Origin of the sequence: Cellulosilyticum sp. ST5 (assembly GCF_046529625.1) — a bacterium.
GTDB lineage: Bacteria > Bacillota > Clostridia > Lachnospirales > Cellulosilyticaceae > Cellulosilyticum > Cellulosilyticum lentocellum.
Map to the genome: position 1 here is coordinate 1845487 of NZ_CP132338.1, position 55976 is coordinate 1901462.

80 protein-coding genes (2 of these 80 only partly in view) are annotated in these 55976 nt (G+C 32.9%); 11 read left to right on the forward strand and 69 right to left on the reverse strand.

Annotation, left to right across the window (positions count from 1 at the left end; translation table 11 throughout):
- From QTL86_RS08965 to QTL86_RS08990, 6 genes are all read right to left on the reverse strand, one after another.
- A protein-coding gene (locus QTL86_RS08965) for a sensor histidine kinase (RefSeq protein WP_013656695.1) crosses the window boundary here: on the reverse strand, nt 1–466 show its start. It extends 989 nt beyond the left edge of the window; the window shows 466 of its 1455 coding nt (coding positions 1–466); it begins with the start codon at nt 464–466; the stop codon falls past the left edge of the window.
- Nucleotides 453–1130, reverse strand: coding sequence for a response regulator transcription factor (locus QTL86_RS08970; protein ID WP_410496990.1), 678 nt, complete (start codon nt 1128–1130; stop codon nt 453–455). The genes QTL86_RS08965 and QTL86_RS08970 overlap by 14 nt, the downstream gene beginning before the upstream one ends.
- Nucleotides 1131–1227: 97 nt before the next feature.
- The gene (locus QTL86_RS08975) at nt 1228–2517 is read right to left on the reverse strand and encodes a S1C family serine protease (RefSeq protein ID WP_410496991.1); all 1290 of its coding nucleotides are present in this window, start codon (nt 2515–2517) and stop codon (nt 1228–1230) included.
- A 98-nt stretch (nt 2518–2615) separates the two neighbouring features.
- A complete protein-coding gene (locus tag QTL86_RS08980; protein WP_410496992.1) occupies nt 2616–3251 on the reverse strand; it encodes a hypothetical protein in 636 nt (211 codons plus the stop codon).
- Nucleotides 3252–3422: 171 nt separating this feature from the next.
- Nucleotides 3423–3944, reverse strand: a complete 522-nt coding sequence (locus QTL86_RS08985) for a hypothetical protein (RefSeq protein WP_013656691.1) — start codon at nt 3942–3944, stop codon at nt 3423–3425.
- 218 nt (nt 3945–4162) lie between these two features.
- On the reverse strand, nt 4163–5524 hold the full coding sequence (locus QTL86_RS08990) for an NCS2 family permease (RefSeq protein ID WP_127066310.1): 1362 nt from the start codon (nt 5522–5524) through the stop codon (nt 4163–4165).
- 291 nt (nt 5525–5815) lie between these two features.
- On the opposite strand from QTL86_RS08990, the gene truA reads away from it, so the two are divergent.
- From truA to htpG, 4 genes are all read left to right on the forward strand, one after another.
- On the forward strand, nt 5816–6556 hold the full coding sequence (gene truA, locus QTL86_RS08995) for a tRNA pseudouridine(38-40) synthase TruA (protein WP_013656689.1): 741 nt from the start codon (nt 5816–5818) through the stop codon (nt 6554–6556).
- 27 nt (nt 6557–6583) lie between these two features.
- Entirely contained in the window at nt 6584–7045 is a 462-nt protein-coding gene (locus tag QTL86_RS09000; protein ID WP_013656688.1) for a DUF5721 family protein, read from the forward strand.
- A gap of 38 nt (nt 7046–7083) precedes the next feature.
- Nucleotides 7084–7254, forward strand: coding sequence for a hypothetical protein (locus QTL86_RS09005; protein ID WP_013656687.1), 171 nt, complete (start codon nt 7084–7086; stop codon nt 7252–7254).
- A gap of 116 nt (nt 7255–7370) precedes the next feature.
- Nucleotides 7371–9275, forward strand: coding sequence for a molecular chaperone HtpG (htpG, locus tag QTL86_RS09010; protein ID WP_127066308.1), 1905 nt, complete (start codon nt 7371–7373; stop codon nt 9273–9275).
- Between the two features lie 105 nt (nt 9276–9380).
- Here the strand turns inward: htpG and QTL86_RS09015 are convergent, their stop codons facing one another.
- Nucleotides 9381–9527: a hypothetical protein gene (locus tag QTL86_RS09015; RefSeq protein ID WP_190283298.1), complete on the reverse strand. Its 147-nt coding sequence runs from the start codon at nt 9525–9527 to the stop codon at nt 9381–9383.
- A 289-nt stretch (nt 9528–9816) separates the two neighbouring features.
- Between QTL86_RS09015 and QTL86_RS09020 the strand changes: the two genes are divergently transcribed.
- Entirely contained in the window at nt 9817–11382 is a 1566-nt protein-coding gene (locus tag QTL86_RS09020; protein ID WP_410496993.1) for a glycosyl hydrolase family 18 protein, read from the forward strand.
- A 176-nt stretch (nt 11383–11558) separates the two neighbouring features.
- Entirely contained in the window at nt 11559–12422 is an 864-nt protein-coding gene (locus tag QTL86_RS09025) for a tyrosine-type recombinase/integrase (RefSeq protein WP_410496994.1), read from the forward strand.
- A 149-nt stretch (nt 12423–12571) separates the two neighbouring features.
- On the opposite strand, the gene QTL86_RS09030 is transcribed toward QTL86_RS09025, so the two are convergent.
- A complete protein-coding gene (locus QTL86_RS09030) occupies nt 12572–12841 on the reverse strand; it encodes a hypothetical protein (RefSeq protein WP_410496995.1) in 270 nt (89 codons plus the stop codon).
- A gap of 168 nt (nt 12842–13009) precedes the next feature.
- Between QTL86_RS09030 and QTL86_RS09035 the strand changes: the two genes are divergently transcribed.
- Together QTL86_RS09035 and QTL86_RS09040 are read left to right on the forward strand one after the other, a co-directional pair.
- The gene (locus tag QTL86_RS09035; RefSeq protein ID WP_410496996.1) at nt 13010–13402 is read left to right on the forward strand and encodes a helix-turn-helix domain-containing protein; all 393 of its coding nucleotides are present in this window, start codon (nt 13010–13012) and stop codon (nt 13400–13402) included.
- A 13-nt stretch (nt 13403–13415) separates the two neighbouring features.
- Nucleotides 13416–13850: a hypothetical protein gene (locus QTL86_RS09040; protein WP_410496997.1), complete on the forward strand. Its 435-nt coding sequence runs from the start codon at nt 13416–13418 to the stop codon at nt 13848–13850.
- A gap of 140 nt (nt 13851–13990) precedes the next feature.
- On the opposite strand, the gene QTL86_RS09045 is transcribed toward QTL86_RS09040, so the two are convergent.
- The 16 genes from QTL86_RS09045 to QTL86_RS09120 all read right to left on the reverse strand — a co-directional run bounded on the left by QTL86_RS09045 (nt 13991) and on the right by QTL86_RS09120 (nt 24119).
- On the reverse strand, nt 13991–14614 hold the full coding sequence (locus QTL86_RS09045; RefSeq protein WP_410496998.1) for a hypothetical protein: 624 nt from the start codon (nt 14612–14614) through the stop codon (nt 13991–13993).
- Nucleotides 14615–14826: 212 nt separating this feature from the next.
- Complete coding sequence (locus QTL86_RS09050) at nt 14827–15042, reverse strand: hypothetical protein (RefSeq protein WP_410496999.1); 216 nt, start codon at nt 15040–15042, stop codon at nt 14827–14829.
- A complete protein-coding gene (locus QTL86_RS09055; protein WP_410497000.1) occupies nt 15023–15352 on the reverse strand; it encodes an MBL fold metallo-hydrolase in 330 nt (109 codons plus the stop codon). The genes QTL86_RS09050 and QTL86_RS09055 overlap by 20 nt, the downstream gene beginning before the upstream one ends.
- Before the next feature lie 12 nt (nt 15353–15364).
- Nucleotides 15365–15658 (reverse strand): hypothetical protein, encoded by a 294-nt coding sequence (locus tag QTL86_RS09060; RefSeq protein ID WP_410497001.1) that lies wholly within the window; start codon nt 15656–15658, stop codon nt 15365–15367.
- 135 nt (nt 15659–15793) lie between these two features.
- Entirely contained in the window at nt 15794–15949 is a 156-nt protein-coding gene (locus QTL86_RS09065; RefSeq protein ID WP_410497002.1) for a hypothetical protein, read from the reverse strand.
- A 126-nt stretch (nt 15950–16075) separates the two neighbouring features.
- Nucleotides 16076–17131, reverse strand: a complete 1056-nt coding sequence (locus QTL86_RS09070) for a CFI-box-CTERM domain-containing protein (protein WP_410497003.1) — start codon at nt 17129–17131, stop codon at nt 16076–16078.
- Between the two features lie 113 nt (nt 17132–17244).
- Nucleotides 17245–18090, reverse strand: a complete 846-nt coding sequence (locus QTL86_RS09075) for a ComEC/Rec2 family competence protein (protein WP_410497303.1) — start codon at nt 18088–18090, stop codon at nt 17245–17247.
- Between the two features lie 30 nt (nt 18091–18120).
- A complete protein-coding gene (locus tag QTL86_RS09080) occupies nt 18121–18321 on the reverse strand; it encodes a hypothetical protein (protein ID WP_410497004.1) in 201 nt (66 codons plus the stop codon).
- A 13-nt stretch (nt 18322–18334) separates the two neighbouring features.
- Nucleotides 18335–18667 (reverse strand): hypothetical protein, encoded by a 333-nt coding sequence (locus tag QTL86_RS09085; protein WP_410497005.1) that lies wholly within the window; start codon nt 18665–18667, stop codon nt 18335–18337.
- Between the two features lie 90 nt (nt 18668–18757).
- Nucleotides 18758–20293, reverse strand: a complete 1536-nt coding sequence (locus QTL86_RS09090) for a hypothetical protein (RefSeq protein WP_410497006.1) — start codon at nt 20291–20293, stop codon at nt 18758–18760.
- A gap of 20 nt (nt 20294–20313) precedes the next feature.
- Nucleotides 20314–21357: a nucleoid-associated protein gene (locus tag QTL86_RS09095; RefSeq protein ID WP_410497007.1), complete on the reverse strand. Its 1044-nt coding sequence runs from the start codon at nt 21355–21357 to the stop codon at nt 20314–20316.
- A gap of 101 nt (nt 21358–21458) precedes the next feature.
- Nucleotides 21459–22019: a hypothetical protein gene (locus QTL86_RS09100; RefSeq protein WP_410497008.1), complete on the reverse strand. Its 561-nt coding sequence runs from the start codon at nt 22017–22019 to the stop codon at nt 21459–21461.
- Nucleotides 22020–22161: 142 nt separating this feature from the next.
- The gene (locus tag QTL86_RS09105) at nt 22162–23088 is read right to left on the reverse strand and encodes a hypothetical protein (protein ID WP_410497009.1); all 927 of its coding nucleotides are present in this window, start codon (nt 23086–23088) and stop codon (nt 22162–22164) included.
- A 15-nt stretch (nt 23089–23103) separates the two neighbouring features.
- Nucleotides 23104–23325: a hypothetical protein gene (locus QTL86_RS09110; protein ID WP_410497010.1), complete on the reverse strand. Its 222-nt coding sequence runs from the start codon at nt 23323–23325 to the stop codon at nt 23104–23106.
- Nucleotides 23326–23334: 9 nt separating this feature from the next.
- On the reverse strand, nt 23335–23607 hold the full coding sequence (locus QTL86_RS09115) for a hypothetical protein (protein WP_410497011.1): 273 nt from the start codon (nt 23605–23607) through the stop codon (nt 23335–23337).
- Between the two features lie 5 nt (nt 23608–23612).
- Nucleotides 23613–24119, reverse strand: a complete 507-nt coding sequence (locus QTL86_RS09120; protein ID WP_410497012.1) for a helix-turn-helix domain-containing protein — start codon at nt 24117–24119, stop codon at nt 23613–23615.
- A gap of 166 nt (nt 24120–24285) precedes the next feature.
- On the opposite strand from QTL86_RS09120, the gene QTL86_RS09125 reads away from it, so the two are divergent.
- Nucleotides 24286–24495 carry a helix-turn-helix domain-containing protein gene (locus QTL86_RS09125; RefSeq protein ID WP_410497013.1) on the forward strand — a complete coding sequence of 70 codons (210 nt, stop codon included), beginning with the start codon at nt 24286–24288 and terminating at the stop codon, nt 24493–24495.
- Between the two features lie 390 nt (nt 24496–24885).
- Here the strand turns inward: QTL86_RS09125 and QTL86_RS09130 are convergent, their stop codons facing one another.
- The 8 genes from QTL86_RS09130 to QTL86_RS09165 form a co-directional block, all read right to left on the reverse strand.
- On the reverse strand, nt 24886–25101 hold the full coding sequence (locus QTL86_RS09130; RefSeq protein ID WP_410497014.1) for a hypothetical protein: 216 nt from the start codon (nt 25099–25101) through the stop codon (nt 24886–24888).
- A gap of 97 nt (nt 25102–25198) precedes the next feature.
- Complete coding sequence (locus QTL86_RS09135) at nt 25199–25834, reverse strand: N-acetylmuramoyl-L-alanine amidase family protein (protein WP_410497015.1); 636 nt, start codon at nt 25832–25834, stop codon at nt 25199–25201.
- Between the two features lie 16 nt (nt 25835–25850).
- Entirely contained in the window at nt 25851–26093 is a 243-nt protein-coding gene (locus QTL86_RS09140; RefSeq protein ID WP_410497016.1) for a hypothetical protein, read from the reverse strand.
- Between the two features lie 12 nt (nt 26094–26105).
- Nucleotides 26106–26948: a phage tail protein gene (locus QTL86_RS09145; protein WP_410497017.1), complete on the reverse strand. Its 843-nt coding sequence runs from the start codon at nt 26946–26948 to the stop codon at nt 26106–26108.
- Between the two features lie 8 nt (nt 26949–26956).
- A complete protein-coding gene (locus tag QTL86_RS09150) occupies nt 26957–27463 on the reverse strand; it encodes a putative phage tail protein (protein ID WP_410497018.1) in 507 nt (168 codons plus the stop codon).
- Nucleotides 27460–28512: a baseplate J/gp47 family protein gene (locus tag QTL86_RS09155; RefSeq protein WP_410497019.1), complete on the reverse strand. Its 1053-nt coding sequence runs from the start codon at nt 28510–28512 to the stop codon at nt 27460–27462. The genes QTL86_RS09150 and QTL86_RS09155 overlap by 4 nt, the downstream gene beginning before the upstream one ends.
- Entirely contained in the window at nt 28505–28906 is a 402-nt protein-coding gene (locus tag QTL86_RS09160; protein WP_410497020.1) for a DUF2634 domain-containing protein, read from the reverse strand. Before QTL86_RS09160 ends, QTL86_RS09155 begins: the two co-directional genes overlap by 8 nt.
- Nucleotides 28903–29154: a DUF2577 family protein gene (locus QTL86_RS09165; RefSeq protein WP_410497021.1), complete on the reverse strand. Its 252-nt coding sequence runs from the start codon at nt 29152–29154 to the stop codon at nt 28903–28905. The genes QTL86_RS09160 and QTL86_RS09165 overlap by 4 nt, the downstream gene beginning before the upstream one ends.
- A gap of 92 nt (nt 29155–29246) precedes the next feature.
- Between QTL86_RS09165 and QTL86_RS09170 the strand changes: the two genes are divergently transcribed.
- Nucleotides 29247–29399 (forward strand): hypothetical protein, encoded by a 153-nt coding sequence (locus QTL86_RS09170; protein WP_410497022.1) that lies wholly within the window; start codon nt 29247–29249, stop codon nt 29397–29399.
- Between the two features lie 54 nt (nt 29400–29453).
- Here the strand turns inward: QTL86_RS09170 and QTL86_RS09175 are convergent, their stop codons facing one another.
- The 36 genes from QTL86_RS09175 to QTL86_RS09350 all read right to left on the reverse strand — a co-directional run bounded on the left by QTL86_RS09175 (nt 29454) and on the right by QTL86_RS09350 (nt 54706).
- Nucleotides 29454–29636, reverse strand: coding sequence for a hypothetical protein (locus QTL86_RS09175; protein WP_410497023.1), 183 nt, complete (start codon nt 29634–29636; stop codon nt 29454–29456).
- 321 nt (nt 29637–29957) lie between these two features.
- Nucleotides 29958–30287 carry a hypothetical protein gene (locus QTL86_RS09180; RefSeq protein WP_410497024.1) on the reverse strand — a complete coding sequence of 110 codons (330 nt, stop codon included), beginning with the start codon at nt 30285–30287 and terminating at the stop codon, nt 29958–29960.
- A 397-nt stretch (nt 30288–30684) separates the two neighbouring features.
- Nucleotides 30685–31629, reverse strand: coding sequence for a hypothetical protein (locus QTL86_RS09185; protein WP_410497025.1), 945 nt, complete (start codon nt 31627–31629; stop codon nt 30685–30687).
- Nucleotides 31629–32258 carry a LysM peptidoglycan-binding domain-containing protein gene (locus QTL86_RS09190; RefSeq protein ID WP_410497026.1) on the reverse strand — a complete coding sequence of 210 codons (630 nt, stop codon included), beginning with the start codon at nt 32256–32258 and terminating at the stop codon, nt 31629–31631. Before QTL86_RS09190 ends, QTL86_RS09185 begins: the two co-directional genes overlap by 1 nt.
- Before the next feature lie 8 nt (nt 32259–32266).
- On the reverse strand, nt 32267–34456 hold the full coding sequence (locus tag QTL86_RS09195) for a phage tail tape measure protein (protein ID WP_410497304.1): 2190 nt from the start codon (nt 34454–34456) through the stop codon (nt 32267–32269).
- Nucleotides 34453–34578: a hypothetical protein gene (locus QTL86_RS09200; protein ID WP_410497027.1), complete on the reverse strand. Its 126-nt coding sequence runs from the start codon at nt 34576–34578 to the stop codon at nt 34453–34455. The genes QTL86_RS09195 and QTL86_RS09200 overlap by 4 nt, the downstream gene beginning before the upstream one ends.
- A gap of 50 nt (nt 34579–34628) precedes the next feature.
- Entirely contained in the window at nt 34629–35045 is a 417-nt protein-coding gene (locus QTL86_RS09205; RefSeq protein WP_410497028.1) for a phage tail assembly chaperone, read from the reverse strand.
- 10 nt (nt 35046–35055) lie between these two features.
- Nucleotides 35056–35484 carry a phage tail tube protein gene (locus QTL86_RS09210; protein ID WP_410497030.1) on the reverse strand — a complete coding sequence of 143 codons (429 nt, stop codon included), beginning with the start codon at nt 35482–35484 and terminating at the stop codon, nt 35056–35058.
- Between the two features lie 108 nt (nt 35485–35592).
- Nucleotides 35593–36111, reverse strand: a complete 519-nt coding sequence (locus QTL86_RS09215; protein WP_410497031.1) for a hypothetical protein — start codon at nt 36109–36111, stop codon at nt 35593–35595.
- Nucleotides 36112–36196: 85 nt separating this feature from the next.
- Nucleotides 36197–37267: a phage tail sheath subtilisin-like domain-containing protein gene (locus QTL86_RS09220; protein WP_410497032.1), complete on the reverse strand. Its 1071-nt coding sequence runs from the start codon at nt 37265–37267 to the stop codon at nt 36197–36199.
- A 14-nt stretch (nt 37268–37281) separates the two neighbouring features.
- Complete coding sequence (locus QTL86_RS09225) at nt 37282–37707, reverse strand: DUF6838 family protein (protein ID WP_410497033.1); 426 nt, start codon at nt 37705–37707, stop codon at nt 37282–37284.
- Nucleotides 37707–38120: an HK97 gp10 family phage protein gene (locus QTL86_RS09230; protein WP_410497034.1), complete on the reverse strand. Its 414-nt coding sequence runs from the start codon at nt 38118–38120 to the stop codon at nt 37707–37709. The genes QTL86_RS09225 and QTL86_RS09230 overlap by 1 nt, the downstream gene beginning before the upstream one ends.
- A complete protein-coding gene (locus tag QTL86_RS09235) occupies nt 38111–38446 on the reverse strand; it encodes a phage head closure protein (RefSeq protein ID WP_410497305.1) in 336 nt (111 codons plus the stop codon). The genes QTL86_RS09230 and QTL86_RS09235 overlap by 10 nt, the downstream gene beginning before the upstream one ends.
- Nucleotides 38447–38465: 19 nt before the next feature.
- Nucleotides 38466–39317, reverse strand: a complete 852-nt coding sequence (locus QTL86_RS09240) for a hypothetical protein (RefSeq protein ID WP_410497035.1) — start codon at nt 39315–39317, stop codon at nt 38466–38468.
- Nucleotides 39289–39822, reverse strand: coding sequence for an RNA polymerase sigma factor (locus tag QTL86_RS09245; RefSeq protein ID WP_410497036.1), 534 nt, complete (start codon nt 39820–39822; stop codon nt 39289–39291). The genes QTL86_RS09240 and QTL86_RS09245 overlap by 29 nt, the downstream gene beginning before the upstream one ends.
- A 148-nt stretch (nt 39823–39970) precedes the next feature.
- Nucleotides 39971–40264 carry a head-tail connector protein gene (locus QTL86_RS09250; RefSeq protein WP_410497037.1) on the reverse strand — a complete coding sequence of 98 codons (294 nt, stop codon included), beginning with the start codon at nt 40262–40264 and terminating at the stop codon, nt 39971–39973.
- The gene (locus QTL86_RS09255) at nt 40264–41490 is read right to left on the reverse strand and encodes a phage major capsid protein (RefSeq protein WP_410497038.1); all 1227 of its coding nucleotides are present in this window, start codon (nt 41488–41490) and stop codon (nt 40264–40266) included. Before QTL86_RS09255 ends, QTL86_RS09250 begins: the two co-directional genes overlap by 1 nt.
- A 70-nt stretch (nt 41491–41560) precedes the next feature.
- Nucleotides 41561–42145 (reverse strand): HK97 family phage prohead protease, encoded by a 585-nt coding sequence (locus tag QTL86_RS09260; protein ID WP_410497039.1) that lies wholly within the window; start codon nt 42143–42145, stop codon nt 41561–41563.
- A gap of 40 nt (nt 42146–42185) precedes the next feature.
- A complete protein-coding gene (locus tag QTL86_RS09265) occupies nt 42186–43454 on the reverse strand; it encodes a phage portal protein (protein ID WP_410497040.1) in 1269 nt (422 codons plus the stop codon).
- Nucleotides 43455–43465: 11 nt separating this feature from the next.
- Nucleotides 43466–44962 (reverse strand): terminase large subunit, encoded by a 1497-nt coding sequence (locus QTL86_RS09270; RefSeq protein ID WP_410497041.1) that lies wholly within the window; start codon nt 44960–44962, stop codon nt 43466–43468.
- Nucleotides 44963–45144: 182 nt separating this feature from the next.
- Nucleotides 45145–45615 (reverse strand): phage terminase small subunit P27 family, encoded by a 471-nt coding sequence (locus QTL86_RS09275; RefSeq protein ID WP_410497042.1) that lies wholly within the window; start codon nt 45613–45615, stop codon nt 45145–45147.
- A 55-nt stretch (nt 45616–45670) separates the two neighbouring features.
- Nucleotides 45671–46000, reverse strand: coding sequence for a hypothetical protein (locus QTL86_RS09280; RefSeq protein ID WP_410497043.1), 330 nt, complete (start codon nt 45998–46000; stop codon nt 45671–45673).
- Between the two features lie 147 nt (nt 46001–46147).
- On the reverse strand, nt 46148–46552 hold the full coding sequence (locus QTL86_RS09285) for a hypothetical protein (protein ID WP_410497044.1): 405 nt from the start codon (nt 46550–46552) through the stop codon (nt 46148–46150).
- Nucleotides 46553–46715: 163 nt separating this feature from the next.
- A complete protein-coding gene (locus tag QTL86_RS09290; RefSeq protein ID WP_410497045.1) occupies nt 46716–47339 on the reverse strand; it encodes a hypothetical protein in 624 nt (207 codons plus the stop codon).
- A gap of 126 nt (nt 47340–47465) precedes the next feature.
- Nucleotides 47466–47663 carry a hypothetical protein gene (locus QTL86_RS09295; RefSeq protein ID WP_410497046.1) on the reverse strand — a complete coding sequence of 66 codons (198 nt, stop codon included), beginning with the start codon at nt 47661–47663 and terminating at the stop codon, nt 47466–47468.
- 115 nt (nt 47664–47778) lie between these two features.
- Nucleotides 47779–48198 (reverse strand): pyridoxamine 5'-phosphate oxidase family protein, encoded by a 420-nt coding sequence (locus QTL86_RS09300; protein ID WP_410497047.1) that lies wholly within the window; start codon nt 48196–48198, stop codon nt 47779–47781.
- Nucleotides 48199–48220: 22 nt separating this feature from the next.
- Complete coding sequence (locus QTL86_RS09305; RefSeq protein ID WP_410497049.1) at nt 48221–48559, reverse strand: HNH endonuclease; 339 nt, start codon at nt 48557–48559, stop codon at nt 48221–48223.
- Nucleotides 48560–48767: 208 nt separating this feature from the next.
- On the reverse strand, nt 48768–49211 hold the full coding sequence (locus tag QTL86_RS09310) for a hypothetical protein (protein ID WP_410497050.1): 444 nt from the start codon (nt 49209–49211) through the stop codon (nt 48768–48770).
- Nucleotides 49212–49797: 586 nt separating this feature from the next.
- Entirely contained in the window at nt 49798–51162 is a 1365-nt protein-coding gene (locus QTL86_RS09315; RefSeq protein ID WP_410497051.1) for a VapE domain-containing protein, read from the reverse strand.
- A 14-nt stretch (nt 51163–51176) separates the two neighbouring features.
- Nucleotides 51177–52022: a hypothetical protein gene (locus QTL86_RS09320; RefSeq protein WP_410497052.1), complete on the reverse strand. Its 846-nt coding sequence runs from the start codon at nt 52020–52022 to the stop codon at nt 51177–51179.
- Between the two features lie 13 nt (nt 52023–52035).
- Nucleotides 52036–52599, reverse strand: a complete 564-nt coding sequence (locus QTL86_RS09325) for a hypothetical protein (protein ID WP_410497053.1) — start codon at nt 52597–52599, stop codon at nt 52036–52038.
- 2 nt (nt 52600–52601) lie between these two features.
- Nucleotides 52602–53126, reverse strand: coding sequence for an ERCC4 domain-containing protein (locus tag QTL86_RS09330; RefSeq protein ID WP_410497055.1), 525 nt, complete (start codon nt 53124–53126; stop codon nt 52602–52604).
- Between the two features lies 1 nt (nt 53127).
- The gene (locus tag QTL86_RS09335) at nt 53128–53766 is read right to left on the reverse strand and encodes an AAA family ATPase (RefSeq protein WP_410497056.1); all 639 of its coding nucleotides are present in this window, start codon (nt 53764–53766) and stop codon (nt 53128–53130) included.
- Nucleotides 53767–53781: 15 nt separating this feature from the next.
- A complete protein-coding gene (locus QTL86_RS09340; RefSeq protein WP_410497057.1) occupies nt 53782–54306 on the reverse strand; it encodes a host-nuclease inhibitor Gam family protein in 525 nt (174 codons plus the stop codon).
- Complete coding sequence (locus QTL86_RS09345) at nt 54296–54502, reverse strand: hypothetical protein (RefSeq protein ID WP_410497058.1); 207 nt, start codon at nt 54500–54502, stop codon at nt 54296–54298. The genes QTL86_RS09340 and QTL86_RS09345 overlap by 11 nt, the downstream gene beginning before the upstream one ends.
- 3 nt (nt 54503–54505) lie before the next feature.
- Nucleotides 54506–54706: an XRE family transcriptional regulator gene (locus QTL86_RS09350; RefSeq protein ID WP_127066648.1), complete on the reverse strand. Its 201-nt coding sequence runs from the start codon at nt 54704–54706 to the stop codon at nt 54506–54508.
- Between the two features lie 371 nt (nt 54707–55077).
- Between QTL86_RS09350 and QTL86_RS09355 the strand changes: the two genes are divergently transcribed.
- Nucleotides 55078–55200, forward strand: a complete 123-nt coding sequence (locus QTL86_RS09355) for a hypothetical protein (protein ID WP_410497059.1) — start codon at nt 55078–55080, stop codon at nt 55198–55200.
- A 152-nt stretch (nt 55201–55352) separates the two neighbouring features.
- Here QTL86_RS09355 and QTL86_RS09360 read toward each other — a convergent pair whose 3' ends face one another.
- Nucleotides 55353–55976, reverse strand: the 3' portion of a protein-coding gene (locus QTL86_RS09360) for a hypothetical protein (RefSeq protein WP_410497060.1). The gene runs 39 nt beyond the window's last position; 624 of the gene's 663 nt are visible here — the last part of the coding sequence; its start codon lies off the right edge, out of view — the gene reads right to left on this strand; the stop codon is at nt 55353–55355.

Consider the following 55976-nt stretch of genomic DNA (forward strand, 5'->3'; position numbering starts at 1 on the left):
TAACTGAATCGTCCTTATTTCTAAGCCCTGCTGGCACTTGCTCTAATATGTTATTTTTCTTTTCTAGGCTTTTAGCAAATTCACGATAATTGAAATAATAAAGGAGTTGTCCCCCTCTCTTTTCAGCATTAAGTCCTGCTAGATAATATTCAAAATTCGTCATATGGTAAATGCTACTATTGGTTAGTTCATCTCTTTTATACAATACCTCTCCATCAGCATTCGTTAGAACAATACAGAGTTGCTTTCTTATAGCCAAATTATCTAATAATTCCACCAGATAATCCTTATCTATATTCGCTTCAATTTTTTGTCCTACTTCTTTTACTTCATTAATTTTAATTTTCTTATAAAATTCCTCTAGAAAAACAACTTGAAAAAGCCATAACACTACTAGTAACCCTGCTACAAAAGCTACTAAATAACCAAACAGTTGCCATCTAATACTCCATCTATTTTTCCTCAAAGCGATACCCCACTCCTCTTAATGTAACAATAAGACGTGCGTATTCTCCTAAACTTTTACGAAGTAATTTAATATGTGTGTCTAATGTACGATCATCTCCGTAATAATCATAGCCCCATACATTACTAATCAAATTTTCTCTAGATAATGCAATTCCCCTATTTCTTACCATATAGAAGAAAAGCTCATATTCTTTAGGTGTCATCTCTACATTTTTTTCATCAATACTAACAAGACGTGCATCAAAATCTACCTTTAATCCTTGAAAACAAACAACATCCTTACTTGCCGCTTCCTCTTTTACCTTACCTCTTTTTATAATGGCATTAACACGCATCATGAGTTCTTTAGGCGAAAAAGGTTTTACCACATAATCATCTACTCCAATTTCAAACCCATGAATACGGTCATATTCCTCTCCTCTAGCAGAAAGCATTAAAACCGGTGTATCAGTAAATTTTCTAATTTCTCTACATGCTGAAAAGCCATCTAACTCCGGCATCATTACATCCATAATAATTAAATCAAATTGATTCATTTTACACTTTTCTATTGCTTCCATGCCATCTTCTGCTTCTGTCACCTCATGACCTTCAAAAGTAGCATATTTTTTAATGAGTTCTCTAATCATTTTTTCATCATCTACAACTAATAGCTTATACATAACGGCCTCCTTTTTACTTATTTTAGCATAAGGTAGATACAATAAAAAGGCGACTATTGTCACCTTTTTATTGTATCCTTAGGACTATTTTAATGATTTAATTTTCACTTGCTGTTTGTTGTACAGGTTTTAATTCAGACAATTTCAGCTGTACATTAACAAACTTACCATTTCTAGAAATGGTCACTTTAACAATATCACCTACTTTATTACCAGATAAGATATTAGAAATATCACTTGTACTTGAAACCTGTGTATCTTCAATACCTACAATGAAATCCCCTACCTTAAGTCCTGCTGCTGCTGCATTACCACCTTCTGTAAGTTCTGCAACATATACACCTGTTTGATTTAAGTTATATTGCATTGCTGTTTGCCATGAATCTACATCTACTACTTTAACACCTAAAGCTGGACGACCTAATACATAACCATTCTGAACGAGTGAGTCTGCTATTTCTTTTACCTTATTAACAGGAATAGCAAAACCTAATCCTTCTACATCAGAACCTGAAGATTTAGCCACTACTAGTCCTACTAATTGACCTTGACTATTAAATAAACCACCACCAGAGTTACCAGGATTAATAGCTGCGTTGGTTTGTAATAATCTCATACTACGTCCACTAATAGTAATTTCTCTATCTAAGGCACTAATAATACCATTTGTTACCGTACCACCTAATTCTCCTAAAGGATTACCAATAGCTATTGCTGGCTCCCCTACAATAAGTTGATCTGAATCTCCTAACTCAGCAGCTTGAAGTTTTTCATTTTGTGTATCAATTTTAATAACTGCTACATCTGTTTGTGTGTCCGTTCCAATAAGCTTAGCAGTATATTCATTACCATTTGTTAAACGCACAGTAATTTTCTTAGCACCATCAATCACATGATTATTAGTAATAATATATCCATCTTCTGTTAAAACAACGCCACTTCCAGCTCCTTGTGTAACGAACTGGCCAAAGAATTGGTCTGTTGCTACTACTTCTGTTGAAATCTCTACTACTGAATCAGCAGCTTTCTTAGCCACATCAGAAACACTTACCCCAGCACTTGTAACAGAAGTTGGTACAATAGTCGTCTGAGTACCTGCATTTGATTGTTCTTTACTAGCTGCATTAGATGCTTCATATTTTTCCATCCATTGGTATGAAGTATATAAACTACCACCTCCAAAAGAAGCTAGTGCTACTATTGTAGTTAGTAAAATGCCTTTGCCTACTTTATGTTTCTTTTTAGGTTTTTCCTCTTTAGAACTAGGCATTACTGGAATAGCTTCACTTAATGGTACCTCTTCTTTTACTTTCTCACTACTTTCTTTAGTTTCTTCTATTATTTGTTCATTAACTTGTTCTTCATAATCATTGTTCCATTCACTCATTTTTAAAACCTCCTTAGGTCTTGCTTATGTTTTATTTAAGTACATGATAAAGGTCTTAAGTGATAGGTTTTTGAAGATTCACTGAAAAAATATTGAATTTACCGTCTGTTTTTTAATACCCCTTGATAATCAATGAGCTTAGTTAATTCTACAAAAACTAAATCATATAATAAGTTTTCACCTTCTTGTGTTAATCCATACCCTTCTTCTAAAATATACTTTTCTTTATTCACCTTTTTGCTAATTTCCTCGCATAGATCAATCACAATACCACCTTTTGCTAAAGTAACACTCTTAAGTTCATAAATATATTGCTTTAAACGGTTATTAGTACGTCCTTTTTTACCTGGTTTTTCATGAATAAGTGGTGGTGTAATGATAACTGGAATTGGTACACAATTATTTAAACCTGTCCTATTATTATGAGTTACAATTTCCTCTAATAAATCCCTTAAATAAATCTCTAAACGCTCTTTACCTACAAAATCAGTACGCTCAATATCTATATCTTGAGAAGAAAGTCTAATAAAAATAATATTAGGATGATAGTTCAAGACTTTTTCCTTTAAATGTTGTTTTAAATCACCCAATGTGCATTTCTTTAAGCTTATGTCGTAGATACGCCAAGAAATAGCTGGATAATAGGTTGCTAGATACTGTTCCAATCGATCTATGTAAGTTTTAATGCTGGGGGATGTAACTTCTCCATATCCTACAATAGTAGTATTAATCATTTAGCTTCCTCCATTTATTCTGTAATATTTAAATTATAATACAATACTTTATCAAAATAAAGACTAACCATTTCTTCTGATTTCATGATAAAAATAACTGCCATACACTTTAAGTGCATAGCAGTATCATTTTACAGTATATTAGTATGTTCTTACTTTTATATTGAAGTATTACTCTTCTAATAAGATTCTACTTATGTTGTCTATAATAAGTTCTTGATCTGTTATAACATCATAAAACCCTTTTGCTGGATAAAGCCTTTGAATATCTACTGTTCTCATATCACCTATTTGTAACCTCGTTATGTAATGATTCGTAAAATTTTTTACCTCAATATCCATCTGAAATTCTTTATCTGGTGGTAATGAATCTGCTTTAACTGATGTAGTTGGTATAATTACAAATTTAGTTTTAAAATATTTAAAAATATAACACCAATGTCCACCATATAATTCTTTTGGAAATCCTCTCGTTAAATTAAAATAAGCAATTTGATGTACCTTGGGCAATTGCTTTGGTCTATAAAAGGTTGTAGAAGGATCCCCTGTTTGATTTGGTGTTAGTTCGTCATAAAAATACTTGATTTGTCCTACATGATAATTAAGATCTTCTAAAAACCCCCTCTTTTGCTCGTAATTCTTTATGCTATTAAATTCTTCCATAATTCTTAGCATAAACTCCTCATTACTCACAGCCATCCCCCTTCTCGCTTTATATTGCCAATCTTCTATATTTTATCATGATAACTATAAAAATACAAATTTCTTTTAGTTTACTATGTACTGTTATCATATATTCCTTATTTATATCGGTTTAACTATCATTTTACTTAAATCAATTAAACTAAAAAAATAACTGTTTAAATTTCAAAAATTTAAACAGTTATTTTTTCTTAGATTAAAAAGATCTTTTAATGCACTACTGAAGTAAGCACTAATTTTAATACAAATAAGATAGCTAAGATATACATCATCACACTAATTTCTTTTCTTCTACCTGTAAACATCTTGATAAGTACATAAGAAATACCACCAAAAATAATTCCTTCTGCAATGCTTGCTGTAAATGGCATCATTGCCATTGTTAAGAATGCTGGAAGTGCTTCTGTGATGTCTGAGAAATCTACTTTTAAAATACCATCTAACATAAGGACACCTACTACAATTAAAGCTGGTGCTGTAGCAAAGCTTGGAATCGCTAAGAAAATAGGTGATAAGAAGAGCGCTAATGCAAAGCATACACCTGTAGAAATTGCCGTAAGTCCTGTACGTCCACCCTCCATAACGCCTGCTGTACTTTCAACAAATGTAGTGACTGTTGATGTTCCTAAAAGTGCTCCAACTGATGTTCCAATAGCATCTGCAAAGAATGCTTGTTTAATACGAGGTAATTCTCCTTTTTCATTTAAATAGCCAGCTTTAGTAGCTACACCCATAAGCGTACCTAAAGTATCAAATAAATCTACGAATAAAAATGAGAATACAACGATAATAAAATTAAAAATACTTTCTGCACTACCAAAGATTTCTGTCATTCTAGGAAATTTAAAAGCTACTTCACCAAAACCTGCAAATAATGAACCTTGTGATGAGAAGCTCGGAATAAGCGAATATTGCCCAAGAGCTGGGTCTACCACATACCATCCTATTAATTGTGCTAAAATTCCTAGTACCCATGTACCTAAAATACCAATGAGCATAGCCCCTTTTATATTACGCTTCATTAAAACTACTGTTAATACTACACCTAACATACATAATACTGTTTGTGGTGTAATCATACTTCCTAAAGCTACAAATGTAGAGTCATCTGCTACTACTACGCCTGCATTTTTAAGTCCAATAAAAGCAATAAATAAACCAATCCCTGCACTTACAGAGTATTTCATACATTTTGGAATGGCATTGAAAAGTGCCTCTCTCACATTACATAATGTAAGCAAAATAAAAATCAAACCTTCTACAAATACTGCTGCTAATGCAAACTGCCATGAGTAACCCATTTTAATAACAACGGTGTAAGCAAAAAAGGCATTTAGTCCCATACCTGGTGCTAACCCAAAAGGATAATTAGCACATAACCCCATTAGTACAGTAGCTAATACAGATGCTAACACAGTGGCCACAAACACACCTTGTTTATTCATCCCTGCTGCACTTAGAATATCGGGATTAACGGCTAAAATATATGCCATAGTCATGAATGTAGTAATTCCTGCTACAATCTCTTTTTTAACTGTCGTATGATTTTGTTTTAATTTAAAGAATTCCATGTTGCCTCCTGAAATATCGTTTATGTCAACCGGTTTGTCCTCGCTTATCATACCTAAATTTATAAGTAAGGTCAATAGTTTTTTCGAACATTTTTATGTCAAGTATCTTTTTCGTTCGATTTCAACTGTTTTTATAGGCTAATTCTACTTTTCTCCTAATACAAACGTATAATTTATCGATTTTTAGTTGATGCTTTAAAAGATTTTACGCTTTCCTTATGTTGTAGCACATGCATACCTACTTGTTTTGTGCTATACTAGGCTAAATACTAATGACAAAAAGAGGTTACTATGACAAATTATAAATTAACAATAGCCTATGACGGCTCTAAATATAATGGTTTTCAAAAACAAAGTAAGCATCCTGAAAAAACAATTCAAGGACGACTTGAAAATGTTCTTACCCAATGCTTTGAGGAAGATATTCAAATTATCGCCTCTGGTAGAACTGATGCTGGTGTTCATTCAAAAGGCCAAGTTTGTAACTTTCATGCCGAACATTATTTGGAACCTACAACTGTTTTAAATTATTTAAGCAATTACTTGCCACAAGACATTGCTATATTAGAATTAAGCATTGCTTCTCCTCGTTTTCATGCACGCTATAATGTCCTTCGTAAGTGTTATACGTATACTATAGACAATGGTTTATTTGCTAATCCATTTACTTTAAAGTATGCCTATCATCTAGCATCTCCATTAGACATTAGTCGTATGCAAGCTGCAGCTAACTATTTACTAGGTACTCATGATTTCAAAGCCTTTACCTCATTAAAATCAAAAACTAAATCTACTACGCGTCATTTATTTAATATAGATATTACACAGGAAGGATCAATGATTAAATTGACCTATGAAGGTAATGGCTTTTTACAACATATGGTTCGCATTTTAACTGGTACTTTAATAGAAGTTGGTCTTGGTGAACGTTCTCCAGAAGAAATGCTTGTTTTATTAAACAATCAAATTCGAAGTGAGGCTGGCTTTACCGCACCTGCACATGGTTTATGTATGCAACGTGTAGATTATTAAAATTTATTTTAGTGAAAGGAGTTTACAATGCAAATCTTCGATATTACTAATCGCAAGGAATTCATGGCAAAATTACTTAAATCTGATTTATTTGATACCTTCGAAGCAAGAGAGGTTGTAGCACATATGGCTTTTAAAATGATACTTTCTGGTGAGCGTAATAAAGATTATTTTAATGATATAGATGAAGATACAACACCTGCTCTTTCTGATTTTCTTGCTTGGGGCGACATACGTAAACATGTATATGAGCTGATGTCAGGAAACAAGTTGCCTACCTATTTTAAAATAATACTTTCTACTAATAGTGAAAAAACAGCTAGCTTATCCCCTGATGCCTCTACCTTTTATTTGAATATTACTTTTAAAGATAATCAAATTAGTTGTAGTACAGGTATGGCCTATAAAACCTTTACCCTAGATAAAAGTAGTGAGCAACTTTGGGATGAAAAAATCAAAAACTTTTTATTTAAATATCAATTTATTTAGATTTTCACTTAACTCGTTTAATAAAGGGGATTTTAATAATGAATTATGGAAAACTACAACTTAGTTTTATTTTATTACTCATTATGACCATATTACAGTTTTTAGTAGCAGTCCTTGTACTTCACCATATGCTCATTACTATTTTATCAATCATTGCTGCTATACTTTGTATCATTGGACTTATTTTTATCCAACACAAAATGCACTAAACGTAGCTCTTGACATCCGATTAGATTTATTTCATATTATATTTGCATTATATTTTCTTTAAATGTTTGCAATATAATGTTAAAAATAAAATTTATATTTTTAAGGAGGAATACCTATGTCTAAGCAAGGTAATTTATCTATTCATAGTGAGAATATCTTCCCTATTATCAAAAAATGGCTTTATTCAGACCACGATATTTTCACTCGTGAACTTATTTCGAATGGCTGTGATGCTATTCTCAAATTTAAAAAGCTATGTGATATTGGTGAAGCAACAGATACCGTAAGTGAACCTTTTAAAGTAACAGTTACTTTAAATAAAACCAATAAAACGCTTACTTTCTCTGATAACGGGATTGGTATGACTGAAGAAGAAATCGAGAAATATATTACACAAATCGCTTTCTCTGGTGCTGAAGATTTTCTAGCTCAGTACAAAGACAAAATGGATCAGGACCAAATCATTGGTCACTTTGGCCTTGGTTTCTATTCTGCCTTTATGGTAGCAGAGCAAGTGGTCATTGATACCTTATCTTACAAAGAGACAAAAGCCATTAAATGGACTTGTGATGGTGGTACAACTTATGAGCTTTCTGAAGGTACGAGAACAACACGCGGTACAAGTATTACCCTCTTTATTACAGAAGAAAGTAATACCTTCTTAAATTTTTATGATTTAAGAGAAGCTATCGAAAAATACTGTTCTTTTATGCCTGTACCTATTTATGTGATTGATGAAGAAAAAGAAGCTGAAGATGCTGCTGCCAAGGCTAAAAAAATAGAGGAAGCCAAAGCTAAAGGTGAAGAGCTTTCTGATGAAGAACTTGCACCAGTAGTACCAACTCCTATTAATGATTCTCAGCCTCTGTATGTAAAAAATCCTAATGACTGCACTGATGAAGAATATAAAACTTTTTATCGTGATACCTTCCATGATTTTAATGAACCACTTTTCTGGATTCATTTGAATATGGACTACCCATTTAGATTAAAAGGTATTCTTTATTTCCCTAAACTCTCACACGAGTTAGAAACTGTTGAAGGGCGTATTAAACTTTATAACAATCAAGTCTTTGTAGCTGAAAACATTAAAGAAGTTATTCCAGAATTTTTACTTTTATTAAAAGGTCTAATCGATTGTCCTGATTTGCCACTAAATGTATCACGTAGTTTACTTCAAAATGACGGTTTTGTGAAAAAAATTGCTGATTATATTACTAAAAAAGTAGCTGATAAATTGATTGCTCTTTCTAAAAAAGAAAATGATAGTTATAAAAAATTCTGGGATGATATTGCACCATTTATCAAATATGGCTGTTTAAAAGAAAGTAAATTCTTTGATAAAATGAAAGACTATCTTTTATTTAAAACAACAGATGAAGATTATGTCACATTAAGCGAGTACTTAGAACGTGTTAAAGACACTGGTGCTAATACAGTCTTTTATGTTTCTGACAAAGCTGCTCAGTCTCAATATATTAAACTCTTCAAGGAAAATGGACTCTGTGCTGTTTACTTAGAACATTCTATCGATGCACCTTTTATCTCTCATTTAGAATATCAAAACAAAGATGTCAAATTCATGCGCATCGACTCCGACCTCTCTGCTGCTTTAAAAGGTGCTGAAGCTGATAAATCTTATGAAGAAAAATTAAGTGGTTTATTTAAAACTATTCTCCACAAAGATAAGCTTAAAGTTACTGTAGAAAATCTTAAATCTCAAGATGTTGCTTCTATGCTTCTCATTTCAGAAGAAAGTCGCCGTATGCAAGAAATGATGAAAATGTATAATATGCAAGGTATGAATATGCCACTTCCAGAGGATGAAGTTACTTTAGTCCTTAACCAAAATCACCCACTCATTGATACTTTAGCTCATAAGGATTTAGATGAATCTACTACTGAATTACTTTGTGCACAGCTTTATGATTTAGCGCAATTAGCTAACCATAGCTTAAGTACTGAAGATATGCATAACTTCCTAGAACGTAGTAATAAACTTCTAGGTATGATTCTTTAAAATTTATCATAAAAAAGAAGAAGTGCTACACAACTCATTAACCAGTTTGTAGCACTTCTTCTTTTTTATAGCTTATTAATTAGTTCTATTTAAGTTTCCCATGTTTTATAAAAAATCATTATTTCTTTTTTGAACAGTACAAACAGAATCTGCTGTTTGTGCTGTTATAAGTAAATCACCAACGCTCGTTAACAAACCTCCCACTAATTGTTTTCCATCATCTGTTAAAGCTTCATTCAATAATAGAGTCAACAAAGCACCCCATATAATTATTTTTCGAGAGCGACTAGGGCTGCATCCGCTGCCACAGTTATTACAGCAAGACATCTCTTCACCTCTTTCATGTAGATACTATAGCATATGATTGAATTCCATTTTTTGTTAATTAAGTTTTGTCTTATTTTTATTAAAGCTTGTGCTTATTTACAAAAGCTATCATATTCATCCTTTGATTTGAATAGGATAAAATGAATAATAGATTAAATCAGTTACATAGGATGTATTTAATATAACCTTATTTTATTTGACAAGGAGTGGTTTTATGAGTAATCGTTTAAAAGTAGGTGACAAAGCGCCGTCCTTTAGTGCTTCCAGTACCCAAGGTCTTGTAAACCTAAAAGATTACGAAGGAAAATGGGTCATTCTTTTATGCAATCCATCAGAGTTTAATAACTGGAGAAAAAACGAAATTATTAGCTTAGTTAAATATGCTAAAGCTTTTAAAGAAAAAAACACCGAACTTATTACATTAAGTATGGATAAAAAAGCCTCTCATTTACAATGGTTTTACGCAGGAGCTAGACTAGGCTCTTACGCCATGCCTTTCCCTATTGTAGATGACCGTTTGGGTGAGATTGGAAAACTTTATGGTGTTGAAACAAGTGAGAATGCCTCTACAGAAACCCACCTCTTTATCATTGCTCCAGATCAAACTCTTGCTAAATCCTTTACTGTTCCTAACTTCGGAATTCCTCAAGTTGGTCAATTAATTAATCATTTAACAACACTTCAAGATGGCTATCGTCCTCAAATTCAGGGCATTGGCAATCAGCCTCCTGGTACTAATCCCCTTTGTGACAATGTACCTATAGTAGGCGAATATGTGCTTGGAAATCCCAATAATGTGGATGCAATCTTACTGGACTTTGTTATTTATGCTTTTGCCCTTATTAATGCAGATGGTACCCTACAGGTTTACTCAGAAAGATATCTCAGAGAGTTGGTCAATTTAAAACTAGAAAATCCTAACCTTCTTGTTATCCTAGGCATTGGTGGTTGGGGTGCTGATGGCTTTTCTGATGCAGCTCTAACACCATCTTCCCGTTATGCCTTTGCAAGAGAAGTTCAACGTTGGGTAAATGAATATACTTTAGATGGGGTAGATATTGATTGGGAATATCCTGGTAGTAGTGCTGCGGGAATTAAATCTAGAAGAGAAGATAAAGAAAACTTCACACTCTTACTAACAGCTTTAAGAGATGTACTCGGCGATGAAGCTTGGATTAGCGTAGCAGGTACTGGTGAAGCAAGTTATATCAACAATGTTCAAATTGCTGAGATTGCTCCTATCATTAATTACTTCAATTTAATGGCATATGATTTTACTGCTGGTGAAACAGGGGCAACTGCAGGTAGGCATCAAGCCAATCTTTATCCTTCTGATCTTTCTTTAAATAATATGACTAGTGTAGATAATCAAGTCCAAAACCTCATGAATGCAGGTATGCCATCTGAAAAAATCCTTATGGGCTTACCTTTCTATGGACGTTATGGTGCTATTAATACACGAACCTTTGATGAGCTTCGCAAAAACTATATTAATAAAAACGGCTACACCGTACGTTGGGACAATATTGCTAAAGCCCCCTATATTGTAGATCCAGATGGTGATTTTGCTTACTCTTATGATAATTTACTTTCTATCTACTTCAAAGGACTTTATGTTATCGAAAATTGTCTAGGTGGTTTATTTGCTTGGCAATCTGGAATGGATAAAGCAAATATTCTAGCGCAAGGTATGTCACAGGCCATCCGAAGCCCTGAAGTATTAGAAGATCTTTTAGCAAAGGCTTATTATCAAGCTTTAGAAGCTCAGGGACAACAATAAAAATGGTATAAATATATCCATCAGAAGTTATGGATATAAATTAAGTTTTCCTGTCATGGATAAAGTTACCCTACTTATTATTACCAGATATGGATATAAACTAAGAGGTACACATGAAAAAAAAGATTGTATTATCAAGCATTAGCAATACTCAAAAATATTCAATTACACAAGATATGGATAACTACATTACCCACTGCAAGGTTAGAGGAATGTCACCACATACCATCGATAATTATACTACTATTTTAAAAGGGTTTATCACTTGGTTGGGTGATGTTCCTACTTCTTCTATAACAACTGACACAATTAATCGGTTTGTTATTTATTGCAGGGATGAGCGAAAAAATAATAATACTAGTATTAAAGATAAATTAAAAGTGCTTAAGACATTCTTTAAATATTGTGATGTGAATGTAGCATTGCCTTCCATACAAGCTGAAAAAAACTTTAAAACTCCATATACAGAAGAAGAGATAAAGAAATTGCTTGAAAAACCTACCATTAATAGCTATACTCAATGGAGAAATCATGCCATTATTAGCACTTTACTTGGTACAGGTATTCGATCACGAACACTAATAAATCTTAAAATCCGTGATTTAGATTTTAAAAACAATACTATTTTTCTAGAAAAGACAAAAACAAATAAACAATACTATTTACCAATGTCTACAGCACTTCGTCAGACACTGCGACACTATTTATCTCTATATGAACATAACGAGGATGACTATTTATTTGTTAATCTCTATGGAGAACCGTTAAATAGACATTCACTAAAGCAAACTATACGTGATTATAATCATATGAAGGGTGTAACTAAGGTGTCCATTCATCTTTTTAGGCATACGTTTGCTGTTAATTACTTGAGAAATGGTGGCAACATCATGTATCTCAAAGAAATTCTTGGTCATAGTAAACTTACCACTACTCAAATTTATCTTCAAATTAATAATGAAGATTTAAAATTAAACTTTGACGAATACAATCCTCTTGATAAGACTGTTCGTAAAGGTATTAAAATTAAAAAGAAATAAACCTGCCCCCTAAAATGTTTAGGGGATTTTATTTTTCTCTTCTGATTCTAGTATTCATTTTTATACATATCCTCTCATCTTTTCTAATTATCATCTTATATCTATCTCCATATTCCCATGCCCATTTATAAAAACGTAAATATACTGTTTCATTTTATCTCACACTTATTCAACTTCCTCACATACAACTCACCATTTACAGCTCTCACTACCGAATACTCTCCATAATGAGTAAACTGGTCACTAATCATATCGTATAAAAACATCTGCATACACTTTGGCTGCTGCATTATATACTCATACTCAGCCAATATATCCCACAACTCTACTTCTCTATCTTCCCTTATTTTTTCATACCTGCTCTTTGCATACTCCATATATCTTAGCAATCTTTTTGTCACTTTATACCCTTTATACATCGGGCCTGTCTCCTTTCCAATTCACCAAATTACATGTTAACAACTTGCTTTATTTTTTCCTTAATTAAAATATACCATTATGCTTTACATATTGCTCTATGAAATCATTACCAATGTACATATAAATAGGTATCTATGCTAATACTATCAATAAGTGAGGTGCTTAAAATGGATGAATATGAAAAATATGTAAAAGCAGGCGCACGCTTAAGGGAACTTCGAAAAACAACAGGCCAATCGATCTTTGCTGTAGGGCGAGCTATAGGAGTTTCAGGAAGCTATATAAGTCAGATTGAAAATGGCAAGCGCCCCGCCTCAGATAGTGTGCTTGTGGCTCTGGCAGAACTGTATGGTGTGGATAAAGATGAACTTTTTGGATATTATGGCAGGATGACTGATGATGCCATTGAAAGAATAATGGACATACCTGCCCTTAGGCGTTTATTTACTAAAATCACCTCAAAGAGCAACCTCACACCCGAGGAACTAGAAGCCTATATAAGCGACTTTAAAGAAGCGGCACAAGAACTATACAATAAAGGAGATAATTTAAATGATTAATCATTTTATGTAAATGTATTCAACTTTTTTGGTTGATACCTTTGGATATGATTTAGCTGTACGACTAGAAGAAATTTTTTACGGACTCGCAATGTTTATATTGGGTGCTATTGCTATGGGTTTTCTTACTGCTAACTTTATTCTGCGGTTACATGGCCTTAAAGATTTTGGAAAAGGGAAACTGCGCTTATTACGTTACGATAATGGTTATAAGTCTAAAGAAATGGTTACTGTTAAAAATATATGGAGTAGTTTTCAGGTAGTGTTATTATTATCATTTAGCCCATTTTTTACTATTAAGAGGTTTGCTGAAAGGGATGAAAAACGTACTAAGCGATTTGTGAAAATTCTGTTTGTGGTGGTAATAATTATTTTATTATTTGCCTTTATAGCCTCTTACTCAGTTTTAAGGGAGCCAATTATGCAAACTATGAATGTAACAATTTAATATTTATTTGATAAAAAATGGGGATAGTACCTTAAGTGGTATTACCCCTAAACTTTTAAATAATATTACTATAATATCTAGTCAAATTTAATTAATGTGAAGAAATAAAACATTTCTCTTTTCATCCTATTAAATGCTCTTTATTTTCTCCAAGTGTCTTTCGTAGATGCTAGGTATCGACATAGATAATACCAATTCCCCTCAATATGATTATCTTCATATAACTGCCTAGCCTGAGAAAAACGTGATTGTAACTCTTCTGGCGCATCAATATACATAATTCCCACCTCATAATCTTCATTATCTAATTCATATGCACAAGACACTACTAACGTATTAATTTCTTCTCCCGGGCCCCTCAAAAATTTTTCTCCATAAATCATACGATATGGTTTTCCCTCTACCATATTAAACAAACGAGTATCAAATAGTTGCTTAGTAACTTTCACTAACTCAGAATCTTCCTCAAAATTTTTTTCATACTGAGTCCATTTTTCCAAATCGGAATCTTTTAGTTCTTCACCCATATAGTTACAGAGGGTATATCCATCAGGTCTAATTTGAAATGAATTATCTATAGCAGCGGTTGTCTGTTGAATATATTCTAAAGAATCTTTGTTTTCATTGTAAAATCTAATTACTTCTTCCTTAGTAGGATTTCTATACTCTCCTAGCTGCGGTCTCAGTTTAGTTTGGTATATGTAAAATAAACTCCCTCCTAACAAGAGAATAGCAACAACTATTGAAATAATCTTTTTATTCATTTTAACGTTCCCCTTTTTTAATATCCTATTATATCAGGGTCTTGTTGTAATTTTACCGCCTCCGATGCATGTTTAATGAGATTCCCCCTATGACTTCCCTGATATGCTTTCATAGTAAATGCGGTTAAAACTATTTCAAGGTCATTTGCACACATTTGCAACGTATTTTGAGAAAAATCATCAATTCTCCTTGCCCTTAATCGCATAATACATTATTTAGGAATCTCAGTACCTATTTTAGGTTGCATTATTTCATTTTCCGATATAGCATACACAAAGTCAGCTAGCCCAAAAGCATGGCCAAATTCATGTGCTACAATCATTTCATACTGAGCATCTTTAAGTGTAAATGCATCTATCTTTCCAGTAATAACATCTTTATATGATGGCTTTTTAAATAGTTGTATTTCACAAGAACTTGATGGCATCCAATCCTCCACAATGATCAGCATCAGGATGGGGTAAGATGAGGTATTCTAGCTCTTTGATTCCTAAATTATTTAAGTAGTCTATGAGGAACTGTTCATCATCATTGTCTGCTCCATCAATCATGGCATATTTACCATTGTCTGATATAAGGATGCAGTCTGAGTTGCCTGTTGATATGTAATGGATGTCTATTGGTTTGATTGTTTGTTTTTGAGCTGTCGGTTTTGTTGTGGTTGCAAATATGTTGATTGTTGTAAATGACAGTAATATCAATGTTAATAACAGTGATACTATCTTATTTCTTTTCAAATTAATCACCCCCTAATTTATTACATTAATAATATCAATAAGTTTAATTATCAACCAGATTACTGTACTATTAACTATGTAAAACAGAATCTTTCCACCTATTCTCCCAAACCAAATATCATTATTCTTCCCTGCCAACATAATATTCCCTACTAACCGGTAACTAATAGCTGTAGTAAACATCCCCACTATAGCAGCTTTAAATTCATCAACTTGCCAAAAAGCAGGTAATACTTGATTGAAGAAAACTTGTATAAATTGTGAAAAACCTTGAATAATTATTCCCCACCAATCAATTTGTTCCATAATAGCTCCCCTCCCCACTATTACTCTCATTGTAATATTAGCCACATCAATTCACAATAAAAAAAGCTCGCCTTATTTCGACAGAGCTTAGTTCATTTTTATTCCAATAGGTAAATAAATCATTTCCATCAACTCTTACATATCACAACATATTCCAATATTATAGATACAGTTTTTGCATTTAACAGGATGCATAATATGGTTGGTACAATTTGGTGGTTTAGATTGAATTTGTTTGATTAATTGTATCATTTGTTCTTGTAGTTGTTGATCCATTTTGCTTTGTGACATAAAAAAAGACCACCTCCTGTTGGGAGTATGGTCAACCTATCATATATTATTACTTATGAGTCAAATACTGAAAAATGCACTGGGTTAGCTTTTTACATCCTAAAGTACAAAAAATCAAAAAAATCTTTACCAGATACGATCCTTATAAGGAGTGCTTTCAACACCCTTATCCTGTAAATTCTTTACCATATGGTCAAGTTTGTTTCTCCACATATTCTTAAACCAATTAGTCTGTCCAAAACATTTAACAACTATTGGACTAATTGTATAATATGTATAAATAAAAGCACGTCCGTACCATGTCTCAGCAAGTGTATCATCACGATATCTACGTAAAGTCCACACTTGTGGGCAGTCATAAGAACCGTACACAGCTGTTGCAATATAACACCCACCCGTATTAATTGTAGGCTCTTGATAAGAAGAATCATACTTCTTAACTTTGTTAACATACTCCATAATTACATTCTTATTTGTTTCTTTTTGAGCCAAGTTACTCATGAGGCTATTATGCTTGGTAATACCATCTTTCCAAACAGAAACTGCAGTTGAATGCAGAGATTGAATATCTCCAAACAATGCATCTATACTATTACCTAGAATGTACATAATCTGTACTGAAGCAAAGCAATTATCAATCATTTCTTGTGTATAGTTATTCCGAATTTGAATATCTATCCCATTATAATGATTTTTTGCTCCGTCATATAACATAGCTGCAATTATTGTGCACCTAGTAGCCACTTCATTCACTGCCTTTATTTGTTCATCCCGATCATGTACATTATCTTTAATAAGTTTTAGTACACTATCTACACAGTTTGCTACAGAGATTCCTGCTGACTGTATTTGTGCAATCTTGCACTCCACTGCTTTAAAATATACTACATAGAAAGATGCTTCCCAACTAGTAGGATCCTTAATAAGAATCATATCATAATACTTAGCAGCATTTTCCCCATTATTATCATCCTTAGCTCTTCGTGCAATCTGATATAGATTTGTAAGTTCACCTGAAGTGTCAACTTTTACAGTACTACCAGTAACATCTACTATACCTTCAATCATCATTTTTTTTGCTTCTTCAACAGAGTATTTACAACCACAATACTGACAGACAAATATCCCATCCTGTTTAATAAGATTAGTGCTTCCACACATTTCACAGATTAATTGCTTCATAGTATTTATTCCTCCTCATCATACATTACATCTTCTGTTTTGTACCACACTTCGTACTGTATGTTCCATATCACTTATAAGTATATCATATTTTGGATATTTGATATATTCTTCTATTTACAACACTTACTACAAGGCCCATACCCCTTACCCTTAGCATCCTCTAAACTAATGGCAATCTTACTTTTACTTAAACTGCTACATCCATCCTTGTGATACTTCTCCCCTGTTTTAGTGATATAGACAGTTGTAGTAATAGGTTGTGTGGTAGAAGTTTCTTGTTTTTTTACTGTAGTATTTATGGTTGCACTATTATTAGTTGCTGAGCTACCTGCCTTTTCTGTAGTTTTGTTTTCTGTAGTTACAGTTATCTTCTTCCCATCAGACGTTACTATAATCGTACCACTTATATCTGTTCTATATGTGGTTACCTTATATTTGCTTAATGTAGTTGTTGTCTCTTTGTGTGGGTGTCCATATTTATTATCTTTACCACAGCAAATTACTGCATACTTTGGAGCTATTGCCTTTATGAAGGCATCGGAACTTAAAGATTTGCTACCATGATGACCAACCTTAAGTACATCTATTGTCCCAATATCCTTTAGTGGTAACTTAGCTTCTACTTCTTTCCCTGAATCTCCAGTAAACAGAAACTTATTGCTACCATTAACGTATAAAGCTACTAAACTATTATCATTTACATCATCATATTGAGCTTTTTGATTGTAAAACTTAAATGTGCCATTACCTAATGCAAATTCTTTATCTGCTAGTGGTACGCTAGGTTGTAATTTTTTATCCATACAGGCTTGTATAAAGCTTTTATATGTTTTAGTATCTGCTTTACCATTTCCAACAAATACTTGATTAACTTTAAAGTTCTTTACTATGGCATCAAGTCCACCTGAATGATCTGCATCAGGATGAGTTAAGATGAGATATTCTAGTTCTTTGATTCCTAAGTTATTTAGGTAATCTACTAGAAACTACTCATCATCATTATCTGCTCCATCAATCATGGCATATTTACCATTGTCTGATATTAAGATGCAATCTGAGTTGCCTGTTGATATGTAATGAATGTCTACTGGCTTTATTGGTTGTACGGTTACTGCTAGTACGTTAAATGATGTTATGATGGATAAGATACCTACCAATATTAGAAGTATTACTTTATTTCTCTTCACTCTAATCACTTCCTTAGCTATTGATTGTTTCTCTAATACAATCTAATTTCTTTTGATTCGCTTTATGACGTTCATATAAGAAGTTGACTAAACCATCAATTTCATCAATCATTTTGCTAAAATCTTCTTCAGCATAGTTATTTTTATTTTGAGCCATTTCTCTGAGGTCATTTAATCTATTGGATATTGTACGCTTTACACCTAAAGCACTTTGTTCACCTGCTTCATTAATAACATTATATACTTCCCAATAATCTAACTCCGGGTAATCTTCTGCCCATATTTTAGCAGTTTGTTTTCCCTCTTTTGATAACCTAATTATTGTATCGATATCTCTTTGCTCCATATCTTTTCTCCCCTTTCTCACTTAAATTCTACTCCTCCTAGTATTTGTCTACAACAAAAAAGACTCGCCATATTTCGACAAGTCTATTAGTTATAAGTTTTTTATTACTTGTGTTACATTATCAATAAATTCATTTGTATTTAAAATGAAAAAAATATCTGTAATTAGCATTATTATTATAATAATTAATGAAAGGCACCAATAAGCCCACCAAATAATTAATGATAACTTATATTTTTTATCGCTTGGTATATCATTTGGTAAAAGATTTTTTTTATATACAGCCATACTATCTTTAAATTCACTTACTGTTGTTATCTTTTTGTAAAAGTAATATGGCATATAGTATATACTACTGCAAAGCAAATAAATACCATATACTATGCCTGTAATCTGCAAAACAAGGACATTTTCCTTATTTACATATGTAACAATTGCAATGAGAAACGAACCTATTAATGTAACAAAACTCTTGTTCATGTTTTCCACGATACTTGAAATATTATTATTAATCTTATCAGTTTTTTCAAATACTAAATCTATTGCCTTGCTTTTTTCTTTAAAATATACCTCAACATTACCTATTAGGTATTTATCATAATTAGCTATAATTGAGTCATAGATTTCCTTACTGTTCTCTATTAAAATTTCAAAACTTTTCTTTGTACAATTAGAGCATAGAGAAATACTCAGCAAATTTCTTGCAATATAGAATTTATCAGCATTAAGCTTACCACCATAAATCCAATTATATATATCAAATAGGTTTTTCATTGAAGTTATATCTTTTATATCTTCAAATTTATATTTTATTTCAATCTTTCTTGAGCCATTTAGAGTACTACATATCTCCTCACCTGTGCGATCTGTAAAATCTGATATACAAGGAATAATCATTTCAATTATTTTTCTACCCAACGCGGTCTTTAATGGAAATTCTTGATCATTTGTAACTAAATCTAGGAAAAATAAAACATCTGGCATTATTAATTTAGTGGAGAAGGTCCAATTACACATTTTATTTCTAAAATTAATCTTTTCTAATAAAGTGCATCTTTCACTATATTGTTGAGGAACAATACTGTGATTTGGCTTAATATTACTTATAATTTTTACATAAGAATTTTCAATATTGATATTTCCATTAAGAAGTATTATCATCCTCTGTGCTTGTATTGGACAAAAAATATCTTCTAAGTTATTAAAATCAGACCCATCTAGACTTTTAACCAAACTATTTTCATCCCAGAAAACTTTACATTCGTATCCACTTAAATTAGGTAATAAAACTTTAAGATGATTTATCAATTTTTCCTTACTAATAGTAATTTCCATAGAAACATCATCATTATCTTCAAATAAATCTATAAGCTCTTCTTTAAACTTATCCTTATTATAACCCTGCTTAATTATTGCCTTTAATCTCGATGAACTGGATGCAAACTTAATATTAATAGACTCTCCATATATATGAAGTATATTATAATAGTCGAAGTCTATTATTTTATCAGTCAACATCGAACCTGAATATTTTAAGTTTATTGTATTTTCACCATCAGTATTGAAAATATCTTGACAACTAATACAATTAAAATATGGCCCTAAAACATCGCCAGCTCCTTTCACATTTTCTTCCTCCCAACATATTACTTAGAAGTTTTTTCGGTAAAAAATACATTCTTTATTATTATGTTTACTCGTCCACTATCTCCAACAGGTTCAATTTCAAATTGATCTTTATCCTCAAAAACTTCTAATGCTACTTTTATATCTATTCCACTATCAGTTTTAATATTCTTCCTAGATATTTGTTCTTTAACAAATTGTTCATCCACATCAAAAGTATAATCGCCTACCTTTTTTGAAATCATCTGTAGATAGTTATCTTTTATCTGTTCATCTGGAAATAATTGTTCTGCTAATGCCACAACATTTAATTCTTTATGATACTGTAATGTGTGAACTAAAACTTCTATTTTGTTTTGGGCAGTCAAAGGCTCTGTGCGATATAATGCATTAACAAACTTTTCAGTATTTATAAATAGTCCTTTTGTATTTGTCCTATTTGTATGTATAAGATTACAATTTAAGAATGCATTTGCAAAGAAATTAGCTATGCCCTCTTCTTTTGTATCTTTATCTAATAAAATAATGTCATATTCATTTTCATCACTACTTTTTTTGATAAATGCACATTTGTGGAGTTTTTGCTTATCATTTGGTATCCCAGAACCTTTTATTTCTAAGACTATTTTATTTTTACCTTCTATTACTTCAACATGTGTTTCTATTATCTCACTAAAATCCATTTTTAATAAAGCTAAATAAGTATTATTATTTGCACTGTATTCACATACAACAAAATTAGCTGAAGCAATCCTAAGATTGTTCCTCATTGCTAGAAATAAACAATTAGCTATCTGCTTTGAATCTTCAATAAATGAATCTGGTTCAGATAATATCTGGTTTGATAGGTCTTTTACTTGATTTACACTTTGTTCATTAAATAATGCAACTCTAGTCGTTTCATCTGTTATTGAATTTTTAATATGATTCTCAAATAACCTTGCAACTATTGGATTTATATCTAGTTCAAAATCATTAAGTACTAATTCATCATCTTTATTATTTAAAATATGTACAATTGCTTTAACTATCCTTATATTGCTTAAATCTCTCATATCGTTCATAAATAATCACTCTCTACTCGTTTAAATAAAATACCTTTTTTACATTCTATACCCTAATAAAACATTGTACAACAAAAAAGACTCGTCATGTTTCGACAAGCCTAGTTACAAAAGCATTCTACCATTTTCCATTTTATAGAACTAATAATAGCATTCCTTATATTACTTTCATTTTTATCTAATTTAATAATACCCTTATACGTTTTTTTAATTACTCTAATTTTAACCTGAAGTTCTTCGTATAGCTCTATATCATTTTCCTCTTTCCTTACTTTATCACCAATTTCTATAGCTTTCATTCTGCAACTTTCGCATATTGCATATTTTGCAGCCGTACATTTTAAATCTATATCTTTTCCTACCCTTACAGCCTTGAGTATTTCTAAAGAATCTTCAATAGTTAATATTTCTTTCTTATTGCGTGCTAGCTTTTTAATATTAAAACGAGTTTTTTTCTCATCCTCATCAATCTCTAGGTCTTCTTTTGACATTTCTATTTCAAAGACAATTATCCCTTTATTACACTTAGATATGAAAGCACTATTTTCTCCAAAGTAAATTGCTGACATTATATCGTTAGTTAGATATACATATCCAGGAGTTGTCTTAGACTCTTCCCCACAATTAGCATATGGACTTTTTATTCCATCTTTCTTAATCATTCCATCTTTTATGATTCTAATTCCATTCTCATAAGTTGTTCCATGATATAGCTTTATATTATTTCCCCCTTTAATAAATATATTACTACTTCTATTTCAGCATCAATAAAAAAATTGGAATATATATGTTATATAAAATATATTATTTCAATAAGTATCCCATACAATTACTATACCACCTCAATTCCGTTTCCACTTCAACATTATTCCGTACCTTTCCACCAACACCCTTTAAAAACTTCTCACTTCCCCCACCTACAAATATCTTATCATGTAACACCGTTTTTCCAAACTTATTCTCAATATCTTTCATTATATCCCTACATACATGAATCGTATCTGCAAGATGTTCCTCTAAATTAAAATCCCCTTTTTCTGTTCTAATAATGGGCTTATTACTATTAAATCTCTTATCAATCTGCTCAATAGTAACCTCAACACCTTCTGCTGCTATCTTTTCCTGAAGCACCTTATAAATATCATAAAGCGCAATATTAGTGGTTCCATAATTGCTAATTCTAAACTTACCATCCCACTCAACTAAAATGACATCTGTTGTCTTCATACCTATATCAATAATAAGTGTCGTATTATCCTTATCAATATACTGACTTAAAGGCCTAATTGAAGCATACCCTTCCGCCATTACTTTTACATCTACAATATTAACTGATACCTCTTTTCCATTAACCACACCTTCAATAGTACCAAGTCCTCTTAACTTTTGAGCAAACTCTTCCTTTTTAGCCTTATAGATACTGATAGGAAGTCCTACTCCTAAATTAATATAATGATTACCCGATCCATATACTGCATTCGCGGACCATAGTATTTGATGCTCTATGTATTCCCTGTTTGTCTTGTCCACATTAGTTAAAGTAATTTGTCCTACTCCAAGTGCTAATCTTGTTCCCCTACATTCAATAATATCACCACTCATCAGTGCTGTATCTGTGGAATATACACTGTACGTGTAAGCATTTATAATATTGCCATCTGCTCCCATTCCTGCTACACAAATTGTGCTGTTACCTAAATCAATTCCTATATTTTTCACGTTCTTTGCCATGCTGTCTGCTCCTTACTATTCCGAGTAATCATATATTAACGTTGTCATGTTGTTTTTAAATATTTTGTAGATATTAGCTCTACCATTTTCTTTTATATTAATTTGCCAAAAGGTATTGTATTCACTACCATAGGCTGTTGTTTTATAGTCAATTTCAAAACTAAAATTGTCTACCTCATTAAGTGTGCAGGTACGAATAAATGAATAGATAATCTGCTTAATTCTGTTGTCAATCATAGTTTTCTCCTAAAATTCTTCTATTTCATCATATTGGTTGTTATTTAGTGTATTTTGATGTACTGGTGCTTCTGTTTGAGTACGACTTGAAGTCTCATTGGTGCTATTTGGTGTGGGTAAAATGTCTTTTTGCACCGCTATGCCTTCACCTTGACTCAATATGTAAAAATCTAATGCCTTATTGATTTCACCATTTAATGTTCTATAGTTGATCTTTGCCAGTTGCTCTAGTTGTCCTTTTAACTGTTGGCTTATTGATATACTAATTCTTTTTAATTGCAACCTTCTCACCCCCTAAATGCTAATTGTGTAATGCCATGCCACTCGGAGGGTACTTCTATAAGTTTGAGTTGTAGTTGCTGTAATTTCTCTTTGAAATGAGGTACATATTTTATAACTCGCTCAATGGATTCTCTTGACCAGTCTGTAAAATCCTTACCATCAATAATTATACGTTTTTGTTTTGGTTTTTGAGGCTCAATTACTTCTTCCTCTTGAAATTCTTCTGTTGGCTCAACAGGTACTACAATTCTAAGCGTTCTTTTATAAAAATTTTCAATTTCAGACACTACATATTCTTTAGTGATTAGGGATCTAATGATATCACTTGCTCTTTTAGATGTTACATTTAATAGGTCAGCAAAATATCTGTTAGAGGCATAGCAACCTTTACCTTTATCAAGTCCTTTAATGATTGCTAATACAAATTTTTCTTGAAGTGAAAGGTTCTCATCTTTAAGAATTTCAATATCAATCCATATTCCCTCTAAGTTGTTTGATGTAGTATCTTGCATGATTATGTCCTCCATTGGTGTTAATTTATGTAAACAGTATAACTCTGATTTTATGCACAGTCAACCATATATAGTTATTTTTTCATCTATATAAATTATTTTACATATATTTAGTCTATCATTCATATGATATACTTAAATTAATACAATTTACAGGAGACACAATATGATTAAAAATAGAATTGCTGAAGTCTTAGCTGAGCAAAGTAAAAGTATATATTGGCTAGCTCAAGAAACTAAGGTCACATACCAAACTATGCACAAAATAGTAAATAATAAAACTGAATCAATCCGTTTTGAGACAATGGAGGGAATTTGTACTGCTCTTGATTGCTCTATTGGAGACTTGTTTTTAATTGTAAAAGATAACGAGTGATTAACTAAAATCAAGTTAGTCACTTTTTTATTACAACAATTATCAACACTATCTCTTTTTTATTATTGTTATTATCAATATATTATAAGAGTTATTATAGATATATTATTTATCCCTGCACTCAGGCATCCCCCCACCCTCTTCTCATATATGCCCCTATATCAACATATGGTATACCCTAGATGAAATTTTATAGGTATAGGTGTAAAAATATAGGGTGGGTAGAAGAATATCTATAGGTGTGTGGATAATTATGTTAATAAAATGTGAGTAATATTTTATAGCAAAAAAATAAAACCAACCCGAAGGCTGGTCTATCCATTAATCATTTAGTATATTAATTTTTTCATTGTAGTAATCCTATAATTGTGGTGTTTTCAATTGAACTAATCATAAATTTGATTTTGCTAACTGTATATGTTCATCTGATAAATCCAGTTTAGAATAAAATTCATATGCCTGTTCACACTCTGCTCTTGACAAATTAGATTCTTCCATTAAATACTCTATGCAATCTTCCTTATTTGCAAATCGGCTAACTAATCTTTTAAATTCTTTTAATCTTTCAAGTGCTTTTTCAAATTCTTCTTTAGATATTTTATTCATATTCTCTTACTCCTTTAAACCGACAACATATAGTTTATGGATTTATAAAACATTTATCTCTTTACTAGTATATACTCAATAGAATAATCTGTAAATTTTATTTGATATAATTTGCAGTCTTCACTACTAATGCCCTAACGCTACTTACTGAATAATTCCCTTTAATCCACACCTCAGGGCTACTAATAATTCCTTTTTCTTGCAACACTTTAACAGCATTCTCTATTTCTTCATCTTTACTAATAGCATCTTCTACATCTTGCTTTAATCTCTTCCATTCCTCTGTATTCTTCACATAGTACCTCGGACAATCCTTTCCTGTCACATCATAATGCCTAATAATCGCCTGTGTTGGCTCAAGCTTGTACTTTCCACATAAGTCTACAAGCAACTCAATAAGTGCCTTATATGCCGCATCTGTATATTTTCCTGTATTATCAGGATGGCATACCTCTATCCCAATGGAATAATTGTTAGCTGAACTAGCATGATAAGCCACCTCATTTTCAGGTACACATCTAATCACCACTCCATCATTCCCAATAATATAGTGAGATGAGGCATAAGTACCTCTCCCATCTTTAAGTGAGTTAAAATACTTTGCGTTATTCTCTGCTGTACTACCTGCATTTCCTATCCAATGCACCACAATGTTTTTAATGGTTCCTATTTTTGTTTGTGGTCTACTCCATTTGTTTGGTGTAATTAACATTTCTTTAATTGTAATTGCCATATTTTATATTACCTTTCTATGCTTTTATATTTGCTACGATTTGGTCTAATTTTGTATTAATATCCTTTGCTAAGACTGCATTAGTTTCAAGAAGTGCCCTGTTTGTCTGTGATAACTCCTCTAAGTGCCCCAATAATCGTTCTTCTCTTTCTTTTGTGTCCTGCCTGTTTTCATTCTGTACTTTTGCTATATAGTAGCCAAGCACAGCTACACAGGCAATAGGAAAACCTACGTTCTGTAATAGTTCAATGAAATTCATTTCTTATCCTTTCTAGTTGTATTCAATAATTTCAAAGCCATATACAATATTGCTATAAGCTGTACTGGCTGACATATTTTGAAATAATACTGTGTTGCCATTACTGATATATGGAATAACTAAATCTGCTGAACACTTAATAACATTAATAGATGACTTGGTTGAATCAACTGCTGAAATAGTTACTGGGAATGTAGTACTTATATCAATTTTATTGATTTTACCTTTATAAGTACTTACCTTCTTTACTGCTCCCTTGTTACTCTTTTCAATGGCACTAATAATTTCATCCTTGATGCTATTTATATCTTCTAATCGAATTTCCATATCTGCCACCTGACCTGCAAGTAAAATCATATTTTCTCTTATATCTTCATGTGCTTGATGATCCATGTTGTGCTGAGCTAATGATTCGGCTGTTAAATATACGAGGCTGTCATCAATAGTTGCTGTAATTTGTGCAGCATTGCTTACCATAACTGTTACATGAATCAGTTTTTCATTTAATGAATCCCTAGAAATATAAGAGGTATTTTCTGTGTAGCTATACATATAAAGATGTTCAATGTTGTCTGCACCCTTAGCATAAATACCAATTTCACTCCACTCAAAACTACTCAGAATATCTTCAACCTTTAATACTGCTGAAAGTGTTACCTGACTGCCATTTCTATCTAATTTGTTAATTGGTAGATTCTGTTTAACATTTATAAGCTTTTCTGCAAACCCTAAGTCCCCATCATATTGTCCATCACCTAATTCCATTCTTGTAAATTCTATAGGCTCACCTGCTAAGGCCTTAGATAATAGCTCCATACCTTTTACGGTAATACTTTTATTTTTAAATTCGCTCATTTGTCCTCCTACATATTTATTGTGTCTGCTGCCCTAATATAGACTCCCACATAACTATCAACTTCTACTGGTGCTAGTGTGGTAATATTCAATACTAAGTTACATGGTATTTTCTTTCTTAAATCATTATAAAGTGTTTCTATAAGATACTCCTTTGAAGCTAATACGCTAATGGTTAATGTGTACTGGTTATAATTCATATCTAATAAAAAGTTCCCTCTACCTAATGTGGTATTTAACATATTTGTTAGCCACATTAAAGTAAAAGGAATCGTTGAATTATATTTGTTTAGGATGTTAAATCTTCTTGTTGCTACATCTTCTGCATAAGGAATACTAAAAATCTTTTCATATCTACTTAAGCCTTCACTATTAGCTGATTCAATAAATTGATTATCTTGTAGCTGTAATATCTTCTCTCTTAGCTCATCAATCTCTGTACTAATTGTTGCATCCAGTTCTTGAAACTCTTTTATGTCATCTATAAACTCAGGCAAATACTTCTTTAATCTCATATATTAACCACACCCACCAATACTGGCACGTCCTCTCCTGACAGGTATAGATTTCTAGTTGAGCCATTGATTTGTGTATCTTCAATGTCAATAATACCCTCTATCTCTAAAATCTTTGATTCTATCTGGCTAATTCTAACCACTAGGTCATTATCAGACCAGTTTGCTCTTAGCTCACTAAGGTAGTTCTCAACAACCTCATCAACTCGACTGCACACGTTCTCCCAACTACTACCCTTAAATGTGAGGTGTGTGGTTAATTGTACTTCCACCTCGTTTGCTGCTTCTACCGTTACACTATGACCTATCGGTGCAATACCTAATCCTTCTCCACCATTTTGAACTGGATCAACCTTGGTTTGTACCTTGCCAATCAGCTCACTTGAAGGGATATTATTCTCCGTGTCAAGAAGTCTCAGTTTAACTGTTCCTCCACCATCCCATGCAGGATAAACCTTAACTTGTCCTACACCATCAATACTACCTACCTTTTCTTTATAGTCAGCTATATTTCCTCCAAAGGCTTCTTTTTCAAAACTATTAAAGTATCTGCACCTTAATGCATCATCTTGCTCCTCATTTGCACCAAATTGCACCACTTCAGCTAATATTGCCGAATTAATGTTCTCTACTGCATCAATATTAATCAGATTACCATCATAACGGTTTCCAATTACACCACTTTGCTCACATTTGAGTAAATATACACCATCTTGCATCAGTTCGGTGACAATATACACCAGTTCCTCCTTGCCCCATCTTGAGCCTATTGGTACTGTATTATCAAAATAACCTCTCCTAATTGAATGAGTAGCTTGTTTTCTATAAATACCACGTTCTGCACATCTTCTTTCTAGGTATTCACCATATGATGTATCTGCATAAACTCTCTTTTCTAATTCATCAATATAGAGGTATGCCTCATATAATTCAGCTACACATGGTGCAATTGCATCAAACAAAAAAGAGCCTTCGCTAGTATCTACACTACTACTGACCCTCTCAAGCGTTCTATTTAATAATTCATCATAACTAATTGTATTAGACATCTGTTGTTACCTCTCCAAAAGTTGTATTTACTGTGAAACTGATTTTTAATGTATCGTTTATAAGACTTATATCAAAGTTGTGGCATCCATTGATGTTGTCATTCATTATTAAGCACTCTTGTACTCTTCTTTCTACTTCACTTTTAATGAAGTCCGTTTCGTAACCTTGCCCTATTAATTCCTCTAAGTCTTGCCCATAGTCCCATGAATAAATAGGATAAATATATCTTTTGGTTAATAGTGCCTTATAGATCCACATCTTAAGTGCTGCTTTCCCTTCAAGAATTTTGCCTGTTAATTTGCCAGCTTGAAAATCAAATTCATATTCTTTATAGGTTCCTACTGACTGAGCTACTTCTATCACATCATTTGATAAGAACGGGAATAAACTCATAAGTTCACCACCTTACAAAGTACAATATACCTTTGCCTATTACTTGTAGGAACCATTGCTAGTACATCTCCTTTATTAAAGTTCTTTATATTCTCATTAACCATTAAATCCTCTCTATCTAAAAAAAGCTCACCAATACTGATGGATAAGGGATTAGTACTTTTTACCTTCCCTATCACTACAGCTGATGAGCTACTATTATTTTGTTGTTTTATTATGTTTAAAATTCCATTGTATGGATTATTCATACCCACCACCTACTTATCAGAATATTGTTGCTTATCCCCTCTATAACTTATATACTATTCTTAGTGAAATACATGTAGAAAGGGGAGCTGATATGAACTTAACTTCACCAAGTACTTTAGGTGGCATAATGCCTATATTTATGGTTGCCTACTTTATTATTCGTTTAGTATTTATAGGACTAACTATTTATGCATTAATCTTATTAATTAAAGCTCTAAAAATCTACATCAAGAAGAATTCCTAATTTAGGATTACTACCTGTAGCATATTGTTGCATGGGTAGTTTTTCTTTTTAGTTTTACTCTGGTTTCTTCACTTTTTTATAGCACCTATTAATAATAGTACCTCCTATCATACCAATAATAATTGGTAAAATACTATCCCCATCTAAAAAACCTATTATTTTCCCAATACCCCCTACAAGTAGCCCTATTAGAACGGCTATAATTATCTCTTTAAAGAAATCAATTGCTTTCTCCATAACTGCACCTCACAAAATATCTTTACTTGTTACACACATTATACCCCATTCAAAAAACAAACTAAATATTTAAATAATTCAAGATTAATTCTCATAATATATTGCCCATTACCCCACACACGTTCATCTGCTTCAATATAATAAGACCCGACCAACTTATAGATTTTTTCTATCACTACAGCTGATGAGCTACCATTATTTTGTTGTTTTATTAAATTTAAAATTCCGTTATATGGGTTATTAATTATTATCATCTCAATTCCTGTTAAAACTGTATCTAAGCTAGAGGAATATTTCAAATCATTTAGCCTAATACTCTATTTATGCCTTTACCTTAAACAAAAGTTCATTATGACTAAAATTTTCTCTAATAGAGTTTACAATAATTCCACAAGTCATCCCAACATCTATACTTTTCATAAAATGCCCATAGGCATGAATTTTCTTAATGCAGACCTTTATATCTTTAGTTGAAACAAGTACATCTCCAACTTTTAGGTCATTACATACTCTTCCACTTATAATCATGTCTGTATCATCTAAAATAAGATGGTGACTAGTCATATAATTCTTTAAATCATAAAAATCATCGCTTATTGGAATGTTTCCATAGGCCCACTGATATGTTATAAAAGCAGCTATTTTGTCCATATTCTTATCTCCTCAAATTTCTATTGGCAACCCAACTTATTTTTATAATACTGTAATTTAACATTTACTAATTTAGCACCATAGAAACATCTAAAATAAATCGCATTATGAAGTATGAAAAAGGAATAATACTGCTTAATCTATTTATATAATTTTTTTCATTAGGAAATTTCTTCTTTATTTTACTTTCCACTATCATACATAAAATGCAAAATAGAATTGTATATCCCCAAGAAAAAACAATGTTCTCAAAAAATATGTTTAAGGAAACAATACATCCTAATAATATGTTGTTTACAACTAAAATAATTTTATTTTTTCTGTTCATTGTGTTTTCCACCTAACTCTAGGTATTTTTTTGTTTTTTCTAACTATTTAATAATATACCACAATGTAGCTATCTTTTATATTTTAAATTTACTCTTAACACATATTTCCCACCGCTCCACTCATGCTCATCCGATTCAATATAAAAAGAACCCACTATTTTTGTAAGTGAGTCCTCTACTTTAATTACCTTACCACTAAGACAGCTTGTATTTCCTTTTACCGTTACCTGTGCTTCTCTTGCTATGCCTTGTAACATACTTCGCGCCACTGTTCTTGCCTGCTTATCTTCCTCTTTTATATAAATCTCTTGAAAAACACCAACTAAGCTAATAAGCTCATCATTCTGTACTACACCTAAATACTGGTCATTCTCATCATAAATCTTAACCTTATTAACCACACCTTCTGCATTCTCTGAGTAGGTACTCTCTAGAATATTAGAGTCTGCTTTTAGGATATAGTCTAGCACCTCTTTTCCTACTTCTTCTACGTTAAGCTTCCCCTGTTTCATGATAATATAGTATTTCTTCTTATTCTGCATACTCGCACTCTCGTAGGCTGACTTTATGATTTCATACATACCCATATTGCTACATAGCATCTTTTGAGGTATACCAGTTGAAGCTAACTTGCCTATACTAATACCTAAATCATTACAAATTGTCCTTGTAATTGCCTCAGCTGTTTTATTTTTAAAGTTATAGGTACCTTTACTCTTTGACAGCCTGATAGCATCATCATAGCAAGTAATCTGTATCGTTCCTTGCTCTCCAAATCTCTCATTATAAAATACTCTACCTCTAAATAATTCCTCACCAGTATCATCATACAAATACATTTTATCACCAATATTAGGATAAATCTTAGGTGCAAAGTGGTCATGTAAAGGATAGAGGAAATCTAATTCCAATACCCTTGCAATTTGTGATATGCTGCCACTCCATTTAATTGTACTGGTCATGTTGGTTACATCAATAGTTGCTGTTTTGTTTTTTAATACTACCTTTGGCATTAGATTACCAACCTTTGTCCCACTGATAATTTGCTTGGATCAGTAATGCCATTCTTCTGGGCAATAGCTATATAGTTGCTCCCATCACCAGTTACTTTCTTTGCAATAAGCCATAAAGTATCGCCTTTTCGAACGCTATAAGAGTTGGAGGGAGACTTCACTTCTCTAATAGTGGGTGGTGTGGTTAATGTAGTTTTGCTCTTCGTTGTAGTTGTTTGCCCTGTAGTTGTAATAAATTTATATTCTTTAAGTTCTAATGAAAAATACACATCACCTGTTCCATCTACTTCTGAATAAGTAAGACTCCCTATTGCCATTGCATAATTGATTGGTGTACCAGTCACAATCACTCTAATAGGCCTTCCTGAATCCTTCCATTTAAGTAATTGTTTAATATACTCATATGGTTTTTGAAAATCTCTATATAAACAAAAAGAATAATCTTGATTAGGGAAGAAACTCTCTATTGTCATGCTCATTAAACCAGTTTTACCAATTAAATTAATTTCACCTAATTGATTGATATTAACTGTTGTATTTTGATGAGGTATACTGACCTCAAAGGAAGAAGGAATAACTGGTAATCTTAGCCTTTCTTCATTGTTATTAAATGATAAATAATAATCCACCTGACCTCCTATGCCATATTTAATGCGTGTTTCTTAAATTTACTATATAAAGCATTTGCAATACGATCTATGTCTGCATCTTCTCTTACCACAATGGTATCTGCCAGTTTAGCTATATTAAATCCACTACTACTTCTTGCCCCATCATTAAAAGCCTTTTTAATACTTTCATCATGTGGGTATACTCTCGTTCCTCTAGGAAGGTCTACAATTTCAGCACCTCTATCATGAATCATAGCTGTGCCACCTTTCCAGTTATCCGTTCCTTTATAAAGCATAGGAATCTCAGGAATATTGAAACCAAACTCATGACCACCTAACCAATCAGGCATCTTGATATTGAGTTTATTTAATCCTCTAATCGTACCATTAATAAAACCTATAATCCCATTCATGACGCTTTTACAAACACCAGTAATTCCTTCAAAGATACCAGTAAATATACTTACAACACCTTCCCATGCCTTTTCCCAATCGCCAGTAAAAACACCAGTTATAAAATCAATAAGTCCAATAAAAATATCTACCACACCATTTATGATATCGCCAACGCCAGTCATAATCCCTTCAAAGTAGCCTATGACTCCTTCACAAAATACTTTAAAGACTTCAATGAGCATATCTACCCAAGGCTTAAGCTTTTCCCATAAGTCAACAAAGAAATCCCACAGTGCTTGTATAGCAAGTCCCATTGCTTCTTTTGTCTTTTCCCAGGCCTCTTTTAGTTTTTCAAAGTCTACACCACAGTTTTGAAGTACCTCTTTAATCTTATCAAACACACCTTTAAAGAATGCCTTAATTGGCTCCCAATACTTGATAACTAAGAAAGCTACTAAAGCAATAGCCATAACAATTAAAACAATTTTATTGGCAGGGCTCATAATGACTTTCATAATCGAACTTGAGTCTTTAACAGACCTTCCAAACTTACCAAAACCTGTTGCTACTTTTCCTATGCCTTTTATAAGCTTTCCAAAGATTAAAATGACTGGTGGAATAATAGCTATAATACCTGCCCATTTAAGAAGTTGGTCTTTTTGCTCATCACTCATATTATTAAATTTATCCACTACCCCTTGAATAATCTCTGCTAATCTTCTTGCAAAAGGCATCAGTCGTTCACCTATAGCCAGTGCTAGTGATTCAATACCACTTTTGATAAGGGTAACTTGTCCTGATAAATTATCAAGCATTACCTCCGACATTTCCTCTGCTGAGCCAGTTGAATTATCTATAGAGTTTGCTAGTTTATCAAAAGCTTCATCTGAGGCATTCATAATGGCAAGAAAACCTGCCATCCCTGTTTTACCAACAAGTAACTCTGCATTCGTTGCTTTTTCTGCATCAGTTAGTCCTTTAAAGGCCTTACGCAAATTTCTAAGTGTTTCTCTAAAAGGCTTCATTGTTCCATCTGCATTAGCTGTTTCTATTAGATAAGTACCTAAATTTTTACCACTCACTTCAATCGTTCCATTAAGATCAGTCATCATTCGACGAAGGGCTGTACCTGCATTAGATGCTTTAACCCCTGAGTTGGCCATAAGACCAATTGCAAGGGCTGTGTCCTCTATAGAATAATTAAAGGCTCCTGCTACTGAACCTGCATAGGTAAAGGCTTCTCCCATCATTTCAATAGTGGTATTGGCTCCTGTTGCTGTAGCCGCTAAAACATCAGCAAACATAGAGGACTCGCCTGCCTCCATACCAAAGGCTGAAAGACCATCTGTAATAATGTCACATACAGCTGCTAAATCTTCACCAGTCGCACTAGCTGCCGATAAAATCCCTGCAGTACCATCTAGCATTTGATTAGCATCCCATCCTGCAAGTGCCATATATTGCATGGCTTCACTTACCTGAGTAGCACTCCAAGCTGTAGAAGCACCCATTTCAGTTGCTTTCCTTTTAAGCGCTACTAAATCTTCTGCTGTAGCTCCTGACAGGGCTTGAACCTTAGACATTGAGCTATCAAAATCCATAGTAGTTTTTAAACTTGCAGCACCTAACCCAAGTATTGGTGTAGTTATCCCTAAAGTTAATGAGCTTCCTATACTGGCAATGTTATCCCCTACTTTTTGAAGGTCTTTTCCTACCCTTTGAGCTTGTCTTGAGTATTGAAGGAGTCCACTTTGTGCATTAGTGAGTGTTGGTGTAAAGTTATCAGTTAATCTTAAGATAGCATCTATAATTTTTGCTATAAGCTACCACCTCCATAAAGCTGTTTCATCTCTTCATTGCGTTCTTCTATCTCACGTTTAATAAAACAACTTAGTATTTTTCTCTCACCTAGTGGCAACCAGTAAACCTCTGAGGGTTTCATATTTTTATATTTAAAGAGTAAATACATAACCTGCATATCATAGTCGGTGTCTATTGCTTTTTTATTTCTTCCTCATCTTCTGATTTCTCATATCCTGAAAGTTCAGTAATGACATTTGATAACTCTGCAATTTCTCCTGCTAAAAATAACTTCTTAACTAACTCTTTTGGAGTTACTACACCAAAGTAACCAAGTAATCTTTCATCCTTCATGCTAGGTTCAACCACACCCTCAATAAGGGTAAGTACCTGCATCTCGTAGAGGTTAATATTCCGCAAGGCTCCTTTCTTGTTAAGGTCAATAGCTGAACGCTGAATATCTGCATAACGTTCTCCATCAATCGCCTTACAAGTTACCTTAAAAGATTCTCCTAAAACTTCTGAAAGTCTTGGCATTTCAACCTCTCTTGTAGGCATCTCCATTAATTTTGCTTTATCCATCTGTAATAACTTATCAATTAAACTCATGTTGTCCTCCTTAAATTGTGTCTAATAAATCCCAATCACTAAATGTAAAACTTACTTGTTCTTCTCCTAATGTCTTAGCTGACCAGTTTGCAAGAGTAAGCTCATCAAAAACTGCATCTTTAATAACTACGCGTTCTGCTCCATTTGAATCAGGATCATCTAGCTTCGAAATAATCGTGCAAACAGTTTGTCTACCTGCTTTCATATCCTCACTTAATTTTTTGATAAAAAAAGAGGATACCTTGTTGAGCGTTAATTGCCCTGTACAAGAATATCCTATTATCTTTTGTGCTTTCGCCAGTCTTCGTGTCATATTGACATCTGTTTTATCTAATGTCACCTTGGCTTCAAAGGCTGTAACCTCTGCCATGTAAGTTCCATCAATCCATATTTCTCCCCAAGTACCATTAATGACTTGGTGTGCCGAAAATTTATCCATTTTGCCTCCTTAAATTAGGTATGAAAAAAGGACTCCGAAGAGCCCTCATAATCTGCATATATTAGTATTTACTATATTTATAATTCATTCTTAATTACTCATGAGATATTATTGTTTTAATTTGTAAGTAGTAACAACCCTATCTGTTCCTTTAATTCTATGAGCCTCAGTAAAATAATAATTAGCTTCTAGGTCTATTCTTTCTGCAAAGTTTAATGTATGAAGTACTTTTCCTTTTACTATATCTCCTTGCTTTTTGCATTCATTCCAGTTATCATAAATTACTCTTACTTCACTAGAATATTTCTCAACATATGACTTTTCCACTTTTTGCTCATAGGTAGTAATAATTTTATTCGTACTTCCTATTCTTTCAGCATATATAAATGTATATTCACCATTTAGATCTATTTCTGAATCAGGCACCAGTTTAAATAGCACATCACCCTTTAATATATCACCTTGAGCTTTAAACTCATCCAAACTATTAAATATTACTTTTACTTTCTTAGGTGTGTCTATTGAACTAGGTTGTTTAGACTCTTGTTTCAAATTAACTGTTGAATTTGCAAATACCATTACAGGTACAATTAATGTTAATAGAAATAGTATATATCTTCTTTTCACTTCACCCATCTCCTATTTTCTTTATATTAAGAAAATTATAACATTTGTTTCTTTATAGTACAACCCTAGATATAAAGTGTATTACCTAAATGGCAACGCTTAGAGTAATATCCTCAATAGCATCTAATATCTTAATACTAGCTCCTAAAAACACCTTATCCTTTGTGTTATACTCCTTTAATTCCTGCTCATTAAAACTCTCTATACCTATACCGATTGATTTTAAATAGGCTGTCTGACCTTCAACATCAATATAAACCCTATTATCAAATTTATTATCTAAGATACCATCAAGCACCAATTGGTCTAAATAGGCTTGAATAGCTGTAATAAGTAAGCACTTATTATCATAACTATTAGCATACTTACCTAAATAGCTATCTTCTGCTGTTTTTTTAATATCATCATGAATCATGTGCATTGCATCTACAATCTTAACTTTTTTAAAGCTTTCACCCTTATCTTGAGTTGTAGTTACTAGACTATTAACCGCTCTTGCTACTTTAACTTTATCTCCATCATGATATAAAATTAGTTCACCCTTATTAATAGCCTCATCCATTTCAACTTTTGTTTTCTTTTCAAAGTCTACCACTTCATTTAATGGGGCAAAGGTAGCTGATATAGTCATAGGTGTACCTGCTAAAAGCCCTGCAATACGTGAACAATATTCTGCTGTGGTGTAGGTTCTATTTTCCGTTACAATACCATCACTAGTAAAATTAATAATACTTTCATGATCTCCTTTACAATGCGGCAATACTACTTTTACCTTTTTATCTAAGGTTTCAATTAACGTCCTAATCCATGTTGCAATAGTTGTTACCTCTTGCCCTTCTATTTCAGGAATAGCTAAATAGTCCCATCTTAATGTCTCTAAGTGATTCATAGCTTCATTGTAATTTGCCTCTTCTTCAGGCATTACAACTACAATCACCTTTCTAGGTGGTGTTTGATAACCCATTAAGGCAAGCTGTACTTGCTCCTTATTAAATTCCTTTAAATTCGTTGGTATATCCGAAGGCACTAATACTACATGGCTTTCTATATTATCCACACCATCACGTAGCACTAAGGCCACAATGCCTCGCTCTCCCCTTTTAATCACTGAGGAGGCTGTCTCTTTAAAATTAATAATGACTGAGGGTAATCCCATCATTTCACCTCTTTCTAATTGTAAATAATCTCTTTCACTAATTCACCGTCTGGCTCACTAGAAGCCAACTCATAATAATTAATATCAAATATAAATTGATAATTATCTCCATCCTCTCCTACTTTTTCAGTATTCGTTTCTTGGATTATAAATCTCCTATTATCCACACTAAGCACCTGTCCAAACGCTACCTTAAGTTCTTGCATTACCTTATAGTTTTTGAGGCTTTCAGTAGTATTAGAGAAATAGCTAACTGTGATAAGTAGCTGCTCCTCTTTAATACTTTTGGTGTGGTTAATACTATTTACTGGCATGATGCCAACAAAAAAAGAAGGTGTTTTATAACCTTCTCTTACTTCATCACCATATATAGGTATATTAGGAAATGCTTCCTTTATGACCATTGTTACTGCTTTTGCAATATCTTGATATAACACCATTACTTTAATCCTCTTAATAGGTTATCAACCATTTTTTCTACTTCTTTAGGAAAGGATTTTTGATATTCAAGAGCTGTTTGTTCTACCATAAATTTACCTTGCACTCGCTTTCCTGTATCTCTGCCATTCTTATCAACTACTTTATGTCCACGTTCCACTAAATGAAAATGAGGCGAGGTAGACCTAAATTCTACATAAAGGTCTTTCCCTGCCCCTTTCACTCTACTTACTCTATAAGATTTCATAAGTTTTCGCTTGCTTGTCACACCACTATCAGGTGTTTTCTTCTTAACTGAGTTCCTAAACTTGTTACCCATTTTAGTTAAAAGTATTTCTGACTCATAGGGATAGCGTGTAGAGATATAATTAAGTTTCTTTTGCATGGTATCTAACCCTTGTATTTCTAATCCCACATTTCACCTTTCCATGTTGCTGTAATTTCTAGTGCAAAATGTCTTTCTTCAACATCTAAGACTTGATGAATGTAGAGCTTTTTGCCTTCATAATTGATGAGCATTTCTTGATTGATGCCTTTATGATAGCGGGTTAATATTTTATAGGTGGTTTCACTACTTAATCTTTGAGCTTCCGTTTGTTGATGTCCTCTTAATGGCTCAATAAAAGCCCATACCATCTTTATTGGTACAGGCTGTTGAATAAGTTGTCCTATTTCATTATCTACTTCTGAATAGGATATAAATGTAATTCTTCTGTTTAGTTTTCCACTGTCGAAATGTATTTTATCACTTTCTTTCTAGTTATAATAAATTGATTGAATCTAATATCCTATATATTTCGTTATTAGTAAGATTATAAAATTGTAAATAGTACACATAATTTCCTATTGACATAGCTGCAATTTTAAATTTCTCATCTTTAAAAGTAATACTAGCTATTGGAAAAGTAATATTATTTTGATTGATATATTTTTTTAAGACTTTTACTTTTGTTTTATTTATACTACTGCCGCTTGAATCTATTTTATCACTAGAATCATACCACGAAACTTCAGCGCCTTCCCTACTATCAGGTTCACCTTCCCAATTTGCATAATCAAGATAAAAATGTATTTTCTTGTCACCCTGAACGAAGGTAGCTTCCCATTGTCTCTTCACTAGATTTCCCATTATATCATAACAATACCTAAATCCGTCTTGAGATAATGAATATTGTTCAGTTAGGTCTACTGGTAACATTATAGGTATATCTGTCTCTATATACATCTTCTCTAAATCTCTATATACTTCTCCATGTTCTCCTAAATCTGTACTCACTTCAGTTACCGTTGGAACTAAGCCTACATTATCTACATCTTCTATACTTTGACTAGCCTTTAGGTCATATGACTGCTCCTTACCTACTACAAATCCATCCTTTGTAAATCGCACTATATTCAATCCAAATGATGATGCATAAACATAATAACTGCTCAGCCCCAGTACAATAAAAATGCATGCTACAACACTAAATTTCTTTATAAAACTCGCGGCACTAACTAAAGAGTTTTGTTTGCAATAATTAGTACTGTTTATAAGAATCTGCTCTTTTAATTTATCTTCAACAAGAATATCTTTCATTACTTCATTGATGTAAGATTTTATATTCTCCATCCCAACCACCTACTTCTAAATATTCTTTTAGTTTTACTTTCGCTCTTGCAAGCCTTTTATTTACTGCTGTCTCACTAATACTTAATATATCTGCAATTTCTTTGATTTTATATTCTTGATAATAATAAAGTAAAATAACTTCTTTTAATTTTGTTGGCAACCTCATAATTGCAGATAACAATTCGTCATTAATTATTTTAGAAAATTGCTCTACATATGATACCTCTGGCATATTATCTAATTTGATTACATTTCGAATCCAATAATTTTTTACATAATTTTTACATACATTAATCGTAATCTTTATTATCCAAGTTTTTTCAGATGATTCTCCTTTAAATTTTTCTAAATTTCTAAATACCTTTAAATAAGTATCTTGTAAAGCATCTTGTGCCAAATTAATATCTTTAAGATACAAATAGCATAATCGTAATAATTCATCCCCATACATTTCAATCAACTCTTCTACCTTTTGATGTAAATTATCCTCTGCTATTTTAATCACCCCCTAATTAATTAGACAACTCACTTTCTAAAATACTCCCATTTTTCAAGAAATATCTATATATTAAATAATATATTAATCAATAATTCTATATTTATCAACAAAAACCCATTTATTGTATTTTCTATTTATATACTGTGAGTCGTAATTATAAAAAATTTACACTATATCTGCCAATCAAAGATTCCAACATTATATTAACCCGTAAATTAAGCCTATCATTCACGCTTATAGTCCTATTATCATAAAACTCAGCACATAATACCAACACTGCAATAGTTAAATCTTCACTTTCTTCAAGTTGCTCCAAACTTTGCCCTGTATACTTCACAATATAATCTTTAGCACCTTCTAAAGTGGCTCCAATGAGCTTATCATCTTCATCACCATCTTGCCTTAGATATTCCTTTACAAAAGGCACATCAATCTCTGATAGTTTCATTATGCTGCCTTGCTCCTAGATGCCTTAGCCATGCTTCCTACTGTTCCAAGAACCATTGCTTCACCTAAAGCCTTTTTAATATCAAGTCTCATATTTGCCTTAATAGCAATTTCATCATTAATAAATCCATATTCAGTAGATTTTTGAAGGGATAATGCTTTTCTTTCTCCTACAATAAGTGATCGTTTAAGGTCTCCAAAGTAAATGGCTGTTCCTGTACCATCTAAATTTTCAATATGCTCATTAATAATAACTGGTCTACCTAAAATAGTGGTTTGCATACCTACTGGTGAGCCATTATAAGAGTTTACAAGTACTGGTCTGCCATCTACAAACTTCATATCTGTTAGAGCCTTAGCTGTTTGGTCTGAAATAACCCAAGTAGCTGTACTTCGATATCTAATAGGAAGTGCAAAGTAAAGGTCAGTTAATGTTTCAGGTGTAAGTTGTGCAGACACAGTTACTTCCTTACAGCCATCTGCTGATGAAAAACTTCCTAAACCTTGCACATCATATTCAGCATTTCCTTTTACAATTAACTCATCAAGTGTCATGCTATAGGCCTCTGCTAACTGTCGTAACAATTCACTTTCTAAATTATAACCAGTATCATCAAGAGCCTCCTGTGAAAAAGAAATAAGGGTTCCAAACTTATGAGCTTCTAATTTAATGGCTTTAAAATTTGCTACTTGCTTACTATATTCTGCAAGCTCTTGCATAGGCACAAATTTACCTAGTTTATTTGCTTGTACTGGAATTTGATGTTTACTATTTCCAAAGCGTTCATGCCTTACTGCACCATATAATGGCGATACATAGGCAAGCTTATCTAAGATGTAATCTGCAAAGGTTGTCTTAGCAATATTTTGAGTTGGGGCATTACCTGAACCAATAGCTGCATCTGAAAAAGTATGTGTAGCATCTCTTAATTCCTTTGTACCAATTTCTAGTTCTTGATCCGACTTAAGTGCCCTAATTTCTTCCGAAATAGAATTTGTTTCATTATTAGTTTGTGTGGATGAAGCTGACTTTTTAATAGTAGTCATTAGATCCCTTGCTTCTTCCTTAGTTTTAATGGTTTCATCAATCTGAGTAATTTGTTCTTTATACTCATTTACTTTTGTTAGTTCTTCACTTGAAAAAGCTCTGCATTCCTTTTCAGCCTTTTCCATGATTTCTTCAATCTGTGTAATGATTTTACTTCTCTTTTCTAGTAATAATTTCATTCATGTCTCCTTCTAGTCTTAAATTTAGGCATAATAAAAGGACTCTCGCAATTAATGTATAGAGCCCTAATTATTTGTTTTTCATTAACCACACCCTTACATCTAGCCACTGCTTCTCCTTCACATAGGCCTCATTAAAGGCGGGTTCATCATCTTCTACCACACCATCAGGTCTACTTCTCTGCTCAATGCCTTCTGCTCTCACTTGCACTGATGTAGCAATATAGGCTGGCTCAATAGTTAATAATGATACTTCCATTAGGTCAATATCCTCTAAAGTACGTTTTGCTACTGGCTGTTTCTCTTCCCAAGTATCACTTAAAGCTCTAAAGCCAAAAGACCATCCTTTCAGATTGCCTTGCTGAGCCTCTTCAATAACATCTTTATCATAAATAACAGCTTTTGCATAAAGGCCTATATTATCTTCTCTAAGTTTTAGAGTTTGGTTCATTGTACTAGCTAACTTATGCCTTACATCATGATTAAGTAGCATATCTATATTGTCAGCTCTAGCCAATGCCCTATTAAATGTCTCAGGTTTCACTTTCTCAATAAACTTTCCTTTCTCAGAATAAAGCTCTTTAGAATAGCGATCCACTGCATTCACATACCCACTAATTTCAAGTGAACCATCATTTCTCACCTCAATTTGCACTTATTTCACCTCCTTTCATCATTTTGGTGCTTTTTGATAGCTATTTGATATCATCCTGACTCATATTGATGTTTTTAGTATCATTCTTTGCACCATTTTGCACCACATTGGTGTAATTTTGATTAACAGTGGTGTTTGTATTTGGCGTATAGATGCTTCCTGATGCAATATCCATCAAAACATCACCAAGATTCAGCTTAACGAAGTTTAAAGTGGTTATTTCATTTAAATCTTCCTCAAACCTTACCTCAGAAGGCGTCATAAATCCATTCTTAAGGGCAATCTCATAGGCTTTAAAGCGTTTCTCAATATCCCCTTTGTTGAGCTGTTTGGTATCAAAAGCAAAGTAGTATTTACCTTTCTCCTCTGTTTCTAATAAGCATTTATTTAAAACCTTCTCAAACTTATCTAAGATAGGTGTTATAGCGAGCTTTACAAAGGCATCCCATACCTCAGCAGGTATACTTGAATCAAACATATTGATAGGGACATTAAATAACTTACAGATATCTGCATCAATAGCTGACTTAGATTCTATCATTTGCATTTCTGCTCCTGTCTGTTGTAATTCGTGATAAGTAATTCCTTCATTTAAAACGATACAATCATTATTTTTTTCATAAAGCCTCTTCCATGCTTTCTTTAATTCTGCAATAGCTTCTGCTGTTAACCTTCTTGTACTTTGAAGGACACCTCTTTTAACACCACCATTACCCATTGTTCGTGAAGTATATTCCATATTATCTAAGGCTTGTTTTAGGATATCGTTGCACTCGGCTACAATTCCTCTACCTTCTACTCCATTTAGGGTGTTTTTGGTACAAATTATAAACTGACTTATATCATAGGATTGTCCTTCTATTAGTAAAGTGACTTCTTTTAGAATGGCTCCTGGTGAAAGTAAAAGACTAATTTTGTCAGTAGGTATATAGTGAAGCTTTTGATTGTCTTTGCTCAATCCCTGTCCCTCAATATAAACATAACAATTACCCTCTAATAAATAGTCTCTTACCATAGCTTTCTTAAGTTCATCACCTGTCATAAAGGCATTTGGTTCATCATTTAAAAGAAGCGTTCTATAATCTTCTTTTACTTCCTCCACACTACCCTCATATTCTTTGTATAGCTTTATTTCTAAGTTACCTATGGTATTTGCTATCAGCTCTACATTGGCATACACAGAAGGCAAACTAAGGGCTTTCTGCCTTGTTACTGCTAATGGTGGTTTTTCTTCTGATTCAAGCAATAAATCTAGCTGCTCAGGCGTTAAATCTACTGCCTGCTTTATAAATAAGTCTCTTAATCCCATATCGCCTCCAATTAAAATACTTGTACTACAAAGTCTTCTTGTAGCATTTCTTGTTCTTGTAGATACAGCGCATTAATAAGTGCTGCTACCATATCTATCTTGCCAGTTGATTTCTTCTTATTTACATAGCGATTTAAATTTGTATCATATAAACACCTTGCATTAGCAAAGTTAATTTCTAATAACCTATTATTTTCATACCCAAACTGCTCGGTTAATACTAATTCTTCAAGTAGTTTTGTAGGACTATGAAGCACACTTGAATGCTGTTTAATCTCAGTAGTTTCATAGCCATTATTCTCTAGCTTCTGTGCAGTACTAAGGCAGTTATAACGGTCAAACCCTATTCCAACTATCCTGACTCCATACTTATCCTCTAAACTCAAAATAAAGCTTTCTATAAACCCATAGTCCACAACATTTTCACCACAACTAAAGCAATTACCATTTCTTATCATGCCCCTGTAATCAACCTTTTCTATTCTAGTCTTCTCATCTATCCTATCAGCTGGTATAAAGGCCCACACATTAGTATAAACCCTACCATTTTCTTCTGTAACCATTGCTACCGAACAGTTATCTGTTGTCATAGCAAGGTCAATGCCTAAATAGACATTTCTACCACACCAATCAAATGGCTCTTGTAGTCTACACTTTCTTAGGGCATCTGTTGGAATATAAATTTCTCCAACATCACCATCTAACCATATATTTAAATGCTTACACTTGAAGGAGGTTAACTTAGCTCCTCCCATTTCAAGCGCCTTTCTATATTCACTTTCTAGGTATTCTCTGCCATCTTCCAATGTACTTTGTAAAGGATTAGCTTTCATGAAGTTCTCTACTACCATTTCATCTTTCTCATCCAAGCTGTACAGCATAGCAAAGAGCTTCTCATCATCAACCACACCATCAATAACCTTCTTGCTGTAGTCAGTCCACTCTAGGAACGGATTCTGCGTATTGGGGTAACTGGTAGAAATTAATATTAAAAGCCTATTTTGTACTGATAGCATACCTGAGGTCATAGATTCGATAAGATAACCATCTTTTGCAGCACCAACCTCATCAATACATGCTGCTGAAACACGTCTACCATCTAAGGTATTTGCATCACTAGAAAGAGCCTTTAATGTATTCTGATTCAATTTGCAGGTAATGACATCTCTTTTTATATCAAACTTATCTCTAATAATGGGACTACTTTCAAGAAGTTTTCTTGTTTCTCCATATACAATTTTAGCTTGATCTCTTGTATTCGCACAAAGGTAGAACTCAGAATACTTAGGTTCTAAGAGCATAAGGATGATCATTACAATTCCGCTTCCGCACGACTTGCTATTCTTACGTGCCAACCATAATAAACAAACTTCATATCTTCGCTTTTCAGGCTTATCTTTCCGTTTCCAACAGAATATATTGAGTATAAAAAAATACTGATAACCTACACAAGCCTCATATAAAGATTGACCTGATACAGCACCAGTAGCAAAGTTAATTAACTTCATGATATTGACGATTTTATCTGCCACATCATAATCAAAATAATAAAGAAGCTCCTCTTGATGGTCTATTTCATAAAGGAACTTCTTGCATATGGCTTTGATATATTTATTTGTTGGGAACCTGCCATCTAGTACATCTACTGCATACTGATAGGCTCTTGATTCTTTGAAGCTGTTATAATCTATTATCCACCACCTCCCTGAATGATTCTAAGTAATGGATCTTGTTTCTCTTTTTCCACACCAATATTAATATTGGCGAGTTTAGCTCTTGACTGAGGGCTGAGGCTTAGCTCGTTGCAGAGTCTAAAGAACTCTTTCATGTAATTAGATTTCATCTTTAGATAGGCACTTGGCTTTCCTTCGTCATCTAATAAGCCATTCTCATTAAGTTGCCTTTCACATTCATTAATTCGGTCTATTGTAATTGCAGTGTGTGTCAGCACATGAACATCAATATTACCAAGAATGCCTGATGGCATAAGGTAATCAACTATGCCTTTAAATAGTCTCTTCTGCTCTTTAGATAAAAAAGAAGGTGGCCTGATTCTATCAGACTCACCCCTTAGTTTTGCTTCATATTCTAACCGTACATCTATTTCATTTTTACTCATATGTCCTGTTCTTGTTGTTATGCTCTTTGTTGGACGAGCCATGATATCACCTTCTTTATAATATTATGTAGCTATTTATTAAACGATTAATAGCAAATTATATTTGATAAGATTTTTTACTTACAGGATGTAGTTCTCCTTCCCAAATTTCAAAAGGAGGTGTAGCTTTATAGCTACTGTCAAAATAGCTTCTTATATATTGTGCTGCTCTATTCTCGCAGTACTTATAATTGATAACACACCCATCATCATCTAACTCAAGATTATTCATAAAAATTGCGAATGCCTGCTCTGCAAAGCTACTTTCTTCCTTCATAATTTCACCTGTATAATCTATTCCTTCTAAAAGAGGGTAACCTAGCGTTCCATGTACAAACCAAAAAGAAAACTGCCGTACAGCACCCCTTACATATATGCTTACTTTCATAAAAGGCTCCTCCTACTTTCCTTTGCTTTTTATAAAGCTTTCATTTTACACATTTTATATCTCTTATTGGGTGAGCCATGATTGTCATCTATTTTCTTAAATTACTCATCCATTAATAATATAATAAAATGAAATTTGATAATATTTTTATAGCGTTCTATCATACAATGATAAACTATTCCAATCATTAGGAACTTTTAAGCAAAACGCAGGGACGAAACAAGATCTATATTCTTTAGACCTCTGCCATTCATTGATCAAAAAATCTTTAATCTCCTCATTAGACGAAAATCCTATGGTATTTCCCATCTCTATTTCACTAAACCATCCATCTCCATAACGATTTGCTGGTCCCCCCATACCACACGGTTTATGTCCTTCAGATACAAAACACCACCAAGATAAATCTGTAATTTCAATATTAATCTCGCTTATTGCGTTAATAAATAAAATTGCCTTTTCCATTGGACAAATACACTCGATATATCCCCTTCCAACTGGTTGAACATGATATTTTAGTAAAATGTCATCTAATTTATTCTTTTGGATCATTATCATCTTCCTCTTTAATTTCAGATTTATTCTATCACATATAAAAATTTCATTTTAGGCATTTTGTGTCTCCTGTTGAGGGCACGTGGCGTAGAGTATAAGTTTGTATTTTAGTTTAAATAGTAGGGGGGATACTTATGACATATATATAATAGATAAAATGCTAATATTCAAAGTTCTCAGTTCTATCAAAGCATCTATTTACATACGTTTCTACTTCATTTGGTATTTTACATAATGAATGTTTCAGTGCCCCCTCAATGTCCATAAGTATGAACTCTAGTTGCTCTTCATTAACTTTAATTTTTCTTTTATTACAGTTTATCTTTATATATTCCATAATCTGTTCTGCAATTATGTCTTCCTCTTCCTTAGTCATATTCTCATCTATCATAGCTATATGATCTACAACTTTTGCAGTAATTACTATACCTTTAAAAGAAAAATCTTTTGTAGAAATTTCAATTTCACCACTATGGATCTGAGCAAAAAACTCATTGGAAAGAGTAAAAAACAATTTTATGCCTTCTATAGGATCATTTACTTCACTTGTAATATAATAAACATAATCTAAATTAACCAAATCAATACTTGTAGTAAAGTATGCTCTTCTCGCAACCCAAGGAGTGAATTTTTCTAAGAAAGTCTTATCTAAATAATCCATTCCCTCAATACGCTTATTCAACATAAATCCTTCAATAAAACTTCTCAAACAAACCATATCCATCTTGCCTATAAACATTCCTGGTCTAACGCTAATATACTTGAGCATCTCTTCTATATTCATTATCCACCTACTCTACAAAATTTACATCACCAATCCACCTCACTACTATCACCTATCTGCAAGTTACAAACTCTACAAAGCACCATGGTATTATTCAAGTTGGTAAGCTACTAGATAAACTGAAATTTATAAAAGTGATTTAATATATTCACTTCTACTACCATCCCAAAAACAATTTATGCATCTTTCATTCTTAAAAATATGATTGCAATTATGATACCCATACAAAATATGCGAACATTCAGGACAAATGAAAGTCATTGTTGATGTATCCTTAAAGTATTCACTACCACATTCATCACAAATTACAATTTCTTTTTCCATAAGCTAACTCCTATAAATTCAGCTTTACCAGTCTTTTATACTTTTATCACCAATCTGCAAATTACACACCCTACAAAGCACTGCTATATTATTAACTAGTTGCAAACAAATCATATTAGTCTATATAAAACTCTTCCGTCTTTAAATCACAATAAAATCTTCCACTTTCTGCAGTAAATTTTAAAATACAATAATCTGGGTCTGTAACTCCTTTTTTGTAAAACAGGGTGTCACCTTTTTTCCAAATCATATTTTTACTATCCTGATCAGTTAATACTTCCATCTTTCCTTTCAGCATTACACCAGTATATTTAATCAAACCCTTATGATAAAAATAAATACTTGCATTAGGATTTTGAATGTACTGCTTTACTCTTGTAGAGGATGTATTAGTTGAAAAGAAAAATTCTTTCATTCCATTTCTCTTTCGAGGTCTTAACATTGCTTTCACATTTGGAAAATCATTATCATCAACTGAACATATAAAACTAACGTTCTGCTTATCAATAAATGCTTCAATCCTTTTGAGTTCCATTATAACCTCCAAAACTAAAATTTCACCAATCTCTTATACTTTTATCACCTATCTGCAAGTTACACACTCTACAAAGTACAGCCACATTATCCTCATCTAACCTTAGCTCTGGATAATCCTTAAATGACTTTATATGATGTCCTTGGAGATGTTCTGTGGTGAGTATTTTATACTTCTTCCAACACCTCTCACAATAAGGATGTTCTTTCACTTTTCTGTTCCTCAACTTCTGCCAAGCATATGATGAGTAAAATTCACGTTTCTCAGGTGATATATTTCTGTTAAATTTAATGCCATTTCTACAAGTACACGTTTTGCTATATTCGATTGTCTTACCACATTTACTGCATATCTTTTTCATATGTATCCTTATTCTAAATATTATAACAAATATTTTCTAATAATTCTATATTTTCCATTAAAATACCCCCAACCATTTCATCTTGGCTGAGGGTTCATCTTGGGAGTGTTAATGATTTATATTTACATCATATTAGCTTTTACTATATGATATTAACATCTATTATCTATACTTTTTAACTGACAAAAACAATACTTTTACAATACATTTATGAGAATAGTGGAATAAGTCTTTCTACAATTATTCTTTTCTTCCTCTTATTAAAGCCATCTTCAGTTACTTCAAGTATTTCACATATCCTACCTATTGAGTACCTTTTAAAATATCGCATTTCGATTAATTTCATTTCATATTCTGTGAGTGTACCTAACACATTCTCTATTTTCTTAAGCTGACGTTCTTTCTTTAAAATGCTCCTTTCGATAACGCTTCTTTTTCTCTCTAAGTTCTTCTCTCTTTCAAGTACCTCATTTTCTACCACACTACAAAAGGCATTTGTGCTACTGCCAGCCTTCTCATTCCCACTAGCTCCTTTTATGCCCATGATTTCATTTGCTTCTTCTAAGTCTAGCTTTAGGTTGTCTATCTCAACTTTCAGCTTTGGATAATTATATAAAATACCTTCTACCATACTATAATTATTATCTTTCATTCGCTGTCCCTCCGTGATGTCTTTTTATATTCAACTGTTTCAAAAATATACACTTCACCTACACTATTGCTACTTGGGCAGAATCCATATGGCTATGTTGCTCCACCTCTTCGCATATATGGCGTGTGGCCGGACTACTAAACTCAGTGCCAGTCATACGTTTATTATTCCTATTTAAAAGAGTAAATTTAATTACGTTCTCATTCTTTGGGTAATTCTCTCGATAAGTCCTTCAAATCTTAGTTCATTCATTAGTTTAGTTATTTATTTTATTATCCACACCTACCCATTTATCTATTTTCCAATCCGTTGGGTCACTAGTTTAGCCATTGGGACATTAATTGGCACATTAGACAAATACCTTCAATCCATTGACTATCAATAAAGGGACAGTAGAACACTAGATTACGTCAACAAAGTGTACGTTACTATTACACTCCCTATACCCTATATATAATATATATCCTTTTATATAATAGTAGTGTTCCTACTGTTCCATATACCTCCAACCCATTGGCCATCAACCAATAGAGCATGCCACACTACACCCCATTTTCACTGTCCCTCTACTGTGCCATCTGTCCCACTAAAACGGTATGCTATATCCCTTAATAAATGGCATTTTATAATACCTACTTTTAGTCTTGCTATTTCTAACTTTTGTGTTTTGTTGCTCAAATCCCATTGAAGTTAATGCTCTGCCAACTCTCTGTGGACTTAGCTTTTTCCCATGCTTTTCTTCTAGATAATTACATAGCGCTGTACTTGTAATATACCCCCACTTCTCCTTTGGTTGATTGAGAGGCAAAATCTCTTCAATAATGAGCTGTTCATCTGACTTAACAAAATAAAGTTTATTCCTATCATTATTCAGCTTAATTTCTTCCTCATTAAGATGAGTCTCCTCCCCCTGTAGATACATTGCCACTATCTGCCCCCATAAGAGGTCAACATCAATGTTATGGGTATGATTAAGTGCTTCTACATCAATCACAATAAATCTTCTATTCCCTGTATCATCTCTTAAAAATTCATCATCATTAACAGTAGATGCAAAAAATGTTCTACGTGGAAACTTCTCAGCTTTTCTGCTATATGGCATTCTAAATTCATCATGAGTAGAAGTAAGCCATGCTTTAAGGGCATCTCTATCTGACTTTCTCATAGTGCCACCAAGCTCACCTAACTCACAAAGCCAATAAGATGTGGCTTGAATTACGCTATCTTTACTTGATAAATCTAGCTGCACACCATCCTTAAAAAAGTCAACTAAAAACTCCTGTGGCATTAACGCCCTAAACCATCTTGTTTTACCTATTCCCTGCTTTCCTTTAAATACAATGGTAAACTCGGCATTAAATTTCCCATCATTCATGCCCATTTTTACGCCACTTATTAGCCATTTAATAAGCATCTTTTCATTAAATAATTTGTCCTCAATAGAATAATGCTCTGCATAAGTGATTGTTTGAAGTAGCTTTGTTAATTCATCTGCACCTTTAGTAGCCTTAAATTTCTTGTGTGCTTTTTTCAGGTACTGCTTTACTGGATTATAAGCTTTTTGATTAGCTATATATGCTGTAAATCCCCATATATGATCTCTAGTTAAATATAAGCCTGTCCTCATACACATGCTATTAATCTGTGTAATAAAGTCATCATACACATACCATTTAGTATTACTTTCTATTTGTCTCTTTAATTCGTTATACTTGAGTATAATATTTTTATTGATGTATAGCTTATTTAGATTTTCCCATATCTTATAGGGCTTTCCCTTGCTACTACACTCATAAACTAAAAATGAAGCTATCATCCTATTAAAAGTATCTTCTTGCTTTTGATAAATGGCTACTTGTCTTGCCTGCTCATAACGCTGAGCTCTTTCTTCATCATTGCTAATCTTTAAAAATTCATAAGTCTGCACATCACTAAAATCTACTTCTTGCATTCTACCTTCCCTCTCTAGCTATAATAATTGCTGCTATAGTAACTTCCTCTATATGTCCTCAAGCATTTGTTAATAGTCGCCATGCCATAAGTCGCTCCACATTGCCTTCTATCCCATTTAGGTCTCATCAAACTACTGCTCCTATAAAGTCTATCTATCTGACCAACATTGCCTCCAGTCCAAAATATAAGCATATTAATAAGAGCCATATCATCCTTTGAAGCATCCCCAGAGCCACTGCCATAGTGATAGAGCTGACTAAACTTCTCGTTTCTACTCGCCTTCTCAACAAGCTCCTCATCATTCAAGGACCTGCCTCCCCCTATATGGGTAGGTGTGGTTAAAAAGGTCTTTTCTTGCCTAGCCAAGTACTTAGCGTGTAAAGGCTTTATGGTCTCTGTGCAATCTCTAAGTGTTCTATAAGGTTCAATTACTTTTCCTGTTACTGTAAAGAACCTGCCTTTGTCATAACACTCAAAGTTTCCCTTTCTGCAAGCTCCTTGAGGTTTACTTCCTATACAAATTACATGGATGCCTTTCCTACTAGGAGACACCTCAGCATAACTATTTAAAGTAGTTAATACTTCTCTCACAACTGGATCATCTAAGCTGACTCCATCAATATCCACTCCAAAGATGCCATCACCTAGCATAAAGCCTAACCCATCATATAGGTCAACTACACCTAAAGCCATTTCATAATCACACCAAGTATTAGGATTATTGCTTTGAGCAAAACCTCCTGTCCTAGCGTTAAATGGTTTTTTATCATACTTGCCCCTACTACTATCCCAGGTGAGCCTATAAAGCACCCACCTGTTTAGTTCCCTTAGTTCTATTGGTATATTGTTGTAGTTCATCCCTGCCTCCTCGTTAAAATGGAAGTGAGTCATCTGCTCCCCACTCCATTGGTGCAGGTGTGGTTAAACTACTTTGACCAGGTCTATTTAATAGTTGCTGTTTTGGCACTGGTGCGTTCTCTATGCCTTTTACTTCACCTGTATATCTAATGGTGGTATAAAACCCTGTATTTCCATCCACTTCATATTGCTTCTCCCCAAATATGCCACCAAAGTACTTACCTCTAAGACCTTCTTCATTCCAATCCCATTTATAACCTCCATTACTACTTTCAATATGATGAATAAATGTTTTAAAGGCCTTTTTTAACCTTTCATCCTCTTCACTACCATCGTCTTTAGGCACATTTAAACGATATATACCCTTCCACTTTTTATCCTTAGTTTGCTTTTCATATTGATCTCTGTAAAAGTTTTTATATTCTCCTTCTGCTATATCAAAAAGGATTAACAGTACACTTCCCCATCCATATTCCTTTTCTTCTGCCTCCACAATCCTACATACATAACCACCTACTGGTAATTTTCTCTTTGTTCCCATTACTTCTGTTGTTTCATAACCATTCCATTTTTTCATTTCTATATTTCTCCTTTAACAAGTAATTCTCTTAAGTTGTAAATTAATGTCTTATAAATATAATCACCGCTGAAATTGATATTCTTTTGATAATGAATGTGCAAATTATATCTACTTTCAAACACCTTAAGGGTAGCCATAAAGGCTTTAGGGTTATAACCTGTATCATAATGATGCAGCTCTATATCTTCATAGTTGGCATTCTCAATTAAAAGGTATAAATTACCCTTTGACCTCATAAATTCCTTTTCTATACGTTCTCTAGCTTGAGTAAAATTGCCACTTAGTTCATTTAGATTGGCTTTTCTTTCAATAGCACATTTGTTTTGCAAGTAGTATTCTCTGGTGCTATTAGGCATTTGTACCTTTATGGTATAGTCACCAAACTCTAATTTCTCATAACAATAATTAATCCTGTGCATATCAAAGTAGCTTGTAATGTGACTACATTTTTGCTCCCTTGTATCAATCACCACAGTAGCTTGCTTTAAGATATTTTTAATCTCTGCTTCCGTATATTTAAACATCCTAGTAATCCTCAAGCACCTTTAATACTGGCACAATATCGTTTTCTATCTCATCCTCTTCAAAGGCATCTAGTGGCGTTTTAGCTGTTGAATTATTACTATGGGTTTCAAAAATGTATCTACCATCCTTGCATTTAGCCAGTAATACTACATTAAATTTTGATTCAGGAACTAACTTATTTAGCTTCTTCCCTGTAGTTTTCATCCTAGTCCACATATAACCATCTTCTGTTCGCTCTGTTTCACTATGAGCTGTATAAATGATAGTTAGGTCTTCTCTTAACTCACTAACAATATCTAAAATACTATAAATATAAACTACTAAATCAGCCCACTTATCAAAACCTTTCTCCTTGGAACGTCTTATTTCTTCTCCAACCATTACACCATTTAAAGTGTCTATGATTATATATTTAAGTTGTGTCTTTTCACTAATTCCTTTCATAAGTGTTAGTATTTTATTAGGATCATCTGTAGCTATATAGTTTTTGTTCTCAGCATTGTATTGCTGCCTAAAACCTCTCCATGCGCTACCCTTCTTATCGGCATCAATAAAATATGTTTCATTTGGGTTTAAATGACGTAAAGAGGTTGTTTTGCCTGCTCCTGACTCTCCTATAATACAAATCGCCTTTGCCATAGCTCCCACTCCCTTCTAATATTTAATTTCCATTTCTTCTGTTTTTGTAATAGTGCTAAGGCCTTCAATGTCTAGCAGTTCACCTGTTTCTACATACACAATGCCATCTTCTGTAGGTACTAAATCTTTCTTGAAGTCAGCCCATTTGAATGATAGTACCTCTTTTTTATTGATGAGATCATTTCTACCATTCATTTGTGCCCACACCAATAACTTGTCTATATCCTTTTCTAAGTCCAACTTAGCTTTCTTCACTACCACATCACCATTTAATAACTTCACTTTTCTTTGTGTCTTGGTTTCACTTTGTGGTACTTGCTCAAAGAGTTCTCTTAAATACTGCTCTTGCTTTTCCTTTTTCTGTTCAAGTCCCATCTTCTTTTCTTCAAACTGCTCTTTTAGAAGTTCTGTCCTTGCCTTAAATAATTCGTTTAGCTCTGCAATTGCTATTTCAAGTTCTTTTATATTTTCTACTAATTGGTCCATCTCAACTTTTAGTTGAATTGTTCTCACATCTATTAATGCTTGTTTATTTGCCATTTTCTTCTCTTTCCCTTCTTATTCTTAATAGATTGTTATAACGGCTCACATATTGCCTTCCTAATACATCCTCTTGGCATAAATAAGCCATTAGCTCATTAATAAGTGATTCATATTGCTCTATTTGCCAATTCAACATGATATTTTTCCCTGTCAGCTCGGCGTGTTCGGATAGTATCTTAAAAATATAACTCACACCTTATCTCCCTTCTTTAAATAGATACTGAAGCTCTAAATCAGGAAAATAACTTTTTTGGATTCTCTGAGCTTCATCAAAGGTAAACTGACTTTTACATCCTATCTTTAAAGATATGGTTGCAGGTCTTACTCCTAACAGATTAGCTAGGTCAATGCACTTTACTGAACGTCTTGCCATTTCGGCTTTTAAATTCCATAACATTTTTCACATCTCCTTTTATTTTGTTTGTTGTGCTTTCGCTACAAGAGATATGATAAATATGAAATATTAAATAGGAATGAGGCCTTTTTAAGGCTTTTATGAGGCCTTTATGAGGCAATTTTGAGGCTTTTATGAGGCCTTTATGACTAATTGATTAATAGAGTTTTAAGGAAGAAAAATGGTAAAAAAAATAGAACCAGTTGTATACTGATTCCGTAACAATTTATAGAACTGCTCATAACTTACTTGTGCGTTATGGTAAAAACTGCTATTATATTAGTAAGTATGGTAACAAACTCCGATAAAAATTTCTATCCTTATTGATATTCATAACTTGTAGCTACTATTTGTCACATTTCTGGCAATCTGGAATGGATAAAGCAAATATTCTAGCGCAAGGTATGTCACAGGCCATCCGAAGCCCTGAAGTATTAGAAGATCTTTTAGCAAAGGCTTATTATCAAGCTTTAGAAGCTCAGGGACAACAAACTTAATCATTTTACTCCCTAGCTTAAGATACACTACCCTCACCATTAGGATTCCCTATTATCCTTCTTGTAGCAACCAAGTAGGATTGGATTGAAGGAAAAAAATAAGCTGGTATAAAAGGAGTCCATTCTAAAATTAGAATGGACTCCTTTTATATCTATTTATCTGTTGAATACATGTCAAATGTAACGGTATCTTCTACATAAGATAGTACATAAGTTAAAGTACTGTCTTGCCATTGTCTTCTTCTCGTACCTCTTACATTAGTAATTTTCTCAATACTTGATTCACCAAATTCTGCTGTCAACTCCTTAGCAATAGCTTCTACAAAAGCTTCTACATCATCAGTTTGCTTACAGGTCATATTAATAAAGTTTACTTCTCCCTTATTATCATTGTAAACAATCTCTACTTTGACAGCTTGATCTAAAATAGTTTGTTTATAATAGTCTGCTAAAAGAATATTTGTATCCTCTAAATTCTCAGTAGACTCTGCTTTTCCAAGTAAATTAATAACATCGGCTTGCTTCTTACCTATCAGTTTCCCTAAAGCAATTAGGTCTTTAATAGCTGATTGGTTTTTCTCAGCTACTTCAGCTACTGCTTTTGCTTCAGCTTCTTTTTCTGCTACTTCAGCTGCAGCTTTTACTTCAGCTTCTTCTGCTTCTTTAGCTTCTTGTTCACCTAAAGACTTGGTTTCGACCGCCTGAGTGGTTGGTTCTACTGCTTCACTATTTGCTGGTGCATTTTGATTAAAACATCCCGTAAGGGCTAGCATACT

Coding starts and splice junctions, on each gene's coding strand:
- QTL86_RS08970 (WP_410496990.1), bottom strand. CDS start 1,130: ATGTATAAGCTATTAGTTGTAGATGATGAAAAAATGATTAGAGAACTC.
- QTL86_RS08975 (WP_410496991.1), bottom strand. CDS start 2,517: ATGAGTGAATGGAACAATGATTATGAAGAACAAGTTAATGAACAAATA.
- QTL86_RS08980 (WP_410496992.1), bottom strand. CDS start 3,251: ATGATTAATACTACTATTGTAGGATATGGAGAAGTTACATCCCCCAGC.
- QTL86_RS08990 (WP_127066310.1), bottom strand. CDS start 5,524: ATGGAATTCTTTAAATTAAAACAAAATCATACGACAGTTAAAAAAGAG.
- truA (WP_013656689.1), top strand. CDS start 5,816: ATGACAAATTATAAATTAACAATAGCCTATGACGGCTCTAAATATAAT.
- QTL86_RS09000 (WP_013656688.1), top strand. CDS start 6,584: ATGCAAATCTTCGATATTACTAATCGCAAGGAATTCATGGCAAAATTA.
- QTL86_RS09005 (WP_013656687.1), top strand. CDS start 7,084: ATGAATTATGGAAAACTACAACTTAGTTTTATTTTATTACTCATTATG.
- htpG (WP_127066308.1), top strand. CDS start 7,371: ATGTCTAAGCAAGGTAATTTATCTATTCATAGTGAGAATATCTTCCCT.
- QTL86_RS09020 (WP_410496993.1), top strand. CDS start 9,817: ATGAGTAATCGTTTAAAAGTAGGTGACAAAGCGCCGTCCTTTAGTGCT.
- QTL86_RS09025 (WP_410496994.1), top strand. CDS start 11,559: ATGGATAACTACATTACCCACTGCAAGGTTAGAGGAATGTCACCACAT.
- QTL86_RS09030 (WP_410496995.1), bottom strand. CDS start 12,841: ATGTATAAAGGGTATAAAGTGACAAAAAGATTGCTAAGATATATGGAG.
- QTL86_RS09035 (WP_410496996.1), top strand. CDS start 13,010: ATGGATGAATATGAAAAATATGTAAAAGCAGGCGCACGCTTAAGGGAA.
- QTL86_RS09040 (WP_410496997.1), top strand. CDS start 13,416: ATGTATTCAACTTTTTTGGTTGATACCTTTGGATATGATTTAGCTGTA.
- QTL86_RS09045 (WP_410496998.1), bottom strand. CDS start 14,614: ATGAATAAAAAGATTATTTCAATAGTTGTTGCTATTCTCTTGTTAGGA.
- QTL86_RS09050 (WP_410496999.1), bottom strand. CDS start 15,042: ATGCCATCAAGTTCTTGTGAAATACAACTATTTAAAAAGCCATCATAT.
- QTL86_RS09060 (WP_410497001.1), bottom strand. CDS start 15,658: ATGGAACAAATTGATTGGTGGGGAATAATTATTCAAGGTTTTTCACAA.
- QTL86_RS09065 (WP_410497002.1), bottom strand. CDS start 15,949: ATGTCACAAAGCAAAATGGATCAACAACTACAAGAACAAATGATACAA.
- QTL86_RS09070 (WP_410497003.1), bottom strand. CDS start 17,131: ATGAAGCAATTAATCTGTGAAATGTGTGGAAGCACTAATCTTATTAAA.
- QTL86_RS09085 (WP_410497005.1), bottom strand. CDS start 18,667: ATGGAGCAAAGAGATATCGATACAATAATTAGGTTATCAAAAGAGGGA.
- QTL86_RS09095 (WP_410497007.1), bottom strand. CDS start 21,357: ATGAACGATATGAGAGATTTAAGCAATATAAGGATAGTTAAAGCAATT.
- QTL86_RS09100 (WP_410497008.1), bottom strand. CDS start 22,019: ATGATTAAGAAAGATGGAATAAAAAGTCCATATGCTAATTGTGGGGAA.
- QTL86_RS09105 (WP_410497009.1), bottom strand. CDS start 23,088: ATGGCAAAGAACGTGAAAAATATAGGAATTGATTTAGGTAACAGCACA.
- QTL86_RS09110 (WP_410497010.1), bottom strand. CDS start 23,325: ATGATTGACAACAGAATTAAGCAGATTATCTATTCATTTATTCGTACC.
- QTL86_RS09120 (WP_410497012.1), bottom strand. CDS start 24,119: ATGCAAGATACTACATCAAACAACTTAGAGGGAATATGGATTGATATT.
- QTL86_RS09125 (WP_410497013.1), top strand. CDS start 24,286: ATGATTAAAAATAGAATTGCTGAAGTCTTAGCTGAGCAAAGTAAAAGT.
- QTL86_RS09130 (WP_410497014.1), bottom strand. CDS start 25,101: ATGAATAAAATATCTAAAGAAGAATTTGAAAAAGCACTTGAAAGATTA.
- QTL86_RS09135 (WP_410497015.1), bottom strand. CDS start 25,834: ATGGCAATTACAATTAAAGAAATGTTAATTACACCAAACAAATGGAGT.
- QTL86_RS09140 (WP_410497016.1), bottom strand. CDS start 26,093: ATGAATTTCATTGAACTATTACAGAACGTAGGTTTTCCTATTGCCTGT.
- QTL86_RS09145 (WP_410497017.1), bottom strand. CDS start 26,948: ATGAGCGAATTTAAAAATAAAAGTATTACCGTAAAAGGTATGGAGCTA.
- QTL86_RS09150 (WP_410497018.1), bottom strand. CDS start 27,463: ATGAGATTAAAGAAGTATTTGCCTGAGTTTATAGATGACATAAAAGAG.
- QTL86_RS09155 (WP_410497019.1), bottom strand. CDS start 28,512: ATGTCTAATACAATTAGTTATGATGAATTATTAAATAGAACGCTTGAG.
- QTL86_RS09160 (WP_410497020.1), bottom strand. CDS start 28,906: ATGAGTTTATTCCCGTTCTTATCAAATGATGTGATAGAAGTAGCTCAG.
- QTL86_RS09165 (WP_410497021.1), bottom strand. CDS start 29,154: ATGAATAATCCATACAATGGAATTTTAAACATAATAAAACAACAAAAT.
- QTL86_RS09170 (WP_410497022.1), top strand. CDS start 29,247: ATGAACTTAACTTCACCAAGTACTTTAGGTGGCATAATGCCTATATTT.
- QTL86_RS09175 (WP_410497023.1), bottom strand. CDS start 29,636: ATGGAGAAAGCAATTGATTTCTTTAAAGAGATAATTATAGCCGTTCTA.
- QTL86_RS09180 (WP_410497024.1), bottom strand. CDS start 30,287: ATGGACAAAATAGCTGCTTTTATAACATATCAGTGGGCCTATGGAAAC.
- QTL86_RS09185 (WP_410497025.1), bottom strand. CDS start 31,629: ATGCCAAAGGTAGTATTAAAAAACAAAACAGCAACTATTGATGTAACC.
- QTL86_RS09200 (WP_410497027.1), bottom strand. CDS start 34,578: ATGAAACCCTCAGAGGTTTACTGGTTGCCACTAGGTGAGAGAAAAATA.
- QTL86_RS09205 (WP_410497028.1), bottom strand. CDS start 35,045: ATGAGTTTAATTGATAAGTTATTACAGATGGATAAAGCAAAATTAATG.
- QTL86_RS09210 (WP_410497030.1), bottom strand. CDS start 35,484: ATGGATAAATTTTCGGCACACCAAGTCATTAATGGTACTTGGGGAGAA.
- QTL86_RS09220 (WP_410497032.1), bottom strand. CDS start 37,267: ATGGGATTACCCTCAGTCATTATTAATTTTAAAGAGACAGCCTCCTCA.
- QTL86_RS09225 (WP_410497033.1), bottom strand. CDS start 37,707: ATGGTGTTATATCAAGATATTGCAAAAGCAGTAACAATGGTCATAAAG.
- QTL86_RS09240 (WP_410497035.1), bottom strand. CDS start 39,317: ATGGAGAATATAAAATCTTACATCAATGAAGTAATGAAAGATATTCTT.
- QTL86_RS09250 (WP_410497037.1), bottom strand. CDS start 40,264: ATGAAACTATCAGAGATTGATGTGCCTTTTGTAAAGGAATATCTAAGG.
- QTL86_RS09255 (WP_410497038.1), bottom strand. CDS start 41,490: ATGAAATTATTACTAGAAAAGAGAAGTAAAATCATTACACAGATTGAA.
- QTL86_RS09265 (WP_410497040.1), bottom strand. CDS start 43,454: ATGGGATTAAGAGACTTATTTATAAAGCAGGCAGTAGATTTAACGCCT.
- QTL86_RS09270 (WP_410497041.1), bottom strand. CDS start 44,962: ATGAAGTTAATTAACTTTGCTACTGGTGCTGTATCAGGTCAATCTTTA.
- QTL86_RS09275 (WP_410497042.1), bottom strand. CDS start 45,615: ATGGCTCGTCCAACAAAGAGCATAACAACAAGAACAGGACATATGAGT.
- QTL86_RS09280 (WP_410497043.1), bottom strand. CDS start 46,000: ATGAAAGTAAGCATATATGTAAGGGGTGCTGTACGGCAGTTTTCTTTT.
- QTL86_RS09285 (WP_410497044.1), bottom strand. CDS start 46,552: ATGATCCAAAAGAATAAATTAGATGACATTTTACTAAAATATCATGTT.
- QTL86_RS09290 (WP_410497045.1), bottom strand. CDS start 47,339: ATGAATATAGAAGAGATGCTCAAGTATATTAGCGTTAGACCAGGAATG.
- QTL86_RS09295 (WP_410497046.1), bottom strand. CDS start 47,663: ATGGAAAAAGAAATTGTAATTTGTGATGAATGTGGTAGTGAATACTTT.
- QTL86_RS09300 (WP_410497047.1), bottom strand. CDS start 48,198: ATGGAACTCAAAAGGATTGAAGCATTTATTGATAAGCAGAACGTTAGT.
- QTL86_RS09305 (WP_410497049.1), bottom strand. CDS start 48,559: ATGAAAAAGATATGCAGTAAATGTGGTAAGACAATCGAATATAGCAAA.
- QTL86_RS09310 (WP_410497050.1), bottom strand. CDS start 49,211: ATGAAAGATAATAATTATAGTATGGTAGAAGGTATTTTATATAATTAT.
- QTL86_RS09315 (WP_410497051.1), bottom strand. CDS start 51,162: ATGCAAGAAGTAGATTTTAGTGATGTGCAGACTTATGAATTTTTAAAG.
- QTL86_RS09320 (WP_410497052.1), bottom strand. CDS start 52,022: ATGAACTACAACAATATACCAATAGAACTAAGGGAACTAAACAGGTGG.
- QTL86_RS09325 (WP_410497053.1), bottom strand. CDS start 52,599: ATGAAAAAATGGAATGGTTATGAAACAACAGAAGTAATGGGAACAAAG.
- QTL86_RS09330 (WP_410497055.1), bottom strand. CDS start 53,126: ATGTTTAAATATACGGAAGCAGAGATTAAAAATATCTTAAAGCAAGCT.
- QTL86_RS09335 (WP_410497056.1), bottom strand. CDS start 53,766: ATGGCAAAGGCGATTTGTATTATAGGAGAGTCAGGAGCAGGCAAAACA.
- QTL86_RS09340 (WP_410497057.1), bottom strand. CDS start 54,306: ATGGCAAATAAACAAGCATTAATAGATGTGAGAACAATTCAACTAAAA.
- QTL86_RS09350 (WP_127066648.1), bottom strand. CDS start 54,706: ATGTTATGGAATTTAAAAGCCGAAATGGCAAGACGTTCAGTAAAGTGC.
- QTL86_RS09355 (WP_410497059.1), top strand. CDS start 55,078: ATGGATAAAGCAAATATTCTAGCGCAAGGTATGTCACAGGCCATCCGA.